Origin of the sequence: Cecembia lonarensis LW9 (assembly GCF_000298295.1) — a bacterium.
In the GTDB taxonomy this organism is placed as follows: domain Bacteria; phylum Bacteroidota; class Bacteroidia; order Cytophagales; family Cyclobacteriaceae; genus Cecembia; species Cecembia lonarensis.
This window is the reverse complement of record NZ_AMGM01000006.1, coordinates 57,672-114,538: the sequence shown is the minus strand read 5'-3', so window position 1 is coordinate 114,538 and position 56,867 is coordinate 57,672. Positions and strand designations below refer to the sequence as shown.

64 protein-coding genes and 1 riboswitch (2 of these 65 cut by a window edge) are annotated in these 56,867 nt (G+C 40.3%); of the genes, 42 read left to right on the top strand and 22 right to left on the bottom strand.

The genetic code is table 11. From position 1 onward, the window contains the following. The 4 genes in view from B879_RS03560 to secG are tightly spaced (at most 34 nt apart) and all read left to right on the top strand, a layout consistent with a single transcriptional unit that may run on beyond the window. A protein-coding gene (locus B879_RS03560; RefSeq protein WP_009183773.1) for a sigma-54 interaction domain-containing protein crosses the window boundary here: on the top strand, positions 1-76 show its final stretch. The gene continues 1,211 nt to the left of window position 1, outside the view; only the last 76 of its 1,287 coding nucleotides appear in the window; its start codon lies off the left edge, out of view; its stop codon occupies positions 74-76. Then, positions 63-605 carry an LptE family protein gene (locus tag B879_RS03555; RefSeq protein ID WP_009183772.1) on the top strand — a complete coding sequence of 181 codons (543 nt, stop codon included), beginning with the start codon at positions 63-65 and terminating at the stop codon, positions 603-605. The genes B879_RS03560 and B879_RS03555 overlap by 14 nt, the downstream gene beginning before the upstream one ends. Before the next feature lie 34 nt (positions 606-639). Beyond that, on the top strand, positions 640-1,581 hold the full coding sequence (locus tag B879_RS03550) for a DUF8458 domain-containing protein (RefSeq protein WP_009183771.1): 942 nt from the start codon (positions 640-642) through the stop codon (positions 1,579-1,581). A gap of 5 nt (positions 1,582-1,586) precedes the next feature. Then, complete coding sequence (secG, locus tag B879_RS03545) at positions 1,587-1,952, top strand: preprotein translocase subunit SecG (protein WP_009183770.1); 366 nt, start codon at positions 1,587-1,589, stop codon at positions 1,950-1,952. 43 nt (positions 1,953-1,995) lie between these two features. On the opposite strand, the gene B879_RS03540 is transcribed toward secG, so the two are convergent. Beyond that, positions 1,996-2,703, bottom strand: coding sequence for a hypothetical protein (locus B879_RS03540; protein ID WP_040400195.1), 708 nt, complete (start codon positions 2,701-2,703; stop codon positions 1,996-1,998). A 217-nt stretch (positions 2,704-2,920) separates the two neighbouring features. On the opposite strand from B879_RS03540, the gene B879_RS03535 reads away from it, so the two are divergent. The 6 genes from B879_RS03535 (at position 2,921) to B879_RS03510 (ending at position 8,853) form a co-directional block, all read left to right on the top strand. Continuing rightward, entirely contained in the window at positions 2,921-3,199 is a 279-nt protein-coding gene (locus B879_RS03535; protein ID WP_040400193.1) for a co-chaperone GroES, read from the top strand. Between the two features lie 39 nt (positions 3,200-3,238). After that, positions 3,239-4,867, top strand: coding sequence for a chaperonin GroEL (groL, locus tag B879_RS03530; protein WP_009183767.1), 1,629 nt, complete (start codon positions 3,239-3,241; stop codon positions 4,865-4,867). 179 nt (positions 4,868-5,046) lie between these two features. Further along, the gene (locus B879_RS03525) at positions 5,047-5,421 is read left to right on the top strand and encodes a response regulator (RefSeq protein WP_009183766.1); all 375 of its coding nucleotides are present in this window, start codon (positions 5,047-5,049) and stop codon (positions 5,419-5,421) included. Between the two features lie 33 nt (positions 5,422-5,454). After that, positions 5,455-6,426: a magnesium/cobalt transporter CorA gene (gene corA / locus B879_RS03520; RefSeq protein ID WP_009183765.1), complete on the top strand. Its 972-nt coding sequence runs from the start codon at positions 5,455-5,457 to the stop codon at positions 6,424-6,426. A 119-nt stretch (positions 6,427-6,545) separates the two neighbouring features. Further along, positions 6,546-7,619 (top strand): glutamate 5-kinase, encoded by a 1,074-nt coding sequence (gene proB / locus B879_RS03515; protein ID WP_083847926.1) that lies wholly within the window; start codon positions 6,546-6,548, stop codon positions 7,617-7,619. Beyond that, positions 7,612-8,853 (top strand): glutamate-5-semialdehyde dehydrogenase, encoded by a 1,242-nt coding sequence (locus B879_RS03510; protein WP_009183763.1) that lies wholly within the window; start codon positions 7,612-7,614, stop codon positions 8,851-8,853. Before proB ends, B879_RS03510 begins: the two co-directional genes overlap by 8 nt. Here the strand turns inward: B879_RS03510 and B879_RS03505 are convergent, their stop codons facing one another. From B879_RS03505 to B879_RS03490, 4 genes are read right to left on the bottom strand one after another with little or no spacing between them, the layout of a single operon-like run. After that, positions 8,854-9,366: a hypothetical protein gene (locus B879_RS03505; protein ID WP_009183762.1), complete on the bottom strand. Its 513-nt coding sequence runs from the start codon at positions 9,364-9,366 to the stop codon at positions 8,854-8,856. It lies immediately after the preceding gene. A 58-nt stretch (positions 9,367-9,424) separates the two neighbouring features. Continuing rightward, on the bottom strand, positions 9,425-9,787 hold the full coding sequence (locus tag B879_RS03500; protein ID WP_009183761.1) for a DUF2237 family protein: 363 nt from the start codon (positions 9,785-9,787) through the stop codon (positions 9,425-9,427). A 2-nt stretch (positions 9,788-9,789) separates the two neighbouring features. Then, positions 9,790-10,164, bottom strand: a complete 375-nt coding sequence (locus tag B879_RS03495; RefSeq protein ID WP_009183760.1) for a DoxX family protein — start codon at positions 10,162-10,164, stop codon at positions 9,790-9,792. Next, complete coding sequence (locus B879_RS03490; RefSeq protein ID WP_009183759.1) at positions 10,161-10,544, bottom strand: hypothetical protein; 384 nt, start codon at positions 10,542-10,544, stop codon at positions 10,161-10,163. Before B879_RS03490 ends, B879_RS03495 begins: the two co-directional genes overlap by 4 nt. 123 nt (positions 10,545-10,667) lie before the next feature. Here B879_RS03490 and B879_RS03485 point away from each other — a divergent pair, with 123 nt between their 5' ends. Beyond that, positions 10,668-12,068, top strand: coding sequence for an alkaline phosphatase (locus B879_RS03485; RefSeq protein WP_009183758.1), 1,401 nt, complete (start codon positions 10,668-10,670; stop codon positions 12,066-12,068). A 35-nt stretch (positions 12,069-12,103) separates the two neighbouring features. Here the strand turns inward: B879_RS03485 and B879_RS03480 are convergent, their stop codons facing one another. Beyond that, positions 12,104-12,496, bottom strand: a complete 393-nt coding sequence (locus B879_RS03480; protein ID WP_009183757.1) for a DUF983 domain-containing protein — start codon at positions 12,494-12,496, stop codon at positions 12,104-12,106. Positions 12,497-12,629: 133 nt separating this feature from the next. Here B879_RS03480 and B879_RS03475 point away from each other — a divergent pair, with 133 nt between their 5' ends. Both B879_RS03475 and B879_RS03470 read left to right on the top strand, forming a co-directional pair. Further along, positions 12,630-13,001 carry a hypothetical protein gene (locus tag B879_RS03475; protein ID WP_009183756.1) on the top strand — a complete coding sequence of 124 codons (372 nt, stop codon included), beginning with the start codon at positions 12,630-12,632 and terminating at the stop codon, positions 12,999-13,001. A gap of 146 nt (positions 13,002-13,147) precedes the next feature. Beyond that, positions 13,148-14,032 carry an HAEPLYID family protein gene (locus tag B879_RS03470; RefSeq protein WP_009183755.1) on the top strand — a complete coding sequence of 295 codons (885 nt, stop codon included), beginning with the start codon at positions 13,148-13,150 and terminating at the stop codon, positions 14,030-14,032. Between the two features lie 80 nt (positions 14,033-14,112). Here B879_RS03470 and B879_RS03465 read toward each other — a convergent pair whose 3' ends face one another. From B879_RS03465 to B879_RS03420, 10 genes are all read right to left on the bottom strand, one after another. Next, positions 14,113-14,352 carry a hypothetical protein gene (locus B879_RS03465; RefSeq protein WP_009183754.1) on the bottom strand — a complete coding sequence of 80 codons (240 nt, stop codon included), beginning with the start codon at positions 14,350-14,352 and terminating at the stop codon, positions 14,113-14,115. A gap of 3 nt (positions 14,353-14,355) precedes the next feature. Next, positions 14,356-14,793, bottom strand: coding sequence for a hypothetical protein (locus B879_RS03460; protein ID WP_009183753.1), 438 nt, complete (start codon positions 14,791-14,793; stop codon positions 14,356-14,358). Next, on the bottom strand, positions 14,786-15,289 hold the full coding sequence (locus tag B879_RS03455) for a DUF4920 domain-containing protein (protein WP_009183752.1): 504 nt from the start codon (positions 15,287-15,289) through the stop codon (positions 14,786-14,788). The genes B879_RS03460 and B879_RS03455 overlap by 8 nt, the downstream gene beginning before the upstream one ends. Positions 15,290-15,348: 59 nt before the next feature. Further along, on the bottom strand, positions 15,349-16,005 hold the full coding sequence (gene msrA, locus B879_RS03450) for a peptide-methionine (S)-S-oxide reductase MsrA (protein ID WP_009183751.1): 657 nt from the start codon (positions 16,003-16,005) through the stop codon (positions 15,349-15,351). 44 nt (positions 16,006-16,049) lie between these two features. Beyond that, entirely contained in the window at positions 16,050-16,307 is a 258-nt protein-coding gene (locus B879_RS03445; RefSeq protein ID WP_083847925.1) for a DUF3253 domain-containing protein, read from the bottom strand. Between the two features lie 51 nt (positions 16,308-16,358). After that, positions 16,359-16,715, bottom strand: a complete 357-nt coding sequence (locus B879_RS03440) for a response regulator transcription factor (RefSeq protein ID WP_040400176.1) — start codon at positions 16,713-16,715, stop codon at positions 16,359-16,361. Positions 16,716-16,795: 80 nt separating this feature from the next. Further along, complete coding sequence (locus B879_RS03435) at positions 16,796-18,070, bottom strand: YaiO family outer membrane beta-barrel protein (RefSeq protein WP_157231508.1); 1,275 nt, start codon at positions 18,068-18,070, stop codon at positions 16,796-16,798. Position 18,071: 1 nt separating this feature from the next. Beyond that, positions 18,072-19,493, bottom strand: coding sequence for a glycosyltransferase family 2 protein (locus B879_RS03430; protein WP_009183748.1), 1,422 nt, complete (start codon positions 19,491-19,493; stop codon positions 18,072-18,074). A gap of 9 nt (positions 19,494-19,502) precedes the next feature. Continuing rightward, the gene (locus tag B879_RS03425; protein ID WP_009183747.1) at positions 19,503-20,639 is read right to left on the bottom strand and encodes a HEAT repeat domain-containing protein; all 1,137 of its coding nucleotides are present in this window, start codon (positions 20,637-20,639) and stop codon (positions 19,503-19,505) included. Between the two features lie 80 nt (positions 20,640-20,719). Continuing rightward, positions 20,720-21,082, bottom strand: coding sequence for a response regulator transcription factor (locus tag B879_RS03420; RefSeq protein WP_009183746.1), 363 nt, complete (start codon positions 21,080-21,082; stop codon positions 20,720-20,722). 249 nt (positions 21,083-21,331) lie between these two features. Between B879_RS03420 and B879_RS03415 the strand changes: the two genes are divergently transcribed. Genes B879_RS03415 through B879_RS03400 form a run of 4 tightly spaced genes read left to right on the top strand, consistent with a single transcriptional unit; the run spans position 21,332 to position 26,139 of the window. After that, positions 21,332-23,029, top strand: a complete 1,698-nt coding sequence (locus B879_RS03415; protein WP_009183745.1) for an amidohydrolase family protein — start codon at positions 21,332-21,334, stop codon at positions 23,027-23,029. 11 nt (positions 23,030-23,040) lie between these two features. Beyond that, positions 23,041-24,423 carry an amidohydrolase family protein gene (locus tag B879_RS03410; RefSeq protein WP_009183744.1) on the top strand — a complete coding sequence of 461 codons (1,383 nt, stop codon included), beginning with the start codon at positions 23,041-23,043 and terminating at the stop codon, positions 24,421-24,423. A 40-nt stretch (positions 24,424-24,463) separates the two neighbouring features. Beyond that, complete coding sequence (locus B879_RS03405) at positions 24,464-25,756, top strand: amidohydrolase family protein (protein ID WP_009183743.1); 1,293 nt, start codon at positions 24,464-24,466, stop codon at positions 25,754-25,756. Between the two features lie 56 nt (positions 25,757-25,812). Further along, positions 25,813-26,139: a YbjQ family protein gene (locus B879_RS03400; protein WP_009183742.1), complete on the top strand. Its 327-nt coding sequence runs from the start codon at positions 25,813-25,815 to the stop codon at positions 26,137-26,139. Here the strand turns inward: B879_RS03400 and B879_RS03395 are convergent. Beyond that, complete coding sequence (locus B879_RS03395) at positions 26,136-27,125, bottom strand: DUF4097 family beta strand repeat-containing protein (protein ID WP_009183741.1); 990 nt, start codon at positions 27,123-27,125, stop codon at positions 26,136-26,138. The genes B879_RS03400 and B879_RS03395 overlap by 4 nt on opposite strands. 157 nt (positions 27,126-27,282) lie before the next feature. Beyond that, positions 27,283-27,392: riboswitch (SAM riboswitch) on the top strand. A gap of 170 nt (positions 27,393-27,562) precedes the next feature. Here B879_RS03395 and B879_RS03390 point away from each other — a divergent pair. From B879_RS03390 to B879_RS03380, 3 genes are all read left to right on the top strand, one after another. Further along, complete coding sequence (locus B879_RS03390) at positions 27,563-28,867, top strand: O-acetylhomoserine aminocarboxypropyltransferase/cysteine synthase family protein (RefSeq protein WP_009183740.1); 1,305 nt, start codon at positions 27,563-27,565, stop codon at positions 28,865-28,867. Positions 28,868-28,934: 67 nt separating this feature from the next. Continuing rightward, complete coding sequence (locus tag B879_RS03385) at positions 28,935-29,996, top strand: homoserine O-acetyltransferase family protein (RefSeq protein ID WP_009183739.1); 1,062 nt, start codon at positions 28,935-28,937, stop codon at positions 29,994-29,996. Positions 29,997-30,084: 88 nt separating this feature from the next. Further along, on the top strand, positions 30,085-30,474 hold the full coding sequence (locus B879_RS03380) for a VOC family protein (RefSeq protein ID WP_009183738.1): 390 nt from the start codon (positions 30,085-30,087) through the stop codon (positions 30,472-30,474). A 14-nt stretch (positions 30,475-30,488) separates the two neighbouring features. Here B879_RS03380 and B879_RS03375 read toward each other — a convergent pair whose 3' ends face one another. Beyond that, positions 30,489-30,926: a DUF2147 domain-containing protein gene (locus B879_RS03375; RefSeq protein WP_009183737.1), complete on the bottom strand. Its 438-nt coding sequence runs from the start codon at positions 30,924-30,926 to the stop codon at positions 30,489-30,491. 128 nt (positions 30,927-31,054) lie between these two features. On the opposite strand from B879_RS03375, the gene pdeM reads away from it, so the two are divergent. From pdeM to B879_RS03330, 9 genes are all read left to right on the top strand, one after another. Further along, entirely contained in the window at positions 31,055-31,705 is a 651-nt protein-coding gene (gene pdeM, locus B879_RS03370; protein WP_238542076.1) for a ligase-associated DNA damage response endonuclease PdeM, read from the top strand. A 57-nt stretch (positions 31,706-31,762) separates the two neighbouring features. Continuing rightward, a complete protein-coding gene (locus B879_RS03365; protein WP_009183735.1) occupies positions 31,763-32,647 on the top strand; it encodes a cell division protein FtsX in 885 nt (294 codons plus the stop codon). Position 32,648: 1 nt separating this feature from the next. After that, the gene (locus B879_RS03360; protein WP_040400175.1) at positions 32,649-32,858 is read left to right on the top strand and encodes a DUF3098 domain-containing protein; all 210 of its coding nucleotides are present in this window, start codon (positions 32,649-32,651) and stop codon (positions 32,856-32,858) included. A 3-nt stretch (positions 32,859-32,861) separates the two neighbouring features. After that, the gene (gene uppP, locus B879_RS03355; RefSeq protein ID WP_009183733.1) at positions 32,862-33,656 is read left to right on the top strand and encodes an undecaprenyl-diphosphatase UppP; all 795 of its coding nucleotides are present in this window, start codon (positions 32,862-32,864) and stop codon (positions 33,654-33,656) included. 1 nt (position 33,657) lies between these two features. After that, a complete protein-coding gene (truB, locus tag B879_RS03350) occupies positions 33,658-34,344 on the top strand; it encodes a tRNA pseudouridine(55) synthase TruB (protein WP_009183732.1) in 687 nt (228 codons plus the stop codon). Continuing rightward, positions 34,331-35,260, top strand: coding sequence for a bifunctional riboflavin kinase/FAD synthetase (locus tag B879_RS03345; protein WP_009183731.1), 930 nt, complete (start codon positions 34,331-34,333; stop codon positions 35,258-35,260). Before truB ends, B879_RS03345 begins: the two co-directional genes overlap by 14 nt. A gap of 32 nt (positions 35,261-35,292) precedes the next feature. Beyond that, positions 35,293-35,997, top strand: coding sequence for a CoA transferase subunit A (locus B879_RS03340; RefSeq protein ID WP_009183730.1), 705 nt, complete (start codon positions 35,293-35,295; stop codon positions 35,995-35,997). A 185-nt stretch (positions 35,998-36,182) separates the two neighbouring features. Continuing rightward, positions 36,183-36,842 carry a 3-oxoacid CoA-transferase subunit B gene (locus tag B879_RS03335; protein WP_009183729.1) on the top strand — a complete coding sequence of 220 codons (660 nt, stop codon included), beginning with the start codon at positions 36,183-36,185 and terminating at the stop codon, positions 36,840-36,842. A gap of 53 nt (positions 36,843-36,895) precedes the next feature. Beyond that, positions 36,896-37,966 (top strand): CaiB/BaiF CoA transferase family protein, encoded by a 1,071-nt coding sequence (locus B879_RS03330; RefSeq protein WP_009183728.1) that lies wholly within the window; start codon positions 36,896-36,898, stop codon positions 37,964-37,966. Positions 37,967-38,111: 145 nt separating this feature from the next. Here the strand turns inward: B879_RS03330 and purL are convergent, their stop codons facing one another. The 3 genes from purL to B879_RS03315 form a co-directional block, all read right to left on the bottom strand. After that, positions 38,112-41,792, bottom strand: a complete 3,681-nt coding sequence (purL, locus tag B879_RS03325; protein WP_009183727.1) for a phosphoribosylformylglycinamidine synthase — start codon at positions 41,790-41,792, stop codon at positions 38,112-38,114. 90 nt (positions 41,793-41,882) lie between these two features. Then, positions 41,883-42,512: a LysE family translocator gene (locus B879_RS03320; RefSeq protein ID WP_009183726.1), complete on the bottom strand. Its 630-nt coding sequence runs from the start codon at positions 42,510-42,512 to the stop codon at positions 41,883-41,885. Further along, positions 42,509-44,059: a GH3 family acyl-acid amido synthetase gene (locus B879_RS03315; protein ID WP_009183725.1), complete on the bottom strand. Its 1,551-nt coding sequence runs from the start codon at positions 44,057-44,059 to the stop codon at positions 42,509-42,511. Before B879_RS03315 ends, B879_RS03320 begins: the two co-directional genes overlap by 4 nt. 49 nt (positions 44,060-44,108) lie before the next feature. Here B879_RS03315 and B879_RS03310 point away from each other — a divergent pair, with 49 nt between their 5' ends. The 11 genes from B879_RS03310 to lepB all read left to right on the top strand — a co-directional run bounded on the left by B879_RS03310 (position 44,109) and on the right by lepB (position 55,112). After that, entirely contained in the window at positions 44,109-44,780 is a 672-nt protein-coding gene (locus tag B879_RS03310) for a YggS family pyridoxal phosphate-dependent enzyme (RefSeq protein WP_009183724.1), read from the top strand. 5 nt (positions 44,781-44,785) lie between these two features. Next, on the top strand, positions 44,786-45,160 hold the full coding sequence (locus B879_RS03305; protein WP_009183723.1) for a DUF423 domain-containing protein: 375 nt from the start codon (positions 44,786-44,788) through the stop codon (positions 45,158-45,160). Positions 45,161-45,164: 4 nt separating this feature from the next. Next, positions 45,165-46,463 carry a D-alanyl-D-alanine carboxypeptidase gene (locus B879_RS03300; protein WP_009183722.1) on the top strand — a complete coding sequence of 433 codons (1,299 nt, stop codon included), beginning with the start codon at positions 45,165-45,167 and terminating at the stop codon, positions 46,461-46,463. A gap of 98 nt (positions 46,464-46,561) precedes the next feature. Beyond that, positions 46,562-48,181: a CTP synthase gene (gene pyrG / locus B879_RS03295; RefSeq protein ID WP_009183721.1), complete on the top strand. Its 1,620-nt coding sequence runs from the start codon at positions 46,562-46,564 to the stop codon at positions 48,179-48,181. Positions 48,182-48,284: 103 nt separating this feature from the next. After that, the gene (gene yidC / locus B879_RS03290) at positions 48,285-50,087 is read left to right on the top strand and encodes a membrane protein insertase YidC (protein WP_009183720.1); all 1,803 of its coding nucleotides are present in this window, start codon (positions 48,285-48,287) and stop codon (positions 50,085-50,087) included. A gap of 204 nt (positions 50,088-50,291) precedes the next feature. Beyond that, positions 50,292-50,975 carry a metal-dependent hydrolase gene (locus tag B879_RS03285; protein ID WP_009183718.1) on the top strand — a complete coding sequence of 228 codons (684 nt, stop codon included), beginning with the start codon at positions 50,292-50,294 and terminating at the stop codon, positions 50,973-50,975. An 8-nt stretch (positions 50,976-50,983) separates the two neighbouring features. Beyond that, on the top strand, positions 50,984-51,763 hold the full coding sequence (locus tag B879_RS03280; RefSeq protein WP_009183717.1) for a ParA family protein: 780 nt from the start codon (positions 50,984-50,986) through the stop codon (positions 51,761-51,763). Between the two features lie 11 nt (positions 51,764-51,774). Continuing rightward, a complete protein-coding gene (locus B879_RS03275) occupies positions 51,775-52,692 on the top strand; it encodes a ParB/RepB/Spo0J family partition protein (RefSeq protein WP_009183716.1) in 918 nt (305 codons plus the stop codon). A 52-nt stretch (positions 52,693-52,744) separates the two neighbouring features. Beyond that, positions 52,745-53,296 carry a DUF5683 domain-containing protein gene (locus B879_RS03270; RefSeq protein WP_009183715.1) on the top strand — a complete coding sequence of 184 codons (552 nt, stop codon included), beginning with the start codon at positions 52,745-52,747 and terminating at the stop codon, positions 53,294-53,296. Positions 53,297-53,298: 2 nt separating this feature from the next. Continuing rightward, positions 53,299-54,021: a 4-hydroxy-tetrahydrodipicolinate reductase gene (dapB, locus tag B879_RS03265; RefSeq protein ID WP_009183714.1), complete on the top strand. Its 723-nt coding sequence runs from the start codon at positions 53,299-53,301 to the stop codon at positions 54,019-54,021. 14 nt (positions 54,022-54,035) lie between these two features. Next, positions 54,036-55,112 carry a signal peptidase I gene (gene lepB / locus B879_RS03260; protein WP_009183713.1) on the top strand — a complete coding sequence of 359 codons (1,077 nt, stop codon included), beginning with the start codon at positions 54,036-54,038 and terminating at the stop codon, positions 55,110-55,112. 58 nt (positions 55,113-55,170) lie between these two features. On the opposite strand, the gene ung is transcribed toward lepB, so the two are convergent. Continuing rightward, complete coding sequence (ung, locus tag B879_RS03255) at positions 55,171-55,833, bottom strand: uracil-DNA glycosylase (protein WP_009183712.1); 663 nt, start codon at positions 55,831-55,833, stop codon at positions 55,171-55,173. Positions 55,834-55,908: 75 nt separating this feature from the next. Between ung and apaG the strand changes: the two genes are divergently transcribed. Beyond that, on the top strand, positions 55,909-56,295 hold the full coding sequence (apaG, locus tag B879_RS03250) for a Co2+/Mg2+ efflux facilitator ApaG/CorD (protein ID WP_009183711.1): 387 nt from the start codon (positions 55,909-55,911) through the stop codon (positions 56,293-56,295). A gap of 1 nt (position 56,296) precedes the next feature. Next, on the top strand, positions 56,297-56,867 hold the 5' portion of the coding sequence (locus B879_RS03245) for an O-methyltransferase (RefSeq protein ID WP_040400186.1). Its footprint extends 212 nt past the window's final position; 571 of the gene's 783 nt are visible here — the first part of the coding sequence; the start codon lies at positions 56,297-56,299; its stop codon lies beyond the right edge, outside the window.

Genomic DNA, 56,867 nt, shown 5'->3' with positions numbered 1-56,867 from the left:
AAAATACGCCGCGAGCGACCTTGGAATATCAGAAAGAACGTTATATAGAAAAATTAAGCAATATGACATCGATTAAGCGGTCTTTTGATATCACCTTTTGTATCTTCGCCCTGTGGTTGATGCAGGCCTGTTCGGTAAGTTACAGTTTTACAGGCACCAATATCAACTACGACATCATCAAAACTTTTTCCGTGGACAATTTCTTCAATGACTCAGGTGGTGGTCCTGCCAATATGGAGCAGTTGTTTACAGAGTCACTAAAGGATTTCTATCAAAGAAATACCCAATTGGAGCTGGTAAGAAATAATGGGGATTTACAGTTTTCCGGTGCCATCAACCGGTACACCATTACGCCACAGGCAACTGTAACTACTACAGATCCCAACCTGCCCGATAGGGCCGGCCAAATGCGTTTGAGCATCACAGTGGAAGTAGAATACGTCAATACGGTTAAAGAAGACGAGAATATTAAAAGAAACTTTACATTCTTTAAGGATTATGATCCCAGAAATACTTCCATTCTACAGGTGGAAAGTGTATTAATAGAAGAAATATTCGAAAGCATTATTCAGGATATTTTTGCAGCAACCGTCGCCAATTGGTAAAATTTATTAAATTGAACTTTCAAAAAAATCATAAGTGAACCCTTTACAGCTACTTGGAATCATTCAACATGCAAATCATCTCAGCAAAGATGATTTTACGGAATTGCTCAAGCTTCATGAGGCATTTCCGTATTTTCAGATTCCAAAAGTTTTATTGGCGAAATATGAATTTGACAAATCAAATGCCCAAGTAAACGAGCTACTTCACTGGGCTGCCATTACTTCTCCCGATAGAGTCTGGTTAAGAAAAATGGTAGAGACAAAAGTTCCATTTGAGACAAGAGAAGAGTTTTTGAAAAAGAAGCTGATCGAAGTTACAGAAAGTAAAAAAGCAATTGAGGGAAAGAACCTCATAGATGATTTGGAGGGCCAACTGATACCTGAGAATAAAAAAGTAACGAGCACCAAAGACCTTACAGCTACATTAAAAAAACTTGGTGAAGACTTGGCCCAAAGTAAGATCAAGGCCTTAGAAAAACTTGAAAAGGGAAATATTAAACAGGATCCCTCTCAAGAGGTTATCACCCCTGAAGAAACTACCCCAAAGACTCCACCGGTTGAAACAGTAAAAATTAAGCCAGATAAAACCCAAAAACCAGAAAATAAAAGTTCTGCTAAAAACCCAAAAAGAAGGGTTCATAAGGATGAACTCATAGAATCCATTAAGAAAAAGGAGAAAAAAGAAATACTCGATAAGAAAAAACTGGAACAAATAGATATCATCAAAGCTTTCAGTAAAAAAGAAATTAAATTGGCAACCATTAAGGAAATTGAAGGCCAACAAAGGCAAGAAGACCTTTCTGAAAATAGCACAAAACTTAATCCCAGTCTGATTACTGAAGCCTACGCCGGAATCTTGGTCAAACAAGGGAAAAAAGTAAAGGCGAAAGAAATTTATAAGAAATTGATGGTGAAGTTTCCAGAGAAAAACACTTATTTTGCAAACTTGATTGAAAGACTTGAAAAAACTAATTAAATAATATGTTTACTTTATTAATCAGTATCATTGTAGTATTAGCTGTAATATTGGTTTTGGTCATACTGGCCCAAGATTCAAAAGGTGGTGTTGGAGCGGCATTTGGAGGCAGCGCATCACAAATAATGGGCGTAACTAAAACAGGTAATATTTTGGAAAAATCCACTTGGGTTCTTTCTATCGCTATTCTGGTTTTGTCTCTTACTTCTGCTGCTTTCTACAGCAAGGAGAATACAGGTGACTTCACTTCCCCTAACATTGATCGTGCAAGGCAACAAATTCTTACGCCTTCGTTTGGTGATGTTGAAGGTTTGCTTCCATCCCCGGTGGAAGAAGCTACTGAAGAGAGTGAGGAAAGTATAGAAGATTAATATACTTCAAAAAAATCTGAAAGGGGCTTTAAGGCCCCTTTTTTCATTTTACAGTTTTGAGCAATAGCCTTTTACTGATAGGCACGAAGCTTTCCTGCAATGGAATATGATGTGCACTGTGAATCCTAAATGTCGCAGGATTGGGCAATTCTTGGTAGGTACGGATCAAATCCATTTTAATCTGTTCGAAGGTCTGAGTAAGACTCCTTCTTACTTTTTGGACAAGCTGCATCATAATGCCTTTAAACACGTCAATGCTGTTTTGAAACAGATTGACTCTATAACGATAAACGTAGATGTCTTTACTCTTTTCAAGAGAAAGAATCGCATAACCTTCATTTTGATACAATGGGGATAAGCCAACCGGCTCAATAACCATTTCTTGCTCTAAAAAATCATAGATATTTTTACCCTCTTCAATGGTTTTTTTAAACTGTGGCAGTGAAAAATTTACTATTTCTTCCAATTGCTTCATCATTTCATCATCCATTTCCAAAGGCTTGTATTTGAGTTTCATTTCTTTGAAATCAGGACCTTGCAGCAGTTTGGGGAAAGCAGCTTTTAACTGATCCCTATTCTCGGCAAAGTTTTTTAGCTTTGTATAATGGTGTACCAATTCAGCAAGAGGGGGATAAAGTTTAACTTCTTTGAACTGGGAATCTACATGCTGCAGGTAGGCCAGAAGGAGGTATTTTTTATACTCAAAATCAATCCAGCCTTCTGTAATCCAATTTTCCGATAAACTTTTCATAGGCATAATCTTTCCAAAAATTTAAAGAAAACTGACAAAAGATAAAAGCTTTTGGAAATTTTGACAGGGTTAAAAATCCCCCAAACATTACCTGACAACGACTTGACAGTAATTTTACGCCTTTATGTCAGTTTTGAAAGTTAGGTTAAAATTGGCACAGGAAATGATCATCAGGGTATGTAACATTTTAGAACTAACCTTAAAAAGTCTAATAACTATGTCAAAAGTTAACATCCAACCTCTTGCAGACAGAGTTCTGGTAGAACCAGCTGCAGCTGAAGAGAAAACTGCCTCCGGCTTGTATATTCCGGACACTGCCAAAGAAAAACCTCAAAAAGGTACTGTAGTAGCAGTAGGGAATGGCAAAAAAGATGAACCATTGACTGTAAAAGTAGGTGACACAGTACTCTATGGCAAATATGCCGGAACAGAGCTTTCCGTAGATGGTCATGACTATCTTATTATGAGAGAAGCTGACATTTTCGCTATCCTGTAATCATCTATCAAAAACAATCAAAACTTAAAAAACAAAAAAATGGCTAAAGAACTATTTTTCAATACCAATGCGAGAGACCGTTTGAAAAAAGGCGTGGACGCTCTTGCTGACGCAGTAAAAGTTACGCTAGGTCCAAAAGGAAGAAATGTAATCATCGATAAAAAATTCGGAGCTCCAACCATCACCAAAGATGGTGTTTCTGTAGCAAAAGAAATTGAACTGGAAGAACCTATTGAAAATATGGGTGCACAGTTGGTGAAAGAAGTGGCTTCTAAAACTGCTGACAATGCAGGAGATGGAACTACTACAGCAACTGTATTGACCCAGGCTATCTTTAATGCCGGAATTAAAAACGTAGCAGCAGGTGCCAATCCAATGGATCTGAAAAGAGGCATTGACAAAGCGGTTGCAGCTGTAGTAGCGGAATTGAAAGCCAATTCCAAAGCCATCTCTACCAGCAAAGAAATCCAGCAAGTAGCTACAGTTTCTGCCAACAATGATGATGAAATCGGCAAAATGATTGCTGACGCCATGGACAAAGTGGGCAAAGACGGTGTCATTACCGTTGAAGAAGCAAAAGGGACGGAAACTGAGGTGAGAACGGTAGAAGGTATGCAGTTTGACAGAGGCTACCTTTCCCCTTATTTTGTGACCAATACTGAGAAAATGGAGGCCGAATTGGACAGACCCTATATCTTGATTTATGACAAGAAGATCTCTGCCATGAAAGAACTGCTTCCTATTTTGGAACCAGTTGCACAGTCTGGAAAGCCTCTATTGATCATCGCTGAAGATGTGGATGGAGAAGCTCTAGCTACTTTGGTAGTAAATAAAATCAGAGGTGCTTTGAAAGTGGCTGCTGTAAAAGCTCCAGGATTCGGCGACAGAAGAAAAGCCATGTTGGAGGATATTGCTATCCTTACCGGTGGCACTGTAATTTCTGAAGAGAGAGGTTACAAGCTTGAAAATGTAACCATGGATTACCTAGGTACTGCTGAAAAAGTAAACATTGATAAGGACAATACTACCGTTGTCAATGGTGCAGGAGAATCTAGCCAGATTAAGGCAAGAATTGCTGAGATCAAAGCGCAGATAGATAAAACAACTTCTGACTATGACAGGGAAAAACTGCAGGAAAGATTGGCCAAATTGTCAGGTGGGGTAGCCATCCTTTACATTGGTGCTGCTACAGAAGTGGAGATGAAGGAGAAAAAGGACAGAGTTGACGATGCCCTACATGCCACAAGAGCTGCTGTACAGGAAGGTGTAGTAGTAGGTGGTGGTGTAGCTTTGGTGAGAACTTCTGCTGCTCTAGAAAACCTTAAAGGTGAAAACGAAGATCAGGATACAGGTATCAATATCGTCCGAATAGCCATAGAGTCTCCCTTGAGGACTATCGTGGAAAATGCAGGCGGTGAAGGATCTGTAGTAATCAATAAAATTAAAGAAAATAAAGGCAACTTTGGTTACAACGCAAGAACCGATGTTTACGAAGACTTATTCGAAGCAGGAGTAATTGATCCTACCAAAGTAACGAGATTGGCCTTAGAAAATGCTGCATCCATTGCTGCACTACTGTTGACTACTGAATGTGTGGTAGCCGACGTAAAAGAAGATGCTCCAGCTATGCCTCCAATGGGCGGCGGGGGCATGGGTGGCATGATGTAATCCATGTAAATTATCAAAAAAAGGAAGCCGAATTGGTTTCCTTTTTTTGTTTACCATCAAATTGTACTTTCTTAACTCAAAACTGAAAATTAAAAAAAGTTTAAATTTTTTGAACAGTATCCATATATTTGAGAGTAGTTCTGGCCTTTTAAATTTTTAGAAGCAATTTAAACTGATCAATGTTTCCCTACCATGTCATAATTCTCGTAGACGACGATCCAATAAATAATTTGATCAATAAAAGGCTAATCGCCAAATTAGAAGTGGCAGAGCGCGTAGAGGATTATCTGGAAGCAGAAAAGGCATTGGCTAGGCTTCAGGAACTTGACAAAAACACCAAAGTCCTTGTTCTTTTAGATATCAACATGCCTGTCATGAACGGTTGGGATTTTCTCAATTTTTATAATGATCAGCTTGCTGAAAGGACTGATAAGATAGTGATGCTATCCAGCTCCATTGATTTTCAAGATAGAAAAAAAGCTTTTTCCTACAAACAGGTAGAGACATTCCTTGAAAAACCGCTTACCATAGAAAAAATGAAAAGCATTCTATAGCAACCAAAATCGACCAATTCAAATCCAAAGCCTATGGAAATTATCGCGTTTGGGGAACACTTATTTTACAAGCAATCTCAGCCAAACGCTGAAGAAATCAAAACACTGCTGGAAGGAGATCATAAATTTTGGTTAAATGTAACGGAAACGAAGGATTCAGCTTTATTGCAGGAGTTATCAGAGGTTTTTGATATACATTCCATGGCTTTGAACGATATTAAAGAAAAGCGGCAAAGGCCAAAAATCGAAGAATATAACCACTTCATATTGATTGTGGTTCAAATGCTGTATTCCAAGAATCATGGTTTAGATATAGAATCTGAGCAGGTCAGTATCATTCTGGGGAAAAATTATGTCATTACTTTCCAAGAAACTCCTTTCGATATTTTTGACCAAATTCGTGTAAGATTGGAAAATCCGCATGGCAGAATGAGGAAATTAGGGACCGACTACTTTGCATACGCCCTGATTGATGCTATTGTGGATGAATATTATTTACTTTTGGAAAATATCACCGATAGAATAGAAATCCTTGAAGACAGTATCATCAGTCAGGATAGGAAAGTCAGATTATCTGAAATCTACCATCAGAGAAAATACATTCAACAGATCAAAAAAGTGATTTGGCCAACGAGAGAATTACTCTCTATTTGGCGAAAATTAGAAAATCCCTTGATCAAAAAAAGAACTTCTCCTTTTATTAATGATGTATACGAACAGACGGTAGAGATCATAGAAAATTTAGAAATGCAAAGGGAGTCTATCACTACCCTGGTAGAAATATTCATGACGGATATTTCACTCAAACAAAATGAGGTGATGAAAACCCTTACCATCATTGCAACCATTTTTATTCCTTTGACTTTTTTGGCTGGCGTTTATGGTATGAATTTCGAGTTTATGCCAGAACTGTCCTGGAAATATGGCTATTGGCTTACTTGGTTGGTATTTATAGGCATTTCAGCAATCATGGTTTTCTACTTTAAGAGAAAAAAATGGTTTTAACCAATCCAAGCGCTATCATTTACTGGAAATTAGAAAAAATCGTCAACTCAGGTTTTATTTAGATTTTATTAAGTAATCCCGTATTATTGTAAATAATAATCAATCAAAAGGGGGTTGTTTTGAAAACTTTTGTAATAAAGATAGGATCCAATGTCATTACTGAAAATTCAGGAATGCCTGATTTCTCCCGGCTCAGGTCACTTTGCTCCCAGGTTTCTTCCTTAATGAACATGGGCCAAAAAGTGGTTTTGGTAACTTCAGGAGCAGTGGCTTTTGGAAGGAAAAATATACAACTACCGGAAAAGACAAATCCTGTTCTCAAAAAGCAAATTTGGGCTGCCAATGGTCAGATAGACCTGATCAATACTTATCAAAAGCTATTGGCTGATTTAGGCCATTCCATAGCACAGATATTGGTTACCAAAGAAGATTTCAGGGACAGGAAGCATTACCTCAACATGAAAAATTGTATTGAAGGGCTGCTTTTACAAGGTATCATCCCTGTCATCAATGAAAATGACACTGTAGCCATTACAGAGTTGATGTTTACGGATAACGACGAACTGGCCAGCCTCACTGCTGCCATGGTCAATGCAGACACCCTTATCCTTCTGACTAACGTGAACGGCATCTATACAGGTCCTCCTGAGCGTCCTGATTCCATACTCATTCAGCAGGTAAACCATGATTCTCGGGATTTGTCCAACTTCATTCAGGCCAGTAGATCTTCTTTTGGCAGAGGGGGAATGTTGACCAAACTGAACATGGCCAAAAAGTCGGCCAACTTAGGGATCGAGGTTTTTATTGCCAATGGCAAAAAAGAAGGGATTCTAAATGACATCATAGATGAAAGTGCCCAGTGCACACGCTTTGAGCCCTCTCCAGTTAAGCATAGCCCCAAAAAATGGCTGGCCCATGGTGAGCAATACTATAAAGGGGAAATAAAAATCAATGAAGGCGCTAAAAAAGCTTTGTTTTCCACTAGAATAAGTAGCCTACTGCCTGTGGGGGTAGTCACCTTTACGGGGAATTTTGAAAAAGGCGATATCCTGAGGATTGTTGATGAAGAGGGCAAGCGAATCGGTCTGGGGAGGGCTGAATATGGCTTGAAGTCCTTGGCAGAAAAAATTGGCCAAAAGAACCAGAAACCCATTATCCATTACGACTACCTTTATCTTTTTACGCATGAATGATTTTAACAATGTTTTTAAGGATTTAAAAAATGCTTCCGGGAAACTGATACGAGTGACCGAAAAGCAAATTCAGGATACTTTGGATACCTTGGTCGAACTGAGCAAAGCTGCTATACCGGAAATATTGGATGCCAATCAACAAGACCTTGCTAAAATGGATCCAAAAGACCCAAAATATGACCGATTATTACTGACAGAAGAAAGAATTATGTCAATTTTAGGAGAGGTTAAACAAGTCAAAAACCTTCCCTGTCCATTGGGTCATATATTAGAAAAAAAGATACTAGAAAATGGACTTGAACTCCGCAAAATCTCAGTCCCACTTGGTGTTTTAGGGGTAATCTATGAAGCCCGCCCCAATGTAACCTTTGATGTATTTTGCCTGGCATTGAAGTCTGGAAATGCCCTGGTCCTTAAAGGAGGATCCGATGCAGCGCATTCCAATAAGGCCATAATGAAAATCATCCATCAGGCCTTAGAGAAAAATGGCATCTCAACAGCAGCATTTTTACTGCTTCCGCCAGACCGAAAAGCAACGCAGGCTTTATTGGAAGCAATAGGATATGTGGATATCATCATCCCGAGAGGTAGTCAGAGCCTGATTGATTTTGTGAGAACCAACGCCAAAGTGCCTGTCATAGAAACAGGGGCGGGCATTGTGCATACTTATATTGATGAAACTGCAGATTTGGAAAAGGGGAAAACCATCATTCTGAATGCAAAAACGAGAAGACCTAGCGTTTGCAACAGCTTGGATTGTCTGATTATCCAACAAAATCGGCTTAAAGACCTTTCTCAATTTATTGCTCCACTTTTAGAAAAAAACGTACTGATATATGCTGATGAGAAGGCATTCCATGCGCTCCCCTCCCACCCTTGTATTCAATTGGCAGGAAACGAACATTTTGGCACAGAATTCCTATCGCTTAAAATGGCCATCAAAACCGTAGAAAACCTAGATAAGGCTCTGGAACATATCGCCCAATACAGCTCCAAACATAGCGAAGCCATCATTTCTGAAAGTCCTGAAAATATCGATCGCTTTTTGAATGAGGTAGATGCGGCAGCAGTCTATGCCAATGCCTCGACGGCTTTTACCGATGGCAATCAGTTTGGTTTAGGAGCAGAAATCGGTATCAGCACCCAAAAACTCCATGCCAGGGGACCAATGGCCTTAAATGAGCTGACATCTTACAAATGGGTTGTTAGGGGCCATGGCCAGATCAGGAGCTGATCAAAAGGTATAGCCAAGAGAGAGATGCGGCATCCAAAAAAGATCAGGAAAGGCATTTTTATATATATTCATGTAAGGTGAAAAACCTGCCCTGAAATTAAACCCTCCTTCAATTGGCTGATATCTGTAGCCTAAATTTAATATGGGCGTACCCACCCTAAAACCTGCTTCAGAGACCTCATCAACTGAGGGATGGTTTTCATCCACCATCCACTCATATCCAAGCCGTGCACCTATTCCAAGGTCAAGGTATTTCCCGTTTTTTCCAATAAGATAATTGGCCATCACCGGAAATGTTACCATGGCAGTATTGTTCCATTGTAAATAGCCAATTCCAGTTCTAAAACCAAAACCATCAGGATTTTTGCCCAATCTACGATCAAAGTTTAAAGAGACTAATCCACCTGCACCCAAAAATTCACCATACACTGTATTTCTATTGAAACTTTCTTGAGCTAAAACTGGATTCCCAATCAAAAATGCTGATATGCATAAAAGAACAAAAGCTTTCATAATAACAATGATTAATTTTTTATAAGATAAAATTAAATCTTTAAAAAAAACTAAACACCTAATCTTTAAATGCAAATTTAACCAGCTCCTCCAAAGGCACATGTTTCAATGTTTTTTCATGGGTGGCTTCCAATATGACTTTTGGAGCCACTCCCGCCCTGTATGCCTCCACCCATCTACTTGCACAAAGACACCACCTATCTCCCGGATTCAATCCAGGAAAGACATATTCCGGCCTTGGGGTAATAAGGTCATTGCCACGGCTAAGACTAAACTCCAAAAATTCCCTTGTCATCACTGCGCATACCGTATGGGTACCCAAGTCATCCACGCCGGTCTCACAGCATCCATTTCTGTAATAACCGGTCATGGGTGCTGTACTACAAGGGATTAAATTTTCTCCGAATACATTTTTCGCCATTATCATTTACTTTTTGAAACATAAAATGCCCAAACCATCAACAAAGGATGGATAAGGAGCAAACGTACCCATGCCAACCAAGGAGGTACACACAATCCATCTGGCACACAACTTCCTATTTGGATAAAATATACGTGCGAAGGAATAAAAAGGATCAGCAAAACCACTACCCCCCAAGCAGAAACTTTTCTGCCTGATGGCATTAATATTCCCAATCCCAATATAATCTCCAGGATTCCTGAAGCATAGTTGATAAAACCATGCCATGGCAAATAGTTAGGAATTAAGGGATAATAAAATTCAGGTTGAATAAAATGATTTAACCCTGATATGATGAAAAACAGACCCATAGCAAGTATCAGAAGTTTTTGAATCATGTGAGCGCCCAGCGGTGTTGAAAATGAACTTTTCTCAATATAAGAAAAAAAGGAACCCACCAAATCAGGTCATTGGTAATTAATGTGTAAGCAAATGTAAAGGGTACTTCACCCAATAAATAATTATATATAAAGCCGATAGGTCCAAAAATTTTTCCCAAAAAACCGACTGCCACTATCGGCCAATGCCTCAATGGATTATAGCTTGCCCACCAGTATCCTAATCCATATACACCGATCACCATACCCATACCTTGCCAGACCATAGGATGATTGATAGGTTCCATTCCTGTCAACTGGAAAAACTGTTGTGGAAAAAGAACAACCCATGATCCCCAAATCAAATTGTAAATTGCTGCTAGCCTTAAAGTTGTTTTCATGGCTATTAAACCCAAAATTTAGCCTTTGGTTCAATAATAGAAGGATAACATTTTGCTAATATTTACCTTACTAAATCATAATAAATTGCGTTTAATTTTAAGCTTCAAACTAAACTACATAAAATGAAAAGACGGGATTTCTTTAAAAATGGTTTATTGACAACTTTGGGATTGGGTGCCTTAGGAGCCAGTCCCGCCCTTGCTACAACAATTAAGAGAAAAGGGTTAGCTAAAAACATCATATTCCTTGTTAGTGACGGTATGAGTTCAGGTACATTGAATATGGCAGATATCTTGATGCGTCACAAATATGGAAAACCTTCCACATGGATAGACCTTTACGAAAAAAATACCGTCAAAAGAGGACTCATGGACACCGCTTCTGCCAATTCTTTTGTGACTGACTCGGCAGCAGCAGGTTCTGCTTGGGGAGGAGGAATGCGTGTTAGAAATGGTGCCCTCAATATTGGACCAAATGGAGAAAAACCCGTACCTATTCTTCAAAAATTCAAATCAATGGGTAAAGCTGTAGGCTGCGTTACTACGGTACAGATCACCCATGCTACGCCTGCCTCTTTTTGTGTCAACAACGGCAGTCGAAATGCCATGCCTGAAATTGCTGAAGATTACCTCAAGCTTAGATTTGATGTTATGTTGGGTGGTGGTGCCAATTACTTCAGCCCTGAGAAGCGGGAAGACCAAAGAGACCTATTTGAAGCTTATCGACAGACAGGTTTTGACCTGGTGAGAAACAAAGCAGAAATGTTGAATGCCAAGGGTGATAAGCCTATGATGGGTGTTTTTGCTGATGAGGGACTCCCTTACGCCATTGATAGAAATACAGACCCCAGCCTAAGTCAAAGTACGCCCAGCTTGCCAGAAATGACCCAAAAAGCCATCGATATCATGAGCAAAAACCCTCAAGGATTTGTCTTGCAGGTAGAAGGTGGAAAAGTGGACTGGGCTGCCCATGGCAACGATGGCCCTGCCCTACTCTATGATCAAGTGGACTTCGATGAAGCGGTCAAAATAGCCATGGCTTTTGCCTTGAATAATGATGATACCTTAGTCATCATCACCACTGACCACGGAAATTCTAATCCAGGCTTATTCTACAGCGGGCAGGCCAATAAAAATTTTGAAAGATTATATGAAACAAAAGCATCCAATGAATGGATACTCAACCAGATTAATCCTGATTTTTCATTGGATATGGTAAGGGAATTATTTGTGGAGTACCAACAGATTCCTTTAAAAACCGAAGAAGCAGAAGCTATCCTGGCATCCTATCAGGTAGGCGCAGATGGCTTATATAATCCAGCCAATCTTCCTTTCCATCAATTGGCTGGCATTCAGTCACGGTATACTTCCATACAATGGGCTGGAACAAACCATTCTGCAGATTATGTGGAATTGGCCATGTATGGCCCTGGAAGTGAGAAAATGAATGGGTTTGTCAAGAATTATGAACTCCATAATTTCATGCTTGAGGCTTGCGGAGCAAAACGGGAATTATTTGTTTAAGGCAGGCAAGATCAGGTAATTGAAAAATTACCTGATCACTTCAAGCTCTGACTTTTTTCAGGGTCGTATTTGAGCTTTCCTACGCCATACAGGTATAATACTTTGGAATACCTCAACATTAAAGGAAGCAGAAGAAAATTAGAAATAATCACAGTAATCACATATACGGAAATTTCAGGGTCTCCAAAAACATAATTCAGAATCAAAAGGATGTTGATAACCAAGGCTACAGAAAAAGCATAACTGATATACATGGCACCATAAAAAAAATCCGGCTCTGGGGTAAGAACGGCTTCACAGTGCGGGCACTCTTGGTGCACCTCTGTCAATTTTAAATAACTTAGCATAGCTACTGGAAAAATATTTCCTTCCCTGCACCTTGGACACTTACCGTTCAAAATGGCCGACCCCAAACTTCTTCTTTTCATAAACTCCTTAATAAATCGCAAAATAAATGAACAATAACCAAATGAACGTGATTTACGTCACAATTAGAAATAAATTAGAATCAGCCGAAAAATAGTCATTTTGTAAGAATTTAGCTATTTTTGTAACATGTTAATGCGCTTACAAAAAAGCATCATCAGCAAATTTTTGGTTTACCTATTACTGGTAAACTTTATCAACCTTACTGCAAATTTTTACCATGCTTCCGTCATAGATTCATCACTCTTGGTCCATCAGGATCCTATCGATTCTTTGGCTGAACTGGTTCTGGAATTTGTATTAGACATGGATGAAGAAACCATTCCTGACACGGAAGTACCTCATGAAAAAAAGAAATTCTCTGACATAAAGCTTCAAGTAGCACCAGGAAAAATCGGGTTTTTACCAAAGTTCAGGTTTATTGAAAATATCACCGGTGACACGTATCTTGTACATTTTGATTCCATTAAAGGTGAAACTCATTCACCACCTCCCCGATTTGTTTGATTACTTATAAATGAAAGTATTTCCTGATTTATTTTAAACTATGTAATATGGTTCAAAGTGTAAATCAGCGAAAAACCCACAAGGATTTCTGATGTGGGCAAACCATATCAAACAAAAATTACACAAAAAAAGATTTTCCATTACAGATGAAAAAGATATTGGCTTTTATGGCCATCATATTCGTAAGCTCAGGGCTCAGGGCACAAGATGAAATAGACAGCCTTAAATTTGAAAGAAACCTTTTGGACAGTATTTTCCTTGCAGAATTTGAGGAACCTCAAATAAACCAAAAACCAAAGGTACTCCATGCAGAGCCACTTTACATTGACCTCATCAGAGACTTAGGTGCCAGGAAAGGAGAAAAGGAGTGGAACGTGGGCTTTGGAATGTTTGACAAAAGAGACTTTGACAAATATGAGGCTTTAGTAGAGTATGAATGGGCCCCTATCGATAGGCTAGGTCTTGAAATAGAAGTCCCTGTAACCCTATTCAATCTTAGGGACAGTCCTAGTGATATTGATCGTCCTTCCAATAGAATCGAATCCTTAAAATTGGCCGGTCAATGGTCCTTTCTGGTTTCTGAAAAAGCCAAAACTACTTTGGCTTTGGGATATATCCATGAATTTGAGTTTGTGGATCTCAACAAAATGGGACAGGGAGACCTTTTTAAAGGGAACATCTACAACCCGTTCTTTATAGCCGCAAAAAGATGGGGTATGAATTACCACACCTTGGTGTACACCGGGCCCAGAATAGAAAAAGAATTTAACCAAAGAAGGGATTTCACCTATGAGATCCATACCAATTTTCACTACATGATTTCAGGTACCCGAAATTTTATCGGAATAGAAGTCAATAAGGAAATTCATCAGGGAAAGCTCGAAGCTGTACTTAGGCCACAAATGCGGGTTGGATTGGCGGAAAATTTAATGGTGGGTATAGTGACAGGAATTCCCATCAATCGTGAAAGAGAAAGCTTAAGTTCTTTTGTCCGGATCATTTATGAACCAGGGTTTAAAACATTCCACTGAAAAGAGGCTGTCTTATAAATCGATTTTCAAATTTATTGCCTACACCAAATTCTATTTTGGGCTTGATGAAAAAGTCTCTTTTAAAATTGTTTGGGCACAACTCCCCTACCTCCTATACTGAGGATTTCATCCAGTTCATAATCTTTACCCTTACCCCACCTTAAGAGTTCTTCTATGGTATAAGTTTCAGTAGTATCTACATCTCTGACTTTATAATTATCAGAGGACAATCTGGCAATAATCTCCAACCTTCTCTTTTCACCTTGATTAGTGAATTCATAAAATCTTCCTACCCTGAGGTTATCCAGTGCAATTGCCATAAATCAAGATGTTTCTTTGTTCAATAAATTGATCTTTTTTATGGGGCCAGGACAGTACTGCTGGTGACAGCCCAAACAAGTCTGAACAACCATTTTGAAATTATCCTGCATCAAAGCCTGTGGGCTTTCTTCCAAGATTTGTAGATTTTCCAAATATGCTGAACCCATAAGCGCAAATGTAGGGGTCTTTACTTGGGGATTCGTAGGCTTTGCATTCAGGATTTCCCTGTGTTTCTCCAAATAGGACCTTATTTCATCCCCATTTTCAATAGCTTGGAGAATATCTTCCATGTCTGTAAACATTTCTCGCATCAGCAGTGCCAAGGGGGCATCTTCATTAGGAAATTTTACCGACTTGCTAACCTCAGCATCTGTCTTTTGGCTACAGGAAGCAAAAAGTAAAACTAAAAAACAAAAAGCTATATGTATATACTTAAGCATTTTCTTGGATGATCACTCCTATAGCCTCAAATGCGTATTCCTGTTTGGAAGAAGTAATGGCCTCTATTTCTTCCTGAGATTTTCCTGCATCTTCGGCATAATGCCTTAATGTGGCAACATCAGTAACTTTTTTTGTAGCCACTCCTTCTATGATTACTGGAAAGCCATGTGCGTTTTTTGGAACAAAAAAACCATAGTCCTTAAAAGTGACCCTCATTGTTTGGCCATTGGGAAGATCAATAGTCATCCAACAACCCTTCATGGAGCAGACTTCCTTGATTTCTCCTTTCACTTTTCCAGAAAATTCTTCTGAATTTTCGAGAACAGAAACCAGTTGCTGCAAAGAAACCACACCTGCTTCATTGATTTCCTCTCCAAAATATCCGGTAGGAAGATCACTTTGAACAGTAGCTTCGGTGGACTTTTCTGACTGACTACCATTACATCCTGCAATCAACAGGAAAGAAATCAAGCTGAAAATAAGTGGATTTTTCATAGGTGGATTTTTTTTCAAAACTAATCAGAAGATGAGTGTATTGCAAAAATAAAACTATGTCAATCTTTTAATTTTTCTGCAAACACCTTTTTGAATTTTTCAAGCTTAGGTTTGATTACAAATTGGCAATACGGTTGCATCCCATTTTCATTGAAATAGTTTTGATGGTAATCCTCTGCAACATAAAAGTTACTGAAAGCTGTAATTTCTGTAACTATAGGTCTATCAAAAGCACCTGACTCATCTAGTTTCCTTTTGAAAAACATGGCCTTCTCCTGCTGTTCCTCACTGTGGAAAAATACTGCCGACCTATACTGAGGACCCACATCAGCTCCTTGACGGTTCAATGTGGTTGGGTCATGGGTAGACCAAAAGACTTCTAGAATTTCTTCGAAAGACACCACCTTTGGATCGTACTGAATCTGAATCACTTCAGCATGACCGGTCGTTCCTGTGGTCACTTGTCTGTAAGTAGGGTTAGCTACATGACCTCCACTATACCCTGATAAAACTACCTCCACGCCATTCAGATTTTGATAGATGGCCTCTGTACACCAAAAACATCCAGCTCCAAGAGTAGCCACTTCATAACCTGCATTAACTTCAACTTGAGTTTTGGGTAAATCCTGCATCTTTTTTTCTTTTTTATTGGGACTTTGTGCACAGGCAGTACTTACTGCCGCAATGAATAAAACTAATAAAAGGGTATACTTCATCATTTGAGCAATTTATGGGATAACCAAAATCATGATCAAGAAGTTTACGGGACAAGGATTCTGACAGGTCCTTTTGGAAATTTATAGGGGTGCACAGGTTGATTGTTTTGTAAGACAACCACTTTTCCCTCCCGGTAAAGCCGCATCATTTCGGACTGAATATCTTCCATAAAATACCTCCATGATTGGGGATAAATCCATCTCACCACTTCAGAAGGACAAAAACTGGATTTGCCTCTCATCCTTCCCATTTCCAAAATGGCGGTCTCCAAGACTGGCGATGTATTGGTAATTAGCTTCACAACTCAAAAAAAGAAAAATTGCCCGATATTCAAGCTTTTCTACTTAAAAAATTAAATCAAGCGCTTTATTCTCAACAATAATTCATTGGGGTTAAAGGGCTTGGCAACAAAATCTGAAGCCCCTAATTGAAATGCCTTTTGAACGGAGGATTCTTCTTCTCCTAGTGCCGACAATACAATAATAGGAAGATCGGGATATTCTTTTTTTACCAAATATGTGACCTCAAGACCTGATTTAAAAGGCATCATAAGATCTGTTATCACCAGATCCGGCCTCAACTCATGGATTGCTCTGACACCACTGTCACCATCTCTTGCTATATACACCTGATACCCCTCTTTTGAAAGCTTGAATTCAACCATCTTTAAAATCAATTCATCATCTTCTATGAGCAATACTTTCTTCATGAGGTACTCTATTGTAATTAATCTTTCAAAAAGGGTGGGACTACCCCAACCTTCCACGCACGCTTGTTCTAGGATAGGCCTTAGAATTTATACTGCAACATTAAGGAAAATTCATATTCTTGTTGTGTCCTACCGGGATCAAATTCCTGATAATTATAAGTAGCCTGTATACCTGAAACAAATTTTTCTCCAAATAACCTGAAGTACCCTGCCCCTATACGCCAGGAATCTAAAGCTATCCTATTTTCAAATTGGCCTAAAGTAGGTCTTTCATCAGGAGAAGTACCATAACCTGCCAAAATGGTAAAGTAATCAAACCTCGTATTCATATAATACCTGGAAGTGAAGGTAAAGGCCGGAAAAAACTGGCTTTCTTCATTCTGCACAAAAGATCTTAGGTTAATCCACCAAGAACCAACATATTTACTCAATCCGAAAATAAGAGATCTGAACTCTCTTCTGCCTTCGGGCGGAGCTACTGAGGTGAATCTTCCTCCTATTTCCCACTCCCAGCCTTTGTCTAGATTCTGATAAAAAGAATAACCATACCGCTGTTCAGGAAAAACCAAGCTTGGGCTGTAAGCCAAACCCGCATAAGAATAAGATCTGCGGCCTGTAAAAAAATAAGATTCCAACTCATACTGAAGCCCGGAGTCAATACTGCTACCAGCACTAAGCCTGTTGGCATAATTTATCCTACCAATCAAGGAGCCCCATCTTCTTTCACGGATATACTGCATTCCGATTAAATGCCAAGGACCTACCCCATCTCTATCAAATCCGGTTAAACTATAATTTGTACCAATCCTGTCGTTATCCAATCTCAATTCCAATAAATTGAGCCTTTGTCTAAAATTGGATTGGTCAGGAAATTGAACGATCACAGACTGTAAAAAATCAAATTCCTTTCGCTCATCTCTTTCCAGTTGAATAAAAGCATGCTTGAAGACATAAAACTTAGCCTCATCGGGAAAATTATCAATAGCCATTTCAGATAACCGAAGCCCCACTTCCATCTGTTGCTGCTCCAATTCCAAAGGCAGGATTATTGAAAAAGCATCTTTATATGCAGGATTATTTTCAATCACAAGATTAAGAAAATACCTGGCGCTATCGTAGAAACCTACTTCCTTGTATACTTTTCCCAGCAGAAGGTGAAAATCATAGTAATCCGGTGCCACCTGAATACCCAATCTGCCCAATGCTATGGCTTCATTGGCTTTTGATTTATCTTTTGACTTTTCAATAACCACTTGCAACAAACTGTCTGTATCTATTTGCTGGGCTTTTAGTCCTGCATTTCCCACAAATACCACAGCCATAGCTATTATTAGAATTTTTTCAGTTAAATGCATATCAAAACTTTTTAGCTGTAGTGAAACCTTGTCTTTGCATGTTACCCCACTTTTGTTCCTTATTCATGAAAAAATGCCAATATCCTTTCAATGAAGCGTACAAACTGAAAGGATGATAAACAATAGGTTCTATCATAGCTTTCAGTATGAGACTACCCAACTCTTTCCAACTTGCATAATGCCCATAAAACCACTCATCCCAGAGTACTGAAAGCAAAGTCACCGTCAGATAAAAAAGGTAAACGATGAAAGTTATTTTCAAAAAATAAATCCCATTGAAATCAAGAAAGATAAATGCAAAAATCAGCCCTATCAAACCTATAAGCTCAATAATTGGTACCAAAAATTCATAAATGAAAAAATAAGGCATCACCAAAAAGGCTGTTTTACCATACTTTCGTTTAAAAAACATGGATTTGTGGAGGTTCAAAGTTTGTATCAGCCCCCTTGCCCAGCGAACGCGCTGTCGGATCAAAACGTCCCTTGTTGCAGGCACCTCTGTCCAACATAAAGATTCCGGAATGTATAAGATTTTAAATTTTTCTTTTGCATCATGCATAACTTTTCTCATCCTGGTAATCAGTTCCATATCTTCACCTAAAGATTTATGCCAATAACCTCCTGCTTTAATGGCAATTTCTTTGTCAAACATTCCCAAACCGCCAGAAACCAGCAGCAGACCATTAATCTGACTCCAAGCCATTCTACCCATCAAAAATGCCCTGATATATTCCAATTCCTGAAAAGATGCCCACCAGTTTTTAGGAAAGTGGACTTTCACCATAAAACCATCTTTGACTTCACAGGAGTTGGAAGCCCTAATGGGAGCACCGGTAGCAATGACACGGGTTTTTTCGGTCATAAATGGCTTAGCAAGTTTAAGGATGGTATCATTCCTAAGGATACAGTCTACGTCAGTACAAATAAATAGAGGATATTTTGCTGAATTAATCCCTGCATTAGATGCATCTGCTTTACTTTTCCCATTTACTTTATCCACTACGAGAAGTTTTGAATAAATGGGGTTAGTAGACTTATAATGACCACGTACTGGCTGTGTGGATATTTTTTCATCGTAGTAAAAGTCAACCTTTACCAACTCAAATTCCTCTATAAGTTTTTGTAAGGTGTTATCGACACTTCCGTCATTGACGATAACTACCTCAAATTTGGGATAATTCAAAGAAAGTAAAGACCTTACATTATGAATAATGTTTAGCTCCTCGTTAAACGCAGGGGCAACGATTGAGACCCCAAGTAAGTGATTGGATTTTACCAAAACATCATCTTTAATCGTGTACTTGGCATTATTATACACTTTAATAGCCCAAAAAGACATTATGGCCATTAATAGAAATATGAAAATATAGACTGAGGCGTACCCCGCGATAAACCATTCTAAAGTATTTATTAAGTATTCCATTTTCAAAAATTAAATTTCTAGGTAAGGACTTAATACATGTTTTTTAAACTTATCCAAGGACTTTTGTGGATCAAATTCAGTCTCAGAAAACTTTGAGTCCAAAGCCTTCAATGCATACATAGCCGTAAGCTTCAGTTCAGCACCTTTATCCATACTAAGCAGATGATGTATGAATTGAATTGAATCTCGACCTCCTATTTCTTTTAATGTCAGGACAATCTCCATTTGGTTTTCTTCATTTTCCTTGAAAAACCCTATGATCAAGTCTTGTTCCGCCTCAAATAGAAATAATTTACCTATCGTTTTAATAGCTTCATTTCTGATTTTAGCATTACCTGACCCCAATAATTGAGTCACTACTTGACCCGACTCCAAATCATTAAAGTGGGCCACTAACTTTAAGGCAAAAATCACATGAGAATCATTTTTAGAACTTAGCCAAGACTTTAGATTTGCAGGCTTTTTAAATTTCCTTCGCTGGATTACATGCATCAGGTTCAACATTTCCACATAGGTGATGGTATCCACATACGTTTGCAATACAGCCAATGGGTTTTCGTCTTCGGAAAGCGAAATATAGGCCAATAGTGCCGCTGAACGGAGCTCAGGGTTAGAATGGGTCAGATAACCATAAATTTTAGGTACTGCATTTGTATATTGAAGTTCCCTCCAATAATATATTCCCTTAGCCTTTAAATACCATATTTTGGAATTAACTAGATTTTCTGTATATCCATGTAATTCAAGTTTGAAATAAATAGCATGTAAAAGTTTACCGTTCTGACCTTTAAAGTTTTTGTCCAAATCAATGATATTTTGTATCAATAAATCCTTACACCAAGGCTTTTGAAATGGTACTTTCTTTTTGAATTCATTGATTTTATTATCAATGAATTTCTCAGATTGGTCTTCTGAAAAAATAATCTCCGATAAAAAGCCATTGGTCCTGTATTGCACTAATGTCTTTTTATTATTGAGGTAACTCTTCCTTAACCTCAATAAAAACAACTGGGAAATAATGAATAATACAGACAACAAAAGGAAAATCAAAACATAATCTGAAGCCTCCTGAAAACCAAGGTTTCCTGAAATTTCAGCTAAGGATTGTATATCCCCTGAAGCTGCCTGTCCTTTAGATAAAAACATAGCAGGTGTGTTAATAAATTATAAATGATGTAGTATGTAGCTTACAGATAAAAAAAGAGAAAGAATAAAGTTTACCAGGGTTAATTCTGGATCAATCTTTTAACTCTAAAAGCCAATTCATTGGGATGAAAGGGTTTCGGAACAAAATCAGAAGCGCCTTTCTGAAAAGCTATAGTTACCGTTTCTTCTTCTTCGCCCATACAACTCAAGACAATGACAGGGCAATCTGGTCGCTTGTTTTTTGTGTATTCAACAATCTCAATACCATCCCGGAAAGGGATCAATACATCTGTAATAACCAGATCCGGATGGACTGAATCAAATTTACTGATTCCTTCTTCACCATCTTCGGCCAAAGTAATGTTAAAACCTTCTTTTTTTAACCTGAAGCTAAGCAAACTGGAAATCAGTTTATCGTCCTCAATTATTAAAATGTGCTTCATAAACAATTGGATTAAAGTATAATTCGGGATAAATATAAATATTAAGAATTATAAAAAACAAGCTGCATAAAACTTAAAATTATATAAATTTTTTTCAAAAAAATACAAATAAATTAAAATGTATTATGTCAAAAAATAATTGCCGTTCTTAACCGATTTTGTCGATTGAAAAAAAAACAGTTTTTTGAAAAAAAAATGTTTCGTAATGTTATCATTTAGAAAAAACCAGTAAAATCAACATAAAGACGTATGAATATCAGATTCAAACCTAAGGTATTCAGTAGCTTACTTTGTTTGGCTTTGTGCTTCACTTTACATGCTTTTGGACAGAGCGATCCAAGAGGAGAAAGAAGGGTCACAGGTACTTATGCCATCGTCAATGCTACCGTAATCACCGCACCAGGTAAAACTCTAGAGGGAGCCACCATCCTCGTCAAGAACGGATTGGTGGAAAATGTCGGAAAAAACATCAGCCTTCCTCCTGAAGCCCAAGTGATCAAAGGCGATTCCTTATTCATTTACCCCGGTTTTATTGATGGTGCTTCAAGCATTGGGATAAGCAAACCTGCGGATCCGGAGAGACCGGCAAATTTTGATCCTTCCAACCCACCAGATGAATTAGCAGGGATAACCCCCTGGAGAAATGCCCTGGATTATTATGATAAAAACAATAATCAAATTACAGATTGGAGAAAGGTAGGATTTACTATCGCCCAAATCGTTCCTGAAGGTGGTATGCTTCCTGGTAAATCTGCAATTGTTACCTACGGGGGAAAAGAATCTACCAATATACTTGCTAATAATACTGCCCTCAATGCCAGATTTAGAAATGTTGGAGGTGGCCGAGGTATGTATCCCGGGACCCAATTGGGTATCATGGCAAAATTCAGAGACTTGTATAAAAATGCTGAACTTTCGGCAAAACATAACCGCTTGTTTGCCTCAACTTCCGGTTTGACAAGACCTGAAATCAATAAAACTTTGGAGGCATTTTTCCCTGTTTTGGATAAAAATATGCCCATCCTTTTTGAAGTTTCTAATGATTTAGAAACCAAAAGGGCTGCGAGTTTACAAAGGGAACTTGGTTTTCCTTTGGTTTTAGCCGGGGTCTCAGACATCAATTATTCCATTGATGCCATCAAAACCTCTAATGCACAGGTCTTGATCGGTTTTAGATTACCAAATGACAAAACCGCCAATGCAGACCTAGAGGGAAAGACTGATGAAATGAGGGGAAGGACCATCAGGATCAAGGAAGCTTACCAGGAAATTCTGGAAGGCCCGGCCCAACTTGAAAAAGCAGGAATTCCTTTTGGATTTACCAGTATGGGTGGAAGAAGTTCGGAAATGTTCAAAAACATCCGTTTGATGATTGAAAATGGTCTCAGCGAAGAAGCAGCTCTTGCTGCCTTGACCATCAATAATGCGAACATCCTTGGTATCCAAAAATTTGCAGGTACTTTGGAAAAAGGCAAACTGGCCAATATGGTAATCAGTACTGCCCCAATTTTCTCTGAAGATGCCCAAATCCAGCATGTCATGGCTGATGGATACCTTTTTGATTATGATATCAGCAAGAAAAGTAAAAGTAATGGCGCCAATGGAAAAACTATTGATATCACTGGTATTTGGGATTACACTTCCGATACACCGGCAGGCAGTTCCAACGGTACTATGGAAATCAAAAAAGAAGGCGATTCATTGCGCGGGACCATTACTTATGATAATCCTGCAGGAAGTGGAAAAGCCAGCTCTGAAATGAATAACATCACGCTTTCCGGTAACAACCTCTCCTTTACATTCAATGTTTCCGCTGGTGGCATGTCACTGGAAGTTACCGTAGCCGGAGATGTATCTGAATTGGATTTTAGGGGGAATATGTCTTTGAGTGATTTCGGAAGCTTTCCGCTCAATGCCAATAAAAAACCTAATCAACGCAACCAATAATCTTTGAAGCCATGAAAAAAATTAATTTGATCCTCATATGCTTTTTGATATTGGGCGGAATGATTGCAAATGCCCAAACACCAAAAGGCTCTTTATTGATAAAGAATGCCACCGTATTGACGGTAACCAATGGCACCCTTGAAGAGACCGATGTCTTGGTAGAGAACGGTATCATCAAGAAAATAGGCAAAAACCTAAATGCAGCAAATGTTGAAGTGATTGATGCTACTGGAAAATATCTCATGCCGGGTATCATTGATGCGCACTCCCACGTGGCTTTGGATGCAGTAAATGAGGCCACTGCTCCCATCACCTCGGAAGTTAAAATGGCTGATGTGGTAAACCCTTATGATATTGGCCTTTACAGGGCATTGGCAGGGGGTGTAACCATTTCTCACGCCATGCATGGTTCCGCCAATGCCATTGGTGGGCAAAACATCACTTTGAAGCACCGCTATGGTTCCTATAATCCGGAAGACCTTTACATGAAGGAGGCCCCAAGGACCATTAAATTTGCACTTGGCGAAAACCCAACCAGGGTGCATGGCCGGGGTAATGGCATACAGCCCAGAACCAGGATGGGGGTGGATGCCGTCATCAGAAATGGATTCAATGAGGCCCTACAATACAAAAAAGCTTGGGCCGATTATGAAGCTGCCTCCAAACAAAGAGGGGCCAATCCAGTACCTCCAAAGTATGATAGCAGGCTTGAAACATTGGTGGATATTTTGGATGGTAATATTATCATCCATTGCCATTCCTATCGTGCAGATGAAATTTATGCGCTGATAAATACCTGTAGGGAATTTGGAATCGACAACATTGTGTTTTCACATGTCAATGAAGGTTTCAAAGTCGCTCCTGAACTGGCTCAATATACTATGGGGGCATCTGTATTCGCTGATTGGTGGGCTTACAAATTTGAGGTATATTATTCCACAGCCTACAATGCTGCGATCTTAATGGAAAATGGCGTAATTACCTCCATCAATTCTGATTCAGGAGAATTGATCAGACACTTATACCATGAAGCTGGCAAAGCCCAAAGATACGGAGAGTTGGATGATGAACAAACACTTGCTTTGATTACCATCAACCCAGCCAAACAATTGGGGATTGCTGATAAGGTAGGATCTATAGAAGAAGGAAAACAAGCGGACCTAGTCATTTTTGAAGGCCACCCTCTATCTGTGTATGCTATACCTCAAATGACGTTTGTGGACGGGGTAAAGTACTTTGATATCAATGAAGATCCAGATGACATGAGGCTTAAGGTAAGTGCAAGTGAAGCCCTAGAGCCAATTTTCCTTAAAGAACACGAACACCGTTGCATGCATGGGGTAGATTTCTTCTTTACCAATTTTGGAAGAAGCCTTTTCAACCACTCACATTAATGGCTACATGTGTAGATTAAATGGTAAAAAAATGAAAACAATGAAAAAACTTATATATGCCTTTCTATTAGTCTGCCTCCCCTTATTGGGACATGCGCAGTTTGATGGTGAGTTTATCAAGCCAAGGTCAGGGAAATTCCTTTTGCAAAATGCCACTGTGGTCACAGTTACCAAGGGCACCTTAGCAAACACCAGTGTTCTTATCGATGGAGGGAAAATTGTTTCAGTAGGACAAAACATCCCCGCTGGAGATGCTGAAGTGATCGATTGTTCAGATCATTTTATTTATCCTGGTATGTTTGATGGCGGCAGCAGACTAGGGTTGGTCGAAGTGAATTCCTTAGCTGAAACACAAGATTATGCTGAAATTGGACAAGTAACGCCCAATATGCAGGCTTTAGTTGCTATTAACCCCAATTCAGTGGCTATACCGGTAACAAGAGTTAGTGGGGTAACAACCACTTTGGCCATGCCTTCTGGGGGTATATTCCCAGGAACTGCTGCCTTAATCAACCTGAATGGTTATACGCCGGATCAAATGTATGCAGGTTTCAAAGGTGTGGTACTCAACTTCCCTTCTTCCGCCAGAAGAAGTACCTGGGACAGAAGAAGCGATGAAGACATTAAAAGAGAAGCCGATGAGGCCCAAAAAACCCTAAATGAAATATGGGGCAGAGCTGAAACTTATTACCAGCTTCAGCAAGCCAATGCGGAACTTCAGTATTATCCTGAAATGGAACAATTGGCCAAAGTATTGGCTGGTGAGCTTCCATTACTTGTTGAAGTCAATGCAGCCACAGATATTTTATCGGCCATTGACTGGATCAAGTCCAAAAATGTAAATGCCATACTCACCGGAGTTGCTGAAGGCTGGAGGGTAGCAGACAAAATAGCAGAAGCTAATCTTCCAGTAATCACAGGCCCCATGCTTTCCATACCTACGAGGCAGTCAGACAGATATGATGCTGCTTATACCAACCCTGGCAAAATGGCTAAAGCGGGAGTCAAGGTAGTCATTAGAAGTAATGATGCCGAAAACACCAGGAATCTACCCTTTAATGCAGGGTTCGCTGCTGCCTATGGTATGGGTAAAGAAGAAGCTTTAAAAGCCATTACCATCAATGCCGCCGAAGTCTTTGGTATTGCTGACAAAATGGGATCCATCGAAGCAGGAAAAGACGCTACTTTATTTGTGGCTACTGGTGATCCTTTCGAAACCAAATCCCAAATCCGTCATGTATTTATCGATGGATTCAGGGTTCCCATGAGTAACCGACACATTAAATTGTACCAAGAATTCCTGGAAAGATCTCCAGGCTTGGAAAAAAATTGATTTGGAATTAAGTTTAGACCGCAGCTACTATTGGCTGCGGTTTTTTTATATTTTATATGATAGTCAGCACTACAAATCAACTGGAAGGTTACAAAATTACCGCCTACCTGGGTATAGTATCAGGTGAAACCATCATTGGTGCCAATGTTTTCAAAGATTTCTTCGCAAGCATCACAGACATTGTAGGAGGAAGATCCGGTGCCTATGAGCGCGTACTGAGAGAAGCAAAAGCAACCGCTATGGCTGAAATGGAAATGCAGGCCAAAGCTTTTGGCGCCAATGCTGTCATAGGTATCGATCTGGATTATGAAACCATTAGGGATGGCATGTTGATGGTCACGGCTGCCGGAACAGCCGTGAAAATAGAGAAAGTCTTCAATTAATTGACGATTTCAATCCTACCAGAGCCCACCTCCCCACGGATGGTCGTTGAAGCACCATTGTTGATGTTCAATGCCCCAGTAGACTGGGCTTCGCCCACTTTGGCAGATCCGCTACCCGTGGTAATGTTGAAATTAAAATCCCTCAGATTGCTAAAAGTCTGAATATACATATTCCCCGAACTGGCTTTTAAAGTAGTCTGAGGACTTAAACCGGAATTAGTGGCAAACAATTGGCCAGATGAAACAGCGATATTACGAATCCCTTTCACATTGGCCAATTCAATTTTACCTGAACTTGCTATGGCATCAATAAGGCCATTAAGATCTTTGACAAATACCTCTCCGCTTGACGATTGAACTTGAACATCTCCTTCCAACCGAAGCATTTCGATTTTTCCAGATGTCAAAGTGGCATCAATACCTCCAAGAATATCTTCCAGCCTTCCCTTACCAGAAGTTATATCCACCTCAAGCCTTGGTACAGCAAGGTTCTGAGCGACAATTTCGCCTGAGCCAGCCCTTAGATTTGCCGATGTTGCCACCACATTCTTGGCGGTAATTTTTCCTGATCCCACTTCAAGATCAAGCAACATATTCCTTGGACCTGTGATCCGGATTAAACCATCACCTCTGGCACTCCCACTGAACAGCCTGTTATTGGAGACCAATGATACTTTTAAGGTGCTGCCTACCAAGTTGTAATCTACCTCAAACTTACGGCTGGAATTAGAACGTAATGCAACATCCAAACTCAAGGATTGTCTACCGCTTTCCCCAATATATTCTACTTCTAAAAATCCCCCATCAACTTCTACTTTGGTGACGCCTTGAAAATCTTGCTGAACCTCTGAAACCAAAGAAAGGTCATCACTTAGACAACTGCTTAAGAAAAATAAAATGGGCAATACTCCTAACTTAAGTACTTTGGCCTTACTACCAAATAATATGCGCTGACTGATTTCAGCACCAAATGGATTAAATTTCATATATAACTTAGTGTTTAAACTTAAAATACTGTCTCAGCGAAAGGAATGCCAGATTCTCCTAAAAACCATTTTGGATAAAAATATTTTTTGGCCCTATACCTTGGAAATTCAAATTACAGGCGTTTATTTTGTTTTGTCTTTCACTTTTAGCGTGAAGGATTTATAAAGAAGAGGCGAGAGACAGGCTTTAAGACCCTCTGGCAACCTGGAAAATCCAAGGTGCCAATTCCTGCCAGTTGAACATATTGTCAACTGGAAATATAAATTCTGACAGTATGAATTTTATAAAACGCCACCTAAGACAACCCCCTTATTTTATTGTTAACCCAACAGCCCTTTGTAGGACTGATCCCATTTAATTAATTTACAGCTCAAATATTATCCTATAAAGTCTATAGGAAAATAAAAATATCATTTTAACCCTTAAATTACTCATTATGCCCAACTATCATTTTGAAACCCTACAGTTACATGCTGGCCAAAGTCCGGATCCCAGTACCAATTCCAGAGCTGTACCCATTTACCAGACGACATCTTATGTCTTCAACTCTGCTGAACATGGTGCCAATTTATTTGCCTTAAAAGAACTTGGCAATATCTACACCCGGATCATGAATCCAACCACAGATGTTTTTGAGAACAGAGTGGCTGCCTTAGAAGGTGGTGTAGCAGCTGTAGCTACTGCTTCTGGACAGGCAGCACAGTTTCTAGCCCTCAATAATATCCTTGAAACAGGGGATAACTTTGTTTCTACCTCTTTTCTTTATGGGGGCACATACAATCAATTCAAGGTTGCATTCAAACGAATCGGAATTGAAGCCCGTTTTGCAGCAGGAAATGACCCCAAAGATTTCGAAAAATTGATTGATAAGAAAACCAAAGCCATCTATTTGGAAACCATTGGCAATCCGGAATTCAATATTCCCGATTTTGAAGCCATTTCAGCATTGGCCAAAGTACATGACATCCCTTTGGTAGTAGATAACACTTTCGGTGCAGGAGGTTACCTGTTTCAGCCCCTGAAACATGGCGCTAATATCGTTACCGCTTCTGCTACCAAGTGGATTGGGGGACATGGTACTTCCATTGGAGGTATCATCATAGATGGCGGGAATTACAATTGGGGCAATGGCAAATTCCCACAGTTTACGGCCCCTTCTGAAGGCTATCATGGACTCAAATTTTGGGAAGTATTTGGAGAAAACAATCCTTTAGGCCTTCCCAATATTGCCTTTGCCATCAGAGCAAGGGTTGAAGGCTTAAGGGATTTTGGTCCTGCCTTGAGTCCTTTCAATTCTTTCTTATTACTACAGGGTTTGGAAACGCTGTCTCTAAGAGTGCAGAGAACGGTGGACAATGCCTTAGCCATTGCCCAATGGTTGGAAAACCACCCCAAAGTAAAGAAGGTCAATTACCCCGGCCTGGCCTCTTCTCCTTATCATGAACTGGCGAAAAAATACCTCAAACATGGCTTTGGTGGTGTTTTGAGCTTTGAACTCACAGGAGACAAAGCCAGCACATCCAACTTTATCAACCAACTGAAACTGATTTCCCACTTGGCTAATGTAGGAGATGCCAAAACCCTTATCATTCAACCTTCTGCAACAACCCATCAGCAATTGAGTGAGGAAGCACAGGTTGCAGCAGGTGTAACGCCTACTCTACTCCGCCTGTCCCTCGGAATAGAACACATCGAGGATATCAAAGGCGATCTTCAACAGGCGTTTGAAAGTCTCGCCTAATTACAAAACAGAAAAACCTGTCAAGTCTTTTGAGGCTTGACAGGTTTTAATTAGCCTTTTTAATAAAATGAATTTAGAAAGCGATTATTTGATTGTAGAAATGGCACAGGAAACCTATAAGCATGAAGGTACTTTGGTACTGGAATCAGGTGAAACACTTAAAGATTTTGAAATTGCCTTTACCACACAAGGCCATCTTACTACGGAAAAAGACAATGTCATTTGGGTCGTTCATGCGCTCACCGGTGATGCCAAAGTTCAAGAATGGTGGAGTGGGTTAGTGGGTGAAGACAAATTCTATGATCCTTCCAAATACTTTATCGTTTGTGCTAATCTATTGGGTTCCTGTTACGGCTCTACCAATCCTTTATCCCAAAATCCTGCCACAGGTCAGCCCTATTATTATGATTTCCCTCAATTGACCACAAGAGACTTGGCCAACTCCTTGGAGCTGCTCCGCCAATACCTGGGCATTTCACAGATCTATACCTTGATTGGAGGATCTTTGGGCGGACAGGTGGTTTTGGAATGGGCATACCTCTTGGAAGAAAAAGTAATAAACGCCGTTATCCTGGCCTCTAACGCTAAAACTTCTCCATGGACAACAGGTTTCAATGAAAGTCAACGGATGGCCATTGAAGCAGACAGCACTTGGGGAAAAAAGTATCCCGAAGCAGGTAAAAAAGGGTTGGAGGCTGCCCGTGCCATGGCTATGATTTCTTACAGGCACCCTGAAGATTTTGCTTTAAAACAATCAGACAAAGAAGAAAAATTAGATAATTTCAGGATTGCTTCCTACCTCCGCTATCAAGGTCAAAAACTGGCCAAGCGATTTAACGCCTACTCCTATTGGGTCTTAAGCAAGGCAATGGACAGCCATGATATCGGTAGAGGTCGTGGAGGAACAGTACCTGCACTCTCTCAAATTCGGGCTAAAATTTTGGCCATCGGTGTAGACCGGGACATGTTGTTTTTGAAAGAAGAATCACAATTCATCGCAGAACATGCTCAAAAAGGAAGTTTTCGTGAAATAATCTCTACCTATGGTCATGATGCCTTTCTGATTGAATATGGGCAACTACAATATATACTAAGCAGTTTTTACCTCGAAAGTAATACGGATAAATAAATTTCCCACAATGGTTTATCCCTAGACCAATGATTGAAGCACCATTTGATCGGATTTGAAAAATTATGGGATAAGGTTAACTTTAAATATGAAATTCACACAAATTAAAGAATCCTGCCTATACATACATGACTTGGAACTGGCCGAAGCATTTTACCACAAAATGCTCCGCATGCCGATCATATCCAAAGTGAAGGACAGGCACATCTTTTTTAGATGTGGGAATGCTGTTTTACTTTGTTTTTTGCCGGAAGCTACCAAAAATGAATCAACACTTCCGCCCCACTTTGCCACTGGTAAACAGCATATTGCATTTGAAGTAAGCCAAGATGATTATCAGGAAAGTATCAATACCTTAAAAAAAAGTGGAATTCAAATTACCCATGAGCAAGAATGGAAGGATGGCCTGAAAAGCAGCTACTTCGAAGACCCATTCGGTCATGTGCTTGAAATCGTCCCGGATGGAATTTGGGAATAAAATAAACCGGAAAATTATTGGGCTTTGGTCCATTCTACTGTTCTGCCAATCAAAGAAACCCCAATAAATCCCCTCACTTCTAAAATGTTTTCTGCTTTTTTCTTGATGGTACTGGAATAGGTCTTCCCATTTCTGGGATCGTAAATACTTCCATTTTCCCAACTGCTTCCTTTAAATTCAAAATCCTCCAATAACTTCATCCCGATGATAGGTCTAGTTCTTTTAGATTTATCTGAATTATTGGCATCCATTACAGGTTTTCCGTTTTCTACTGGATCTTTGAGCCAAACTACCCTGCCAAAATACTTACCTCCATCTTTAAAAATTTCAATTTTAGCATCCTTTTCTGTATTATACCATTGCCCCAAAATATCATCAGCTTTCTGGGCCAATGCCAGGTTAAGAAGGCCTAAGCTCAATAAAACACTTAAGTAAATTGACTTTTTAATCATAGTATGCTGTTTTATTATCAGGTTTCAAAGTATAGTAATACTTTTACGTCTGAAAATGTTCAACTGTTACTGGCTTTTTTGAAATGCATCAGCAATCTAAACCCAAAGTTTCAACCCAAACAATCCCTTTGGAATTGACATTGAAAAATACACACTTCCTACTTTTACCGGAAAAAGCTATTTTTCTTCCAAAGCATCATTGTTTATTGATTGCAGATCCTCATTTTGGCAAGGCCGCACATTTCAGGAAAGCAGGGATTCCTGTACCGGAAAAAGTCCATTTGGTCGATTACCTCAAAATTGAAAGCCTGATCAACCGTTTTGCTCCAAAAGAGATCTTTTTCTTGGGCGATTTGTTCCACAGTGATTTCAACAATTCCTGGCATGATTTAGAGGCTTTTCTTAGCCTATACCCAAAAATCAAATTCCACTTGATAAAGGGAAACCATGACATATTGCCTGAAGGTTTTTACCGTTCTGAATACTGGCAACTACATGACCAATCCATCATATTAGGTGAATTGGTTCTCTCCCATGAACCTGAACCCAGTATTCCCGTTAATACGATCAATGTATGCGGACATATCCATCCAGGGGTTTCACTTTATGGAGCGGGAAGGCAAAAATTGACCATGCCCTGCTTCTTTGTTTCACCTGAAAGGATCATTCTCCCAGCTTTTGGGCGTTTTACCGGATTGGCAAAAATGGAATGTGGCAAAAATGACAGGGTATTTGCGGTGGCTGATAAAAAAGTACTGGAAATCAAATTAAGTAGCTAAGGTTGGTTTAATTCAGGAAGCTGTTTAATTTTGGCAGAATTCAAAATATAAAAGAGGGTGAATCCAAGGAAAAAAACACGGTTAGGACGGTTTAAATTTATCTCTGTACTGTTCAGTACCACCCTTTCTTTATTTATTGTCGGCCTTTTTGGTGTGATTGTCATTCAGGCTAAAACACTGACCAGTCTGATTCGGGAAAACATAGAAATTCAGGTTTTTTTGAACAAAAACCTTTCTGCAGCCCAAATCACAAGGATAGGGAATTTACTTGAATCCAAACCCTATGTTTTATCTAAGGAAGAAAATATTGGTGTTAAATTTATTTCCCAAGATGAGGCAGCACAGGTCTTCCTTCAGGATACAGGCGAGGATTTTGCCCAATTTTTAGATGATAATCCCCTGAGAGATAGCTATACCATTGCCATAGCTGAAGCATACCAAACATCTGAGCAGATTCTCGAAATTGTCGCTGAAATACAGCAGATTGATGGGGTATTTGAAGTTACCTATATGGCAGATTTGGTTGACTCCATTAATCAAAACCTGACCAAGGTGGCCATTGTAATGGGTGGTTTTATCCTGATTCTTATTTTCACGGTGGTGATGTTGATCAACAACACCATTAAATTGGCCTTATTTTCCCAACGCTTTCTGATTCGCAGCATGCAGTTGGTAGGTGCCACCAGAGGTTTTATACGCAAACCTTTTTTACTCAGAGCTTTCTTTTTCGGTATCCTGGCAGGACTTATTGCCTCTGCCCTACTCTTTTTAATCATTGAATACACCAAAGCCAATATTGACGGATTCGCACTCTTGCAAAATTACACCTTATTGTACTACCTGTTTGGGGGCTTGGTCATCATAGGCGCCATGCTCTCCCTGTTCAGTACTTTGCAGGCCGTAAATAAATATTTAAATATGTCACTTGACGAACTTTATTAAAATGGCAAATTCACCATCTCCTTTCGAAAAATCGAATTATAGGCTTATGCTTATCGGTATAGGTATCATTGTTTTGGGATTCACCATCATTGGTTTGGATAAAGAACCACACGGTTTTGGATTTATGGGCTTAACTTTAGGACCAATCATAACCCTAATTGGATTTTTATTTCAGTTTTACGCAATTTTCAAAAAACCAGAAACCAAGTAATTCATGGAAATTCTTGACGCATTCATCCTTGGAATCATCCAAGGACTGACTGAATTTTTGCCTGTTTCTTCAAGTGGTCATCTGGAACTTGGTGCGGCTTTATTGGGAAATGACAGGCTTCCTGAGGAAAGCCTGATGTTTACGGTGGTCCTGCATTTTGCCTCTGCTTTGGCCACGATTCTTGTTTTCAGAAAAGATATTGTGGAAATATTAACAAGACTTTTCAGAAAAGATTGGAATCAAGAAACTCAGTTTTCTGTAAAAATCATTGTATCAATGATACCGGCAGTTATTGTAGGTCTTTTCTTTGAGGAGCAACTGGAACAGTTTTTTGGCGGAAAAATAGTATTCGTAGGCAGCATGTTACTGGTAACCGCACTTTTATTGTTCTTAGCAGATAAAGCTAAAAACACAGAAAAAGGAGTCACTTTTCAAAATGCAGTCATCATAGGCCTGGCCCAAGCAGTGGCCATGTTACCTGGAATTTCCCGTTCAGGAGCCACCATCTCTACTTCGGTGCTTCTTGGGATTGATAAAAATAAAGCTGCCCGTTTCTCATTTCTAATGGTAGTACCCCTGATTTTCGGAAAAATAGCAAAAGACATCCTTGATGGAGGACTTGTCTTCACCGAAGATACTTTCGGTTACTTGGCTGTAGGTTTCATCGCAGCCTTTATTTCCGGTTACCTAGCCTGTATCTGGATGATTGCACTGGTTCGTAAAAGCAAACTCACTTATTTTGCCATCTATTGTACCATAGTGGGACTGATTGCCATTTTCTCTGGTGTATATTTGTAGAATGGAGGAAAAAACAGCCTACGGTGAAGTGTTCTTAGTGGACAAACCTTACGAATGGACATCTTTTGACGTGGTCAAAAAAATCCGCAATGCCCTAAAAATCAAAAAAGTGGGACATGCAGGCACATTAGACCCGCTGGCCACAGGGCTTCTGATCGTATGTGCAGGAAAAAAAACCAAATCCATTGAAACCTACATGGGTCAGGAAAAAGAATACACCGGCACTTTTGTTCTGGGTAAAACCACAGAAAGTTACGACCTCGAAAGAGAAGTAATAGATGTAGCAGATACATCTCACTTAAAATTAGAGGATATTAAAAACGCAGCAGTACAACTCACAGGAGAGATCATGCAGATCCCACCGGCACACTCCGCTATCAAGGTAGATGGAAAAAGGGTATATAAAGCGGCAAGAAAAGGTCAGGAAGTCAAACTTGACCCAAGGCCTGTGACAGTTTCAGAATTTGAAATTACCGGTTTTGAAAATCCTGAAGTACACTTCAGGGTAGTTTGTTCCAAAGGCACTTATATCCGCAGCCTGGCCAGAGATCTTGGAGAAATATTAGAAGTTGGCGCTTATCTTTCAGCCCTATGCCGAACCAGGATAGGAGCTTTCGAGTTGGAAAAAGCAGAGCAATTAGATGAGTTGATCACAAAAATCAAAACAAGACCCCATGAGAATTTATGAGGGAACGGACCACTTTGGGAAGGTAAACAATCCGGTAGTCACCAGTGGTACGTTTGATGGTGTGCACCTAGGGCATCAAAAAATATTAAAAAGAATCAGAACCATTGCCGATGAAATTGGCGGAGAAACCATACTCATTACATTTTGGCCACATCCTAGGCTGGTGCTTTATCCCAATGAGCATAACCTGAGGCTGCTGACCACATTTGAAGAGAAAACCAAATTACTGAAAGATTTTGGCATAGATCACCTCCTTACTATACCATTTACCAAAGAATTTGCCGCACTGAGTTCGGCCGAATTTATCCAACAAATACTCGTAGATACCATTAAAACCCGTAAATTGGTCATAGGATATGACCATCGCTTTGGTAAAAACAGGGAAGGCGGATTTGACTACCTGAAGGCCAATATGCATCACTTTGGTTTTGAGCTGGAAGAAATTTCCAGGGAAGACGTGGATAATGTGGGGGTTTCAAGCACGAAAATAAGGAAGGCATTGGAGGAGGGAAAAGTAGAGGTGGCCAATGAATACCTGGGCAGGCCATATGAGCTAAACGGGATAATCATCAAAGGACAGCAACTGGGAAGGGCCATTGGTTTTCCTACTGCCAATATACATATTCCGCATGATTATAAATTGATACCATGTGATGGCGCTTACGCCGTGACAGCCAATGTGGAAGGGGAAACCCATCAGGGTATGCTCAACATTGGAAACAGACCTACCGTAAATGGTAATAGTCAGACCATAGAAGTGAATTTGTTTGACTTTGATGGAGACCTTTACGACAAAAGAATAGCTGTCCAATTAAAAGCTTACCTAAGGCCAGAAGTTAAATTTTCTGATCTCGATGAATTAAAAGGACAACTCCAGCAGGATAAAGAAGCGGCTCTTAGGCTCCTTGCCTGCTGATATAAAATCTATAACCCAAAAATAACTTTTCTATGATCAACAAAACAGTGGCAAATGCTGAAGAGGCTGTTAAAGACATCCCCTCTGGTGCCGTTCTTATGCTAGGAGGCTTTGGTCTTTCCGGAATCCCTGAAAACAGCATTGATGCCCTATTGCAAAGGGACATTAAAGGTCTTACCTGCATTTCCAATAATGCTGGTGTTGACGATTTTGGCATAGGACTTATGTTGAAAAAACGGATGGTCAAAAAAATGATATCCTCCTATGTGGGAGAAAATGCTGAGTTTGAGCGTCAGTTGCTTTCAGGCGAACTGGAAGTAGAACTAATTCCTCAGGGAACACTGGCTGAAAGGGTAAGGGCAGGAGGTGCAGGCATACCCGCCTTTTTTACCCCAGCAGGTGTGGGTACAGAAGTAGCAGAAGGAAAGGAACTTCGGGAATTTGACGGAAAATTATACCTTATGGAAAGGTGGTTAAAGGCAGACTTTGCGATTGTTAAAGCTTGGAAGGGAGATACCGCGGGTAATCTGATCTTCAAAGGTACAGCCAGAAACTTCAACCCCATGATGGCAGCCGCAGGTAGAATTACTATCGCAGAAGTAGAAGAACTGGTGCCCGCAGGAGATTTAGACCCAAATCAGATCCATACACCCGGCATTTACGTGCAAAGGATCTTCCAGGGTATAGATTATGAGAAAAGGATAGAGCAACGGACGGTGACTGGAGAAAGAAGCTAGAGACTAGAATCAAGAATCAAGAGAGGGCCGAGCGTTATAAAAAGCTATTTTGATAGCTTTTTAGCGAGGAGCCAGGTTGCAGGGCTGGAAAAATAAAAACATAGAACCAAGAGAAAAGAAACAAGAATTTCGGAAGTTACCCATAGGCAATAAATTTCTAGAAAAAGAATAAAAAACCGAAAACAATGCTGAATAAGAACCAAATAGCCCAAAGAATAGCCAAAGAGGTAAAAAACGGACAATACATCAACTTAGGCATCGGAATCCCCACTTTGGTCGCCAACTATATCCCTGACAATTTAGATGTAGTATTACAGTCTGAAAATGGATTATTGGGCATTGGCCCCTTCCCTACTGAAGACCTAATTGATCCTGATCTGATCAATGCCGGTAAGCAAACCATCACCATGCTCAAAGGTTCTTCACTCTTCAATTCTGCGGAGTCTTTTGCGATGATCCGGGGTGGACATGTGCAGTTGACAATTTTAGGAGCAATGGAAGTATCAGAAAACGGAGACATCGCCAATTGGAAAATTCCTGGTAAAATGGTCAAAGGTATGGGGGGAGCAATGGACCTGGTGGCATCAGCTGAAAATATCATTGTGGCCATGCAGCACTGCAGCAAGGACGGACAGTCCAAGCTATTGAAAAAGTGTGCACTACCCATAACAGGGCTGCGTTGTGTCAAAAAGGTAGTGACTGACCTGGCTGTTTTGGAAATCCTTCCAGAAGGTGGGTTCAAACTTTTGGAAAGGGCCCCTGGTGTAAGTGTAGAGGAAATCCAAAGCAAAACAGAAGGAAGGCTCGTAATTGAAGGGGAAGTTCCGGAAATGACATTTGATTGAAATGAAAAATTCCTGTTTTTGGCCAAAAGCAGGATTTTTTTTAATTAGGGTTTATGAAAAGCTTCCAAAACCTCAAAATCGTTGAACTTTCAAGCGTACTCGCAGGCCCCCTTGTAGGTACATTTTTTGCAGAATTGGGCGCTAAAGTGATAAAAGTCGAAAACAAAGTAACCGGAGGAGATGTCACAAGACAGTGGAAACTTCCTGAAGAAAATCAGCAACACCCAGTTTCTGCCTACTATGCAGCTGCAAACTTTGGAAAAAAATCCATTTTCAAAAACCTCAAGAATCAAGAAGATTACCAGGAAGTAATTGAATTGATAGCAACAGCACACATTGTCCTGCTTAACTTCAAGCCAGGGGATGCACAAAAACTCAAATTCGACCATGACACCTTATCCAAGGTAAACCCTAAATTGATCTATGCTGAGATTATTGGTTTTGCGGATAACGATCCAAGGGTGGCTTATGATGTAGTCCTTCAGGCGGAAACGGGTTACATGGCGATGAACGGGGAAGTTGACTCCCCTCCCCTGAAAATGCCCTTGGCCATGATTGATATTATGGCAGCCCATCAATTGAAAGAAGGCATACTCTGTGCTTTGTTAGAAAGCGCAATTGACGGAAAAGGAAGGAAAGTAAGTGTTTCTTTGTATGAGGCGGGACTCACTGCGCTGGCCAATCAAGCTTCTAACTGGCTGATGAATGGACATATTCCCCAAAGAATAGGCTCATTGCATCCCAATATTGCTCCTTATGGGGAAACTTTTACTTGTGCGGATGGTAAATGGCTGGTACTTGCCGTCGGTAGTGACAGGCAATTTGAAAAACTATGCCAGCTACTAGGCCTTTCGGCCCTGATTACTGATTCCAGATTTGAAACCAATACTTTCCGTGTACAACATAGAACAGCATTAACTCGATATTTGAAAGAAGCTTTCCTTAAAAAACCATCCTCCCAATGGGTCCCATTGTTATTGGAAAATCAGGTCCCTTTCGGTCAAATCAAAGACATGAAGGAAGTTTTCGAAGAAGAGCAAGACAGCAGTTTGATCCTTGAAGAAGATATGGAAGGACAACCCACTAAAAGGGTTAAAACTGTAGCTTTTAAGATCATGGGATAATCCTTTAACTTTCAATGTTAACAGTTAACACGTTAACCGTTAACGATGAACTTCTTTTTCTTTCGAAATTCGACTTCCGAAATCCCACATTTTCTTGTTTCTTGTTTCTAAAATCTCGCCTCTCGCTTCTCGTCTCTCATCTCTATTACCTCTCACTCACCCACCTAAAGGCATTTACAAAAGCCTCCACCCATGGCGTAATTTCATCCTCTTGATTCTCTGAAGGATAATTCGGCCAGTTCCAAGGCTTTAAAGAGCGCTCAATATGTGGCATGATGGCCAAATGCCTGCCATCAGCAGAGGCTATACCCGCTACCGCAAAATCTGACCCATTAGGATTACCTGGATAAGCAGCATAGGAATAGGTCATGCCAATATGGTAAGCTTCCTTTGGTTGAGGTAAGTGGAATTTACCTTCACCATGGGCTATCCAGACACCCAGGCGCTGACCGGAAAGACTCTTCAACATCACGGTATCATTTTCAGGAATATTCACATTGACAAAAGCAGATTCAAACTTGTGGCTGGCGTTATGGAGCATTTTTGGTCGTTCATCATGTTCGGCAGCCACCAGACCCAATTCAACCATCAATTGACAGCCATTACAAACACCCAAACTCAAGGTATCCTTCCTGGCATAAAATTTATCCAAGGCCTGTTTAGCTTTTTCATTGTACAGGAAGGCACCTGCCCAGCCTTTGGCAGAACCCAAAACATCAGAATTGGAAAAACCACCCACAAAAACAATCATCTGTACATCCTCAAGCGTTTCCCTACCGGATATCAGGTCGGTCATGTGTACATCTTTTACATCAAATCCGGCTAACCAAAGTGAATAAGCCATCTCCCTGTCTCCATTCACACCTTTTTCTCGGATAATGGCCGCACGTTTGCCGGAAGGCTCCCTACGATAAGGGTTCAAAGAAAAGCTATCCAAACTACCTGCCCAGTTTTCACCAAACTTATAAATTAGCGGTTGTAGTTTGTAATTTTCAAAGCGCTCCGCAGCCAAAGCTGCGCCACTCTGCTGTTTATCCAACAAATAGGAAGATCTGAACCAGGTATCACGCATTTCAGCCACGTCCAATTCCAAACCTGTACTTTCTAAGGATAACTTCCCTTCCAGGTTCACATCTGCAATGGAGGTATAGTCAATTCCGTAGTTTTCCAAAACAGCCCTTGTACGTTCAATATTGCCCACTTGAATCAATACCCCTGGGTTTTCTGCAAAAAGTGCCTTAACCAAATCGCTTTCTGACAGGCGATCGGTTTTTACCTTCAATCCAACCTGTGTGGATGGAAAGCACATTTCCAAAAGCGCGGTAATCAATCCACCGGAAGAAATATCATGGCCTGCCAGCACTTCTCCCTTTTCGATCAGTTTTTGAACAACCATAAAAGCAGTGCTGAAATATTGACTATCCAACACATCGGGAATTTCATCTCCTATCGTATTGAGGGTCTGCGCAAAGCTCGAACCTCCCAATTTAGGACTGTCCTTTGAAAAATCAATATAGTAGACCTTAGATCCCGGAATTGGCTTAAGATCAGGTGAAACAACTTTTTGAGGATCGGCGCATTCCCCAACCGTAGAGATAATGACCGTTCCCGGAGAATAAACAGTTTTTCCTCCCGGGTACTTTTGGGTCATGGACAAGGAGTCTTTTCCGGTAGGAACATTAATACCCAATTCAATGGCAAAATCTGAAATGGCCTGTACAGCCCGATAAAGCCTGTCATTTTCACCTGGATTTTTAGCTGGCCACATCCAGTTGGCACTGAGGGAAACCCCTGCCAAACCATCTGTGATCGGTGCCCAAACCAAATTGGTCAATGCCTCAGCAATGGATAATCTTGATCCTGCCTCCGGATTGGCCAATGCTGCCACAGGCGCATGGCCTATGGAAGTGGCAATACCTTTTTCTCCTGTAAAATCCAGAGCCATCACCGCCACATTATTCAGCGGTAATTGGATTTCACCAGTGGTCTGTTGCTTGGCCACCCGACCTGTTACAGAACGGTCAACTTTATTGGTCAACCAATCCTTACAGGCCACCGCCTCCAATTGGAGCACCTCCTCAATATAGGATTTCAGGTGATCAGGACTATATTGAGGATTATTGTATTTTGTATGTACCGGACTATCCTCCAAAACGGTTTTGGGCGAACTGCCAAACATATAAGCCAGATTCCAATCCACCGGTTTTTCTCCGGTCTGCTTATTTTCAAACTTGAAGTGCATGTCTCCAGTGGTCTCTCCTACCACGTAAAAAGGTGCACGCTCCCTTTCAGCAATTCGCTTAAGGGTGTCAACATCCTTTTCATGCACAACCAGTCCCATCCTTTCCTGGGACTCATTACCAATAATTTCTTTGGCAGAAAGGGTTGGGTCACCCACCGGTAATTTATCCAAGTGAATGGTACCTCCTGTACTCTCCACCAACTCTGAAAGACAATTTAAATGTCCACCGGCACCATGATCATGAATGGAAATGATGGGATTTTCATGGCTTTCTGCCATAGCACGGATTACATTAGCGACCCGCTTTTGCATCTCAGGATTTGAACGCTGAATCGCATTCAATTCAATGGCATTACTGAATTCACCGGTCGCCACAGAAGAAACGGCACCACCCCCCATACCAATGCGGTAATTATCACCTCCCATGACGATAATCTTATCACCCTTGCTGGGGTCATTCTTTTTGGCATATTCTTTTCTGGTAAAACCAATGCCACCAGCCAGCATGATTACCTTATCGAAGCCATGGACTTGCCCTCCCTCTTCATGCTCAAAAGTCAAAACAGAGCCACTGATCAGTGGCTGTCCAAATTTATTACCAAAATCACTGGCACCATTGGATGCTTTGATCAAAATATCCATCGGTGTTTGATACAACCACTTTCGCTCGGGTAGATTCTTTTCCCAGCTTCTTCCGGCCTCAGATCTGGGATAAGAGGTCATGTAAACGGCCGTTCCTGCCAGCGGAATCGAGGCAGTGCCTCCTGCAAGTCTATCTCTGATTTCACCACCTGAACCTGTAGCAGCACCGTTGAATGGCTCCACTGTGGTAGGGAAATTGTGTGTTTCTGCTTTTAGGGAAATTACCGTTTCGATAGTCTCTGGTTCAAAATAATCAGGCTTATCTTGAGTTTTAGGTGCAAATTGCTGGGCCCTTGGCCCATCGATAAAGGCTACATTATCTTTGTAGGCCGAGACAATTTTGTTAGGATGCTTTTTTGAGGTCTCTTTAATCAACTGAAAAAGTGTTTTTTCTTTTTCCTCTCCATCAATGACAAAAACACCGTTAAAAATTTTATGCCTGCAATGCTCTGAATTGACCTGGCTGAATCCAAAAACTTCTGAATCTGTCAGCGGTCTTCCAAGTTGCTCACTTACCCCCTCCAAATAAGCTACCTCTTCCTCACTTAAAGCCAGTCCCTCCTTTTCATTGTAATTTTTGATGTCGTCTACAGCTATGATGGGCTCCGGATCAAGATGTATATCGAATATTTGCTGGTTAAGGCCATCATATTCTTTTTGGAGCATCGGGTCAATTTTATCATCTGCTCCTAGTGGATAATATTCTTCTATACGTTGCAGACCTTGAATCCCCATGTTCATCGTGATTTCCACAGCATTGGTAGACCAAGGGGTGATCATTTCTTTTCTTGGACCTGCAAACTTCCCGGAAACCTTGTCTGATGGAACCTGCTGGGCTTCGCCAAAAAGCCAGGTCAGTTTTTCAATGTCTTGTTTTGCAATGGGATGATTTGCCTGAACTGCATATACCAGGCTTTGGGGAGATTGGAAAAAGAGGATCATGTGCTGTTTTTTGTAGCCTTTTTGTCGTGCACAAATGTAGGGAATTGCCTGAATGTTTGAAAACTCAAATCAGGAATATAATTGGGGCTTTTATGCAGGTAAAGAAAATGCATGCCAGAATAGCCTTACTCCAAAGAGTAAGAGCACAACACCCACTATTTTATTCATTAAAATCATCACTTTAGGTGTTACGTAGCTTTGGAGTTGTTTGGCTATAAAAGCCTTGAGCAGGTCAAAACAAAATACAGTAACCAAAATCCCTAAATAATAGACGCCAATATCAAATCGATCATAATTATCATTGATCGCTACCAGACCAGCTATGGAGATCCAGAAAAGCAATACAAAAGGATTAACCCCATTGATGCCAAAGCCTTTAAAAAAGGCAGTGCTCTTGCTGGATTTGCCAAGGGGTAACCCTCCGGTAATAGGCCTGTCTTTGGTTTTCTTCAAAAAAGAACTCAGGCCAAAACCTATCAGTATTACACCCCCAAAAATTGCCAAATACCATTCAAAATTGGGAAATTGGGTCAATAGACTGATGCCAAAATAAGTAATAAGAACATATACAAAGTCGCTCATTAAAATTCCTGCGGCAAGGACAACGGCATATTTGAACCCGAAAGCAATACTATTTTGGATCAAGGTGAAGAAAACAGGGCCAACCATGACGGACAATAAAAGCCCCATGGTTATACCCTCCCCTAATGCTTCCATCATAAATTAATCTGGTTATTTTTTAAGTGAAGCAGCCAATCTTCCATTTTATCGCCCTTCAATACCCTTGGGAATTTATTTTGTCCGCCCTCTTTGCCTTGGGCCCTCATCCAGTCATAGAAAATTTTGGGACTGACCACTGTACAGTCTACCTTTTTTAAAGCATGTTTACGCTCCGTGATGTAGTCATCATTCAATTCCTTCAGGTAGGCGTCTATGCGACCCATCAAATCCTCTGGTTTAACTTTATCGTCAGTGCCTACAAACCAATGGTGTCTGAACAAAGACCCGTGTGGCAATCCCAAAACGGTAAATTCCCTGATATTCAAATTCATTTCCTCCGCAACTAATTCAATGGCCCTGTTCATATTGTCCATAGAAAGATGTTCACCGCACATGCTCAAGAAATGCTTGGTTCTTCCTGTAATCAGAATTTCACTTTCCGATTTGGATTCAAAGCGAATCATATCCCCAATCTGGTACCGCCATGCGCCGGCACAGGTACTGATCAGAAGGGCATAATCTACCCCCTCCTCAACCTCATCTATCTTAAATGTTTTCGCCCCCTCTTTCAGTTCTCCGTTTTCGTCAAAATTCTCCTCATTGAAAGGTACAAATTCATAAAAAATACCATTGTTCAACACCAAGCGCATGGTCCTCCTATTGGGAAGTGCCTGAAATGCCAAAAAGCCTTCTGAAGCCAAATAGGTTTCCATGTAAATCAAAGGCTTGGCGAGCAATTGCTCAAACCCTTTTTTGTAAGGCTCAAAACTCACTCCTCCATGGACAAAAATCATCAGGTTAGGCCATATGTCATGAATGGTTTTCACCTGATATTTTTCAACGATCTTTTCGAGCAAAATCTGTAACCAAGCCGGCACCCCGACAATGATACCTATATCCCATTTAGGAGCAATTTCCACAATCTGCTCAATCTTTTCTCCCCAATCCTTATTCTTGGAAATGGCTTTACCTGGTTTGTAAAACTGCTGAAACCATACGGGCAATCTACCCGTGGTAATGCCGGACAAATCCCCCGAAAAAAAGGTGCCATTAAAATCCAGATCCGTACTACCTCCCAGCATCAAAATTCCCTTGGTAAACAATGAATCCGGTAAATCGTATTTGGAAAGAGATAGAATTTGTCTGACGCCTGTTTTACGAATGGCCTTCACCATGTCCTGGGTGATGGGAATGTATTTGGAAGAAGCACCTGAAGTACCTGAAGTCAACGCAAAATACCGAATAGCACCGGGCCAGGTGATATCTTTTTCACCTGCTTTCAGTCGGTACCACCATTCATTATATATTTTTTCATAGTTATAAGTAGGCACTACGGATGAAAATGCGCGATAAAAATCTTTATTGGGTTTTTTAAACTCCTTTAGTATCAAGTCAAAACGGTGTTTTTTCCCAAAGGCAGTGTTTCTTGCCTGAATCAAAAGTTTTTTGAGTTCCTGCTTTTGAAGTTCCGCAGGATTACTATATTCCTGCTCCAAGGATTCCCTTAATCTGATGCCTTTTTTTAGCAATGTACCTAATAACGCCATATCTTTGTTTATTGCTTGTAATCAAAACTGATAAATCAAAAATACAGGAATGTCGATTAAAGAAAACCTTATTGCGATAAAAAATACATTCATTTCGCCCGATTGTCTTTTAGTTGCAGTAAGCAAAACGAAGTCTGCCGGGGAAATCATGGAGGCCTATGAAGTAGGAATCAGGGATTTTGGAGAAAATAAAGTTCAAGAGCTGACCGAAAAATATGACGCATTGCCCAAAGATATCAATTGGCACATGATTGGTCATTTGCAGCGAAACAAGGTCAAGTACATCGCCCCTTTTGTACACCTCATCCATGGGGTAGACTCACTAAAATTGCTGAAGGAAATCAATAAACAAGGAGAGAAAAATGATCGTACAATTACCTGTTTACTGCAGGTGCACATAGCGCAGGAAGATACCAAATTTGGTTTTTCCGAAGAAGAGCTGAAAGAATTATTCGCTTCGGAAGAGTTGAATGACCTGAAATATGTGAAGATTGTAGGACTCATGGGTATGGCAACCTTTACGGATAATACATCTCAAATCAGGTCTGAATTCAAAGGACTTCAAGAACTGTTTGAAGTGCTGAAACCCACTACGCTTCCAAAAAATGTAGTCATGCAGGAGTTATCCATAGGGATGAGTGGAGATTACCTTGTGGCCCAGGAAATGGGAAGCACCATGGTACGAATTGGTACGGCTATTTTTGGCGAAAGGAACTATTAATAAAGATGAAAAATTCAACGTTTATTCAATTAGCAGGAATATTGGGCGGATTGGCAGTTGGCATTGGCGCTTTCGGAGCGCATGGATTGCAACCCCTATTAGAAGCAACCGGTCGGTCAGAAACCTTTGAAACTGCTGTTAAATATCATTTTTACCATACCCTTGCTATCTTAATATTGGGGATTTGGCATGGCTTTCAACCTGAAAGAAAGTGGTTAAAAGCATCCATTTGGTCCTTCTTTATCGGTATTTTAATCTTTTCGGGTTCCCTTTACATATTATCACTATCCGGAATTACCTGGCTCGGTGCCATTACTCCCTTTGGGGGAGTTGCCTTCATTATAGGTTGGATTTTTATCGTTTTCGCTGCCAAGTCCTGATCTCATGAAATCAAAAATTCTAATTACACTATTAATTTTTACTTATTCCATTCAAAGTTTTGGTCAGGATATTGACCTGCGGAGCCGCTTTGAAAGGCTGGATGAACTCCTTGGAGAAAATTCTTTTTTTGATAACCACCTCACAGGCTTCATGCTTTATGACCTGGACAGCCAATGGGTGATGTATGAAAAAAACAGTCACATGAACTTTATTCCTGCTTCTACTACCAAGTTATTGACTTTTTATGCCTCTCTCTTGGTACTAAAAGACAGTACCATCACTTTCAGGTATGTAAATAGTGGCAAAGAAGTGACCATTTGGGGTGCAGGAGACCCTTCTTGGAAATATAGGCCTTTGCCCCAGCCCAAACTGAGGGAGTTTTTCCAGCCCTTTGACCGCATAAATTTTTCTTTGGACAATTGGAGGGACACCCCTTTTGGCTACGGTTGGCAGTGGGATGATTATTATTTTGCATATTCCCCTGAACGGTCTGCATTCCCAGTTCATGGCAATATTGTTGTTTTTACCAATAGAAACAGAACACCTGTTCCTGATATTCCATTGTTTTCAACCATGCTTGTAAGGACAGATAAGGAGATCAGGGGAGTACAACGGGATTTTAATTCAAATAACTTCCTTTATAATCCCAGCCTTTATGTCAATCAGTTTTCTACACTTCCATTTATTACCAATCAAGAGGTCACTTTAAAACTCATGGAAGAAACCTTGGGTAAGCCTGTCAATTTGGTCAAAGGAAAGGCCCCTGCCCATGCCAAGGTTTTTAAAGGAGGAAGCCTACTGCCACTTTGGAGAGAGGTGCTTATCGAGAGTGATAATTTCGTTGCTGAGCAATTGCTTCTTATGGTTTCCGATGCACTTTTTGGTGAACTCAATGGGGAAAGAACCATTGATTACATCAAAAAAAATTACATGGATGATTTTCCTGACAAGCCAAGATGGGTGGATGGCTCTGGCTTATCCAGGCATAACCTTGTCACGCCAAGGACTATGGTTACTTTGATGACAAAACTGGACGGAATGATGCCCAGGTCTGAGTTACTCCGTCTTCTTCCGCAAGGAGGCATCAATGGGACGTTGAAAAACAATTATGCTGCCCGAAGACCGTATGTCATAGCCAAAACAGGTACCATAAGCAATAACCACTCTTTGGTAGGCTACCTCAGGGCAGATTCCGGTAAATATTATGCTTTCGCTTTTATGAACAACAATTACCTCAACAGGGCCTCCGAGATACGCAGAGAAATGGAAAAAGTGCTGCAGTATATCAAAACCCATTATTGATTTTCAAAATTATCTAAGGAAAGCAAAAGTCAAATCAAATATTTCGCGTACCTTTGAATCCCATAAGAATTAAAACAAAATAATATCCTTCCATTCTTATGGCTTCATCCACCAAATACATCTTTATTACCGGAGGCGTGACTTCCTCATTAGGAAAAGGCATCATTGCAGCTTCTTTAGCCAAGCTGCTCCAAGCCAGAGGTTTCAGTGTCACCATCCAAAAATTCGACCCTTACCTGAACATTGATCCAGGAACACTCAACCCTTACGAGCACGGAGAATGTTATGTCACTGAAGACGGTGCAGAAACAGATCTTGACCTGGGGCATTATGAGCGCTTTTTGAATGCGCCTACTTCACAAGGTAATAATGTGACCACAGGAAGAATTTACAACAACGTCATCACCAAAGAACGAAAAGGTGAATACTTAGGAAAAACGGTTCAGGTTATCCCCCACATTACAGATGAAATCAAGAGGAATTTTTTCAAACTGGGTGAAGAAGGTAAATATGATGTAATCATCACGGAGATTGGAGGATGTGTGGGCGATATTGAGTCCTTACCTTTTATAGAAGCGGTAAGACAAGCGAAATGGGATATAGGCGCGAATAATTTCCTGGTTGTCCACTTAACACTTATCCCCTATTTAGCTGCAGCAAAAGAATTAAAAACAAAACCTACCCAACACTCCGTTAAACAACTTTTGGAAGCAGGTATTCAACCGGACATTTTGGTATGTAGGACAGAACACCCCCTGCCCAATGAAGTGAAAAAGAAGCTTGCACTGTTCTGTAATGTCCAATTGAATTGTGTCATTGAAGCCATGGATGCAGAGACCATCTATGATGTCCCCTTGCTCATGAAGAAAGAAAAACTTGATGAAAGGGTAATGACCAAACTTAAGCTGGGAAATAAGAACAACATTGATCTGGAGCAGTGGAAAGATTTCCTGGGTAAATTAAAGAACCCAACCCAAGAGGTGAATATAGGTCTAATTGGAAAGTATGTTTCACTGCCCGATGCATATAAATCCATCATTGAAGCCTTTGTGCATGCCGGTGCGGCTGCAGAATGCAAAGTAAATCTGCAATTGATATCCTCGGAAGAACTCCATGCAGATAATGTTGTCAAAAGGTTTGAATCTTTAGACGGCATATTGGTAGCACCTGGCTTTGGAGAAAGAGGACTTGAGGGAAAAATAGAAACTGTTAAATTTGCCCGCGAAAACAAAATACCCTTTTTGGGAATTTGTTTAGGAATGCAGGTTGCAGTAATTGAGTTTGCAAGGAATGTTTTAGGACTTGAGGGAGCCAACAGTACCGAAATGGACCCACAAACCAAACATCCTGTCATTGACTTAATGGAGGAACAAAAAAACCTGGATCAATTGGGAGGTACCATGAGACTTGGTGCTTATCCATGCGAACTCCGAAAAGGATCCCGGTCTGCACAGGCTTATGGAAAATCCAAAGTTCAGGAAAGACATAGGCACAGGTACGAGTTCAACAATAAATACCTTCAAAAAATTGAAGATAATGGGATGGTACCATCTGGCATCAATCCTGAAACAGGACTGGTAGAAATCATTGAGGTAAAAGAACATCCATGGTTTGTAGGGACCCAGTTCCATCCAGAATATAAAAGTACTGTCCTAAATCCGCACCCATTATTCGTGCGATTTATAGCAGCAGCAATAGAAAATAAAAAAATAAAGTAATTTTACGGCCCGGTAAAGCATAGGGTAATGCGAAGATGTTCTGGATATCGTCCAAATCTTTGTGTCACCTTCGCTTTTTGAAAAGCCTAATAAAGTAAATTCTATGGATAGAAACCAAGCGACAGGATTGATCCTATTCGCAGCAGTACTGATGGTGTATTCGATATTCTTTGCGACTACACCAGAGCCAGTAGAGGAAGAAGTAGCACAAACCAGCACCTTACAGGTTCAGGAAGAGGATGTGATGGAACCAGTAAGTGCCCCAGTACTTGTTGAACCGGACAGTATTCAGGATATAATTGCCCAAAGGCAGTTTGGTGTATTTGCACCGATGACCAAAGGCACAACCGAAACCGTAATCCTGGAAAATGATAAAATGATTGTTTCATTTTCTACCCAAGGAGCTGAAATTGTACAGGTAGAATTGAAAGAATTTAAAACCTGGGAGCAGAAACCTTTGGTGTTATTGGATGAAAGCAGTTCAGATCTGGATTATATGATCCAAACGGACAAAGGTACGCTGAGCCTAAACCAATTTTTCTTCACGCCTACTTTATCCACAATGGACGTTGAGGGAGAAACTGCTAATGTCCTGACCTTTACAGCGCAGTCCGGAAATGCCAGGATTACCAGGACCTATTCCCTTAAAGATGGGAACTACACCTTGGACAAATACATTGAATTTGTTGGACTTAATAACAACTTAAAGGATAATCAAATCCAGATCCTCTGGGATGACAGATTACAAAGACAGGAGAGGGATATTGAAGAATCCAGAAGAAAGACCAATATCAATTTCTTTACGGCATCGGGTTCTCACGATGACCTAAGTCTTACCAAAACTTCTGTAGAAGAAGAAGTAACAGAACCTATCAAGTGGATGAGCTTCAGCCAAAGGTTTTTTACTTCTGCCATTATTGCCGGAAACACATTCAACACTGCAAATTTCAGGCAGGAAATCCCAAATGACACCTTATCCATCAAAAACATGCGGGCCAACTTGGTCATGCCACTTGAAAATGGAAGGGCTGAGTTGCAGTACTATTTCGGACCCAATAATTACAACATCCTGAAAAGAATTACACCGGGCTTTGAAAATAACGTGGACATGGGTTATTTCTTTGTGAGCTGGGTGAACAAATATATCATTGTCAATTTATTTCAGTTCCTTGAGAAGTATTTCAACAACTATGGTATCATCATTATCCTCATCGTACTGATTATTAAATTGGCCCTATTCCCTTTGACATACAAATCATACATAGGAATGGCCAAAATGCGGGTAATCAAACCTGAAATTGATGAATTAAAGGAAAAATTTGGAGAAGACCCTGCAAAAATGCAGCAAGAGCAAATGAAATTGTTCGGACAACTTGGTGTAAGTCCTATTTCCGGATGTTTGCCCATGTTGTTCCAAATGCCTTTTCTATTTGCCATGTTCTTCTTTTTCCCCAATTCCATTGAGTTGAGGCAAGAGTCTTTCCTTTGGGCAAATGACCTATCTACATATGATGCCATCATTTGGTTGCCTTTCACCATTCCTTTTTATGGTGCCCACGTGAGTTTATTCACCATCTTGATGACCATATCGCAGATTGCTTATACCCATTTCAACAATCAATTGACAGCTCAGGCAGGTCCTATGAAAAATTTAGGATATATCATGCCGGTCATCTTTATGTTTGTTCTTAACTCATTCCCTGCTGCTTTGAGTTTCTACTACTTCGTTTCAAATATGGTAACTTTCGGACAGCAAGCGCTGATTAAGATGTTTGTAGACGATGCCAAAATCAGAGAAAAAATCGAAGCCTACAGAAAGAAGAACGTCAATAAGAAAAAATCAAAATTCCAACAAAAACTGGAAGATGCCATGAAAGCAGCTGAGGCCAACAAAAAGAGAAAATAATTTAAAAAAGGCTGTGCGAGGAGAAGCACAGCCTTTTTTTTATGTCATTTTTTTTGTTTTATTGCCTAGAAAGTTAAAAGTGGTTATCAGGGTAAAAATCAAGGCATTAAAGTAATCCACAATATATTGTGGATAATAATTCATTTACAGACTGGATATTAATCCTATATTTGTAAGCTAACAAAACCAAAAGACCGAAACAGTATGATAGAGATAACATATTTTGGACACTCTTCCTTTTTGGTGAAGGTTGCTGGAAAAAAAATACTCTTCGATCCGTTTATCAGTCCAAACGAAAAAGCTTCTCATATCGATATTTCGAGCATCAGTGCTGATTATGTGTTGATCAGTCATGGCCATGAAGATCATGTGGCTGACGCAGAAAAAATCACAAAATCATCCGATGCCATGTTGGTATCTAATTATGAAATAGCCGTCTGGTTTGCAGGAAAAGGTGTGAAAAATTACCATCCCATGAACCATGGTGGAAGTAAGGTTTTTGATTTTGGCAAAGTTAAATATGTCAATGCCGTACACAGCAGTACCTTACCGGATGGCAGCTCTGGGGGAAATCCCGGTGGCTTCGTCATTCAACATGAAGCAGGCACATTTTATTATGCAGGCGATACAGCTTTGACTTATGATATGAAGCTGATCGGTGAAGAATATAAAATAGATTTTGCTTTTCTTCCGATTGGAGACAATTTCACCATGGGAATACATGACGCTATAAAAGCTGCTGATTTTGTGGGAACAAAAAAAATAATTGCCATGCATTACGGTACCTTTCCTTTCATAGAAATTGACCTGGAGACAGCAAAAAAGGCGGCCGAAAGTGCAGGAAAGGAACTGATAATAATTAATATTGGAGACTCTGTAAGCCTGTAAACAATAAAATGGGAAAAGTAATTGCCATTGCCAATCAAAAAGGTGGGGTAGGAAAAACCACCACAGCGATGAATTTAGCGGCGAGTTTGGCCGTCTTGGAGTTTAAAACACTGGTTATTGATGCTGACCCTCAGGCAAATACCACCTCTGGATTAGGACATGACCCCAAAAATATCGATACCAGCATTTATGAATGTATGGTAGATGGTACGGATATTGAATCCATCATTTTGAAAACCGAAATAGAGAACCTTGACCTTATCCCCTCACACATCGACTTGGTGGGTGCCGAGGTAGAGATGATCAATCTTGACAATCGGGAAGAAAAAATGAAAGAGGTGATAGCCAAAATCAGAAACAATTATGATTTTGTGATCATTGACTGCTCACCATCCTTGGGTTTGATTACCATCAATGCACTTACAGCGGCAGATTCTGTAATTATTCCAGTACAATGCGAGTATTTTGCCTTGGAGGGACTTGGAAAACTTTTGAATACTATCAAAATTATCCAAACAAGACTCAATCCCAACCTGGAAATTGAAGGTATTTTGCTGACCATGTATGATGTAAGATTAAGGTTAAGCAATCAGGTAGTGGACGAAGTGAGGATGCATTTCAAGGATCTGGTATTTGATACCATTATACCCAGGAATGTAAGGTTAAGCGAATCTCCAAGTTTTGGACTTCCGGTCATTGCTTTTGATGCAGACGGAAAAGGTGCTGTGGCCTATTTAAATTTGGCCAATGAAATTGCGACAAAAAACGGAATGGAGAAGGTAAATTGATAAATTGAATAATGTCCGATAAAAAACAACCCAATAAAAAGCCAGCACTGGGAAGAGGTCTTGGAGCACTTCTAAATGACTCTCCTCAGAAAAAACCAGCTACGGATGTATTACCTTCTCAACCAGTGGTGGGAATCTACGAAATTGCCTTATCGGAAATACAGGTCAATCCTTATCAACCCAGAACACACTTCGATAAAACAGCGCTGGAAGAACTGTCGGAATCCATTAAAGTTCAAGGGATCATTCAGCCAATCACGGTAAGAAGGCTTTCAGATGGGGAATACCAGTTAATCTCCGGAGAAAGGAGATTCCAAGCGTCAAAGATGGCAGGTCTGGAAAAAGTTCCGGCTTATGTCAGGACAGCCAATGACCAACAAATGTTGGAAATGGCGCTGATTGAAAACATCCAACGTGAAAACCTGAATGCTTTAGAGATCGCCCATTCTTATCAAAGGTTATTGGCCGAATGCAACCTCAAACAGGAAGAACTTGGTGACCGTGTAGGAAAAAACAGGACTACTGTCAACAATTATTTGCGTCTGTTGAAATTGCCACCGGACATTCAGGCTGGACTTAGGGATAATGTCATTTCCATGGGCCATGCACGTGCCATTATCAATATAGAAGACATTGACCGGCAGTTGGCCATTTATAAAAGGACAGTAGCTGAAGAGCTCAGCGTAAGAAAAGTAGAAGCACTTGTTAAAGCCCTCAGTAGCGGTCCGGAAGAAAGTAGCCCGGAAAAAGTGGCGGGACTTGACCCTGTTAAAAAATATGAAATAGGAAAGATTCAGCAGCGACTGGCATCTCATTTTGGAACAAAGGTACAGCTCAAAGCCGACGGTAAACATAAAGGTGAAATCAAAATCCCTTTTCGTTCAGCTGATGACCTGAATAGAATACTTGAAATTCTAGATATCATTTAAAGCCTTGACTACGGCAAAAAGTACAATTCGCTTCAGTAAATTTAAAATGGCAATGATACCCCCCCATATCATTGCTGTTTTTATTTTATTGTTGTCTAGTGCCGCCTATACCAATGCCCAACAAGTATCCGGAGACACCCTAAACTTAGATTGGCGGCCAGAAGGCTATAAAAATCCTAAAAAAGCCACCATCCTTTCAGCGATTTTACCTGGAGCTGGCCAGGTTTACAATGAAAAAAGCTGGAAAGTACCTATCATTTACGGTGGGTTTGCTACCAACATCTTCTTCATTGAATTCAACGATCGACGATATAAAGCATTGAGGGAGGGACTTTTTTTATTGGATGATGGTCTGCCAAACGATTTCCCAAACCTGAACAGGGATGGCTTGGTAAGACAGGTCAATTTCTGGAGAAGAAACCGGGATTTGAATTATTTCATATTTATAGGTATTTATGCGCTGAATATCATAGACGCACATGTAGATGCACATCTTTCCTCCTTTGATGTCAGTGACGACCTAAGTTTTAGGTTCGAGCCAAGTTTCGAAATGCTAAGTGCTGGAGGGGGTGTTTTTGGATTATCCATGAAAATTAATTTCTGATTATGAATATATTATTATTAGGCTATGGCAAAATGGGGAAAATTATCGGTGAAATCGCCGAATCCAGAGGCCATCAGCTGGTAGGAAAAATCAACATTGAAAACAGGAACGAACTGGAAAAACTTGACCCTTCAAGGGTAGATGTCGCCATAGAATTCAGTCAACCCGATGCAGCATTTGACAATATCAGTTGGGCGATTGAAAGGGGGATTCCTGTAGTTTCGGGCACAACAGGTTGGTTGGAGAAAAAACCGGCCATTTCAGCCCTAACACTGGAAAAAAACACAGCTTTTTTCTATGCTTCTAATTACAGCATTGGGGTGAATATTTTTTTTAAAGTGAACAAATTTTTGGCCTCCTTAATGAAGGACCAGCAAGACTACCGTGCTAGGATGGAGGAAGTCCACCATACTGAAAAAAAGGATGCTCCAAGTGGTACGGCCATCACCTTAGCAGAAGGAATCCTAGGTGAAATATCAAGCTATAAGAATTGGAAATTGTCCGATGGAATGGACGAAAATGAACACTTGCTTTACATAGAAGCCAAGCGGATAGACCCTGCACCAGGCACCCATATTATCCGCTATCAGTCTGAAATTGACGACATTGAAATCAGCCATACAGCCCATAGCCGGAAGGGTTTTGCACTTGGCGCAGTTTTAGTGGCTGAATGGATAAAAGATAAAAAAGGTGTATTATCAATGGATGATTTCCTATCTTTCTAAAATTTTTGAGTGAAATGACAGAAGAAAAAAAGAAAAAATCAGCTGCCCGTGAATGGGTGGATGCCTTGGTATTTGCAGTCATCGCTGCTTCTTTGATCAGGTGGTTATTATTAGAACCCTTCACAATTCCAACCGCTTCAATGGAGAAGTCTCTTTTGGTAGGAGATTTTCTGTTTGTCAGTAAAATGCATTATGGTACAAGAATTCCAAGAACACCGCTCCAAATTCCATTGACACATCAGAAAATTTGGGGAACAGACGCCAACTCATATGTAGACTGGATACAACTACCCTACTTCAGACTTCCTGGCTTTACTTCGGTAAAGAGAAATGATGTGGTGGTCTTTAACTTTCCTTCTGAGTTTGAATTTCCTGTTGACCTGAAAACCAACTACATCAAGCGGGCTGTTGCCATTCCTGGAGATGAAATTGAAATTGTACAAACAGAGCTTTTTGTCAATGGCGAACCTGGATATAAACCAGAAGGACTTCAGTTTTCCTATGATGTCATGACCAGTAGAAACCTGAGTGCAGATTTCTTCAGTGATTATGGCATCAATCCAGAAGGCTTCATGTCCTTTACCAATGGTTCAGGCTATTTGGTCATGACTACCGACGAAATTGCCGAAAGATTAAGAAAATCCCCGGCAATTGGCTCGGTCACCAAAAGGGTAGACCGTATGGATATGGGAGATCCCAGAGTTTTTCCTGATGGAGCATATTTTGGTTGGAACAAAGACAATATGGGCCCTTTGACCATTCCCGCCAAAGGCTGGACCATTGAAATGAATGAGGAAAATATTGCCAAATATGCTTTAACCATAGAGAAGTTTGAAGGACTAGATGCCGTAGAGGTAGTAGACAATCAATTATATATTGATGGACAAAAAGTGGAAAGCTATACCTTCAATCAAGACTACTACTTTATGATGGGTGATAATAGGCATGACTCCCTGGACTCCAGGTATTGGGGTTTTGTACCAGAAGACCATATCGTAGGCAAAGCCTGGTTCTTATGGCTATCCTTGGACAAACATAAGTCCATGTTCAGCAAAATCCGCTGGAGCAGGTTCTTTAATGGGATTAAGTAAATGATATGATGATATGAGGTTGCCTAAACAAAAGAGGCAACCTCTTTTTTGGGATATTTTACCAATGAATTTCCGGCAGCCCTTTTTCACGCAGATAAGCGTTGGCTTTAGAAAAATGCCCACAGCCCAAAAAACCCCGATGTGCTGAAAGTGGTGAGGGATGTGGGGCATGAAGTTTCAAGTGTTTGTCATCCGAAATAAAGGCAGCCTTCTTTTGGGCATAAGCACCCCAGAGCATGAATACCAGGTTTTCTTTTTCCTGGGCCAATTGACGGATAACCTCATCTGTAAACGATTCCCAACCTTTATTTTGATGAGAACCCGCTTGATGCGCCCTGACAGTCAAAGTGGCATTTAACAACAAAACCCCTTGGTCCGCCCAACGTGACAGGTTGCCATTTGAAGGAATTTCCTTTCCTAAATCTCTGTTGATTTCTTTGAAAATATTCAACAGGCTTGGTGGAAAAGGTATGCCTTCCCGCACAGAAAAAGAAAGACCATGTGCTTGACCCAGGCCATGATAAGGGTCCTGTCCAAGGATAACAACTTTAGTCTTTTCAAAGCTACAGTGCTGAAAAGCATTAAAAATCTCTTTTCCTTTGGGAAAGACCTGATTGGTCTGGTACTCTTTTTTGACGAATTGGGCCAACTGATCGAAATAGGGTTTATTAAATTCATTCGATAGTTTTTCTTTCCAACTCTCTTCAATTTTGACATCCATTTTGACGAAAATACGTTGTGATTAAAGATTTATAGTTTTAATTTTAGATTTTATAAGCATTATTCCAGACGATATATGGTAACTGCTATCACCGAAGGTATCAAAGTAAGTGTTGAAACCACTTACCAGGCTGAGTTTTCAAGTCCTCATCAGCAACACTTTGTTTTTACTTACAAGGTAAAGATAGAAAACAACAGCAGTCATACCATACAACTCCTGCGCAGAAGGTGGGAAATTTTTGATGCCGGTGACCAGCCAAAATTTGTAGAAGGTGAAGGGGTTGTTGGGCAGCAACCCATATTGGAGCCGGGCAATTTCCATGAATATGTCTCAGGATGTAATTTAAGGTCTGGCTTGGGAAAGATGAAAGGGGCTTATATCATGGAAAAGCTTTTTGACGGCAAGCTTATTGAAGTGCAAATACCTGAATTTCAATTGATAGCCGATATTTTTGACAATTGATTTGAAAAAACACCTGTTCCCACTACGGGCTTCCATACTATATTGGCTAAAAAAAGAGGATAATTACTCCCTTCAAAGTCCTTTTGTCGCAAATCTATATAAAAACCTGAAGCTATACTTACAAAACAGCAAAACCAAAGATCTTGAGATAGAATACTGGAGAAAGGCACTACTACAGGACGAAGAAATACTTGAAATAGAAGATTACGGTGCAGGATCAAAAAAATTAAAAAAACAAAGGTTTAGAAGCACTAAAGCCATTACTCGTTACAGTACAAGCAATAGAAAATTCAGTCAGCTTTATCAATATTTCTGTATGCAAAGCCCTGGAAACTGCGTAATAGAACTGGGAACTTGTGTAGGACTGAATACTTTTTATCTTTCAAAAGTAGTCCAGTCCCACCTGTATACCTTTGAAGGATCCAAAAGTCTGATCAGAAAAGCCAAGGAAGGTTGCGGAAATCAGCCAATCAAATTTGTTGAAGGGGACATTGGGAAAACCTTGCCTGCAGTATTGGACCAGATGGGAAAAGTAGATTTTATTTTGTTGGATGCCAATCACACCTACGAGG

Coding starts and splice junctions, on each gene's coding strand:
- B879_RS03555 (WP_009183772.1), top strand. CDS start 63: ATGACATCGATTAAGCGGTCTTTTGATATCACCTTTTGTATCTTCGCC.
- secG (WP_009183770.1), top strand. CDS start 1,587: ATGTTTACTTTATTAATCAGTATCATTGTAGTATTAGCTGTAATATTG.
- B879_RS03540 (WP_040400195.1), bottom strand. CDS start 2,703: ATGAAAAGTTTATCGGAAAATTGGATTACAGAAGGCTGGATTGATTTT.
- B879_RS03535 (WP_040400193.1), top strand. CDS start 2,921: ATGTCAAAAGTTAACATCCAACCTCTTGCAGACAGAGTTCTGGTAGAA.
- groL (WP_009183767.1), top strand. CDS start 3,239: ATGGCTAAAGAACTATTTTTCAATACCAATGCGAGAGACCGTTTGAAA.
- B879_RS03525 (WP_009183766.1), top strand. CDS start 5,047: ATGTTTCCCTACCATGTCATAATTCTCGTAGACGACGATCCAATAAAT.
- corA (WP_009183765.1), top strand. CDS start 5,455: ATGGAAATTATCGCGTTTGGGGAACACTTATTTTACAAGCAATCTCAG.
- B879_RS03510 (WP_009183763.1), top strand. CDS start 7,612: ATGAATGATTTTAACAATGTTTTTAAGGATTTAAAAAATGCTTCCGGG.
- B879_RS03505 (WP_009183762.1), bottom strand. CDS start 9,366: ATGAAAGCTTTTGTTCTTTTATGCATATCAGCATTTTTGATTGGGAAT.
- B879_RS03500 (WP_009183761.1), bottom strand. CDS start 9,787: ATGGCGAAAAATGTATTCGGAGAAAATTTAATCCCTTGTAGTACAGCA.
- B879_RS03495 (WP_009183760.1), bottom strand. CDS start 10,164: ATGATTCAAAAACTTCTGATACTTGCTATGGGTCTGTTTTTCATCATA.
- B879_RS03490 (WP_009183759.1), bottom strand. CDS start 10,544: ATGAAAACAACTTTAAGGCTAGCAGCAATTTACAATTTGATTTGGGGA.
- B879_RS03485 (WP_009183758.1), top strand. CDS start 10,668: ATGAAAAGACGGGATTTCTTTAAAAATGGTTTATTGACAACTTTGGGA.
- B879_RS03480 (WP_009183757.1), bottom strand. CDS start 12,496: ATGAAAAGAAGAAGTTTGGGGTCGGCCATTTTGAACGGTAAGTGTCCA.
- B879_RS03475 (WP_009183756.1), top strand. CDS start 12,630: ATGCGCTTACAAAAAAGCATCATCAGCAAATTTTTGGTTTACCTATTA.
- B879_RS03470 (WP_009183755.1), top strand. CDS start 13,148: ATGAAAAAGATATTGGCTTTTATGGCCATCATATTCGTAAGCTCAGGG.
- B879_RS03465 (WP_009183754.1), bottom strand. CDS start 14,352: ATGGCAATTGCACTGGATAACCTCAGGGTAGGAAGATTTTATGAATTC.
- B879_RS03460 (WP_009183753.1), bottom strand. CDS start 14,793: ATGCTTAAGTATATACATATAGCTTTTTGTTTTTTAGTTTTACTTTTT.
- B879_RS03455 (WP_009183752.1), bottom strand. CDS start 15,289: ATGAAAAATCCACTTATTTTCAGCTTGATTTCTTTCCTGTTGATTGCA.
- msrA (WP_009183751.1), bottom strand. CDS start 16,005: ATGAAGTATACCCTTTTATTAGTTTTATTCATTGCGGCAGTAAGTACT.
- B879_RS03440 (WP_040400176.1), bottom strand. CDS start 16,715: ATGAAGAAAGTATTGCTCATAGAAGATGATGAATTGATTTTAAAGATG.
- B879_RS03435 (WP_157231508.1), bottom strand. CDS start 18,070: ATGCATTTAACTGAAAAAATTCTAATAATAGCTATGGCTGTGGTATTT.
- B879_RS03430 (WP_009183748.1), bottom strand. CDS start 19,493: ATGGAATACTTAATAAATACTTTAGAATGGTTTATCGCGGGGTACGCC.
- B879_RS03425 (WP_009183747.1), bottom strand. CDS start 20,639: ATGTTTTTATCTAAAGGACAGGCAGCTTCAGGGGATATACAATCCTTA.
- B879_RS03420 (WP_009183746.1), bottom strand. CDS start 21,082: ATGAAGCACATTTTAATAATTGAGGACGATAAACTGATTTCCAGTTTG.
- B879_RS03415 (WP_009183745.1), top strand. CDS start 21,332: ATGAATATCAGATTCAAACCTAAGGTATTCAGTAGCTTACTTTGTTTG.
- B879_RS03410 (WP_009183744.1), top strand. CDS start 23,041: ATGAAAAAAATTAATTTGATCCTCATATGCTTTTTGATATTGGGCGGA.
- B879_RS03405 (WP_009183743.1), top strand. CDS start 24,464: ATGAAAAAACTTATATATGCCTTTCTATTAGTCTGCCTCCCCTTATTG.
- B879_RS03400 (WP_009183742.1), top strand. CDS start 25,813: ATGATAGTCAGCACTACAAATCAACTGGAAGGTTACAAAATTACCGCC.
- B879_RS03395 (WP_009183741.1), bottom strand. CDS start 27,125: ATGAAATTTAATCCATTTGGTGCTGAAATCAGTCAGCGCATATTATTT.
- B879_RS03390 (WP_009183740.1), top strand. CDS start 27,563: ATGCCCAACTATCATTTTGAAACCCTACAGTTACATGCTGGCCAAAGT.
- B879_RS03385 (WP_009183739.1), top strand. CDS start 28,935: ATGAATTTAGAAAGCGATTATTTGATTGTAGAAATGGCACAGGAAACC.
- B879_RS03380 (WP_009183738.1), top strand. CDS start 30,085: ATGAAATTCACACAAATTAAAGAATCCTGCCTATACATACATGACTTG.
- B879_RS03375 (WP_009183737.1), bottom strand. CDS start 30,926: ATGATTAAAAAGTCAATTTACTTAAGTGTTTTATTGAGCTTAGGCCTT.
- B879_RS03360 (WP_040400175.1), top strand. CDS start 32,649: ATGGCAAATTCACCATCTCCTTTCGAAAAATCGAATTATAGGCTTATG.
- uppP (WP_009183733.1), top strand. CDS start 32,862: ATGGAAATTCTTGACGCATTCATCCTTGGAATCATCCAAGGACTGACT.
- truB (WP_009183732.1), top strand. CDS start 33,658: ATGGAGGAAAAAACAGCCTACGGTGAAGTGTTCTTAGTGGACAAACCT.
- B879_RS03345 (WP_009183731.1), top strand. CDS start 34,331: ATGAGAATTTATGAGGGAACGGACCACTTTGGGAAGGTAAACAATCCG.
- B879_RS03340 (WP_009183730.1), top strand. CDS start 35,293: ATGATCAACAAAACAGTGGCAAATGCTGAAGAGGCTGTTAAAGACATC.
- B879_RS03335 (WP_009183729.1), top strand. CDS start 36,183: ATGCTGAATAAGAACCAAATAGCCCAAAGAATAGCCAAAGAGGTAAAA.
- B879_RS03330 (WP_009183728.1), top strand. CDS start 36,896: ATGAAAAGCTTCCAAAACCTCAAAATCGTTGAACTTTCAAGCGTACTC.
- purL (WP_009183727.1), bottom strand. CDS start 41,792: ATGATCCTCTTTTTCCAATCTCCCCAAAGCCTGGTATATGCAGTTCAG.
- B879_RS03320 (WP_009183726.1), bottom strand. CDS start 42,512: ATGATGGAAGCATTAGGGGAGGGTATAACCATGGGGCTTTTATTGTCC.
- B879_RS03315 (WP_009183725.1), bottom strand. CDS start 44,059: ATGGCGTTATTAGGTACATTGCTAAAAAAAGGCATCAGATTAAGGGAA.
- B879_RS03310 (WP_009183724.1), top strand. CDS start 44,109: ATGTCGATTAAAGAAAACCTTATTGCGATAAAAAATACATTCATTTCG.
- B879_RS03305 (WP_009183723.1), top strand. CDS start 44,786: ATGAAAAATTCAACGTTTATTCAATTAGCAGGAATATTGGGCGGATTG.
- B879_RS03300 (WP_009183722.1), top strand. CDS start 45,165: ATGAAATCAAAAATTCTAATTACACTATTAATTTTTACTTATTCCATT.
- pyrG (WP_009183721.1), top strand. CDS start 46,562: ATGGCTTCATCCACCAAATACATCTTTATTACCGGAGGCGTGACTTCC.
- yidC (WP_009183720.1), top strand. CDS start 48,285: ATGGATAGAAACCAAGCGACAGGATTGATCCTATTCGCAGCAGTACTG.
- B879_RS03285 (WP_009183718.1), top strand. CDS start 50,292: ATGATAGAGATAACATATTTTGGACACTCTTCCTTTTTGGTGAAGGTT.
- B879_RS03280 (WP_009183717.1), top strand. CDS start 50,984: ATGGGAAAAGTAATTGCCATTGCCAATCAAAAAGGTGGGGTAGGAAAA.
- B879_RS03275 (WP_009183716.1), top strand. CDS start 51,775: ATGTCCGATAAAAAACAACCCAATAAAAAGCCAGCACTGGGAAGAGGT.
- B879_RS03270 (WP_009183715.1), top strand. CDS start 52,745: ATGATACCCCCCCATATCATTGCTGTTTTTATTTTATTGTTGTCTAGT.
- dapB (WP_009183714.1), top strand. CDS start 53,299: ATGAATATATTATTATTAGGCTATGGCAAAATGGGGAAAATTATCGGT.
- lepB (WP_009183713.1), top strand. CDS start 54,036: ATGACAGAAGAAAAAAAGAAAAAATCAGCTGCCCGTGAATGGGTGGAT.
- ung (WP_009183712.1), bottom strand. CDS start 55,833: ATGGATGTCAAAATTGAAGAGAGTTGGAAAGAAAAACTATCGAATGAA.
- apaG (WP_009183711.1), top strand. CDS start 55,909: ATGGTAACTGCTATCACCGAAGGTATCAAAGTAAGTGTTGAAACCACT.